Source organism: Corynebacterium sp. HMSC056F09 (assembly GCF_001815785.1).
Taxonomy (GTDB): domain Bacteria; phylum Actinomycetota; class Actinomycetes; order Mycobacteriales; family Mycobacteriaceae; genus Corynebacterium; species Corynebacterium hiratae.
Map to the genome: position 1 here is coordinate 1 of NZ_KV821981.1, position 44,331 is coordinate 44,331.

The 44,331-nt window shown below is 60.5% G+C and carries 44 protein-coding genes and 1 pseudogene; 21 read left to right on the forward strand and 24 right to left on the reverse strand.

Annotation, left to right across the window (positions count from 1 at the left end; translation table 11 throughout):
- Positions 1–169: 169 nt before the first annotated feature.
- Positions 170–577 (reverse strand): hypothetical protein, encoded by a 408-nt coding sequence (locus tag HMPREF3056_RS13410; RefSeq protein ID WP_141759882.1) that lies wholly within the window; start codon positions 575–577, stop codon positions 170–172.
- A 490-nt stretch (positions 578–1,067) separates the two neighbouring features.
- On the opposite strand from HMPREF3056_RS13410, the gene HMPREF3056_RS12410 reads away from it, so the two are divergent.
- The 3 genes from HMPREF3056_RS12410 (at position 1,068) to HMPREF3056_RS12415 (ending at position 5,282) form a co-directional block, all read left to right on the forward strand.
- A complete protein-coding gene (locus tag HMPREF3056_RS12410) occupies positions 1,068–1,868 on the forward strand; it encodes a Bax inhibitor-1/YccA family protein (RefSeq protein WP_046648326.1) in 801 nt (266 codons plus the stop codon).
- Positions 1,869–2,722: 854 nt separating this feature from the next.
- Positions 2,723–3,397 carry a hypothetical protein gene (locus HMPREF3056_RS13415; RefSeq protein WP_185963832.1) on the forward strand — a complete coding sequence of 225 codons (675 nt, stop codon included), beginning with the start codon at positions 2,723–2,725 and terminating at the stop codon, positions 3,395–3,397.
- A gap of 166 nt (positions 3,398–3,563) precedes the next feature.
- Entirely contained in the window at positions 3,564–5,282 is a 1,719-nt protein-coding gene (locus HMPREF3056_RS12415) for a hypothetical protein (protein WP_246822528.1), read from the forward strand.
- A gap of 95 nt (positions 5,283–5,377) precedes the next feature.
- Here HMPREF3056_RS12415 and HMPREF3056_RS12420 read toward each other — a convergent pair whose 3' ends face one another.
- From HMPREF3056_RS12420 to HMPREF3056_RS12430, 3 genes are all read right to left on the reverse strand, one after another.
- Entirely contained in the window at positions 5,378–5,620 is a 243-nt protein-coding gene (locus tag HMPREF3056_RS12420) for a hypothetical protein (RefSeq protein WP_070517584.1), read from the reverse strand.
- A 48-nt stretch (positions 5,621–5,668) separates the two neighbouring features.
- Complete coding sequence (greA, locus tag HMPREF3056_RS12425; protein WP_046648329.1) at positions 5,669–6,190, reverse strand: transcription elongation factor GreA; 522 nt, start codon at positions 6,188–6,190, stop codon at positions 5,669–5,671.
- 117 nt (positions 6,191–6,307) lie between these two features.
- Positions 6,308–6,799: a DUF4307 domain-containing protein gene (locus HMPREF3056_RS12430; protein WP_070701632.1), complete on the reverse strand. Its 492-nt coding sequence runs from the start codon at positions 6,797–6,799 to the stop codon at positions 6,308–6,310.
- A 92-nt stretch (positions 6,800–6,891) separates the two neighbouring features.
- Between HMPREF3056_RS12430 and mca the strand changes: the two genes are divergently transcribed.
- Genes mca through HMPREF3056_RS12445 form a run of 3 tightly spaced genes read left to right on the forward strand, consistent with a single transcriptional unit; the run spans position 6,892 to position 8,871 of the window.
- Complete coding sequence (mca, locus tag HMPREF3056_RS12435) at positions 6,892–7,782, forward strand: mycothiol conjugate amidase Mca (protein WP_046648345.1); 891 nt, start codon at positions 6,892–6,894, stop codon at positions 7,780–7,782.
- 3 nt (positions 7,783–7,785) lie between these two features.
- Positions 7,786–8,079, forward strand: coding sequence for a hypothetical protein (locus HMPREF3056_RS12440; RefSeq protein ID WP_046648331.1), 294 nt, complete (start codon positions 7,786–7,788; stop codon positions 8,077–8,079).
- Positions 8,080–8,100: 21 nt separating this feature from the next.
- Positions 8,101–8,871: an isoprenyl transferase gene (locus tag HMPREF3056_RS12445; protein ID WP_046648332.1), complete on the forward strand. Its 771-nt coding sequence runs from the start codon at positions 8,101–8,103 to the stop codon at positions 8,869–8,871.
- 14 nt (positions 8,872–8,885) lie between these two features.
- Here the strand turns inward: HMPREF3056_RS12445 and coaA are convergent, their stop codons facing one another.
- A complete protein-coding gene (gene coaA / locus HMPREF3056_RS12450) occupies positions 8,886–9,812 on the reverse strand; it encodes a type I pantothenate kinase (RefSeq protein WP_046648333.1) in 927 nt (308 codons plus the stop codon).
- 196 nt (positions 9,813–10,008) lie between these two features.
- Between coaA and glyA the strand changes: the two genes are divergently transcribed.
- On the forward strand, positions 10,009–11,310 hold the full coding sequence (gene glyA, locus HMPREF3056_RS12455) for a serine hydroxymethyltransferase (RefSeq protein ID WP_049155515.1): 1,302 nt from the start codon (positions 10,009–10,011) through the stop codon (positions 11,308–11,310).
- On the opposite strand, the gene HMPREF3056_RS12460 is transcribed toward glyA, so the two are convergent.
- Positions 11,307–11,627: a DUF5997 family protein gene (locus tag HMPREF3056_RS12460; RefSeq protein ID WP_118779527.1), complete on the reverse strand. Its 321-nt coding sequence runs from the start codon at positions 11,625–11,627 to the stop codon at positions 11,307–11,309. The two genes, glyA and HMPREF3056_RS12460, sit on opposite strands and share 4 nt — an antisense overlap.
- Before the next feature lie 98 nt (positions 11,628–11,725).
- Between HMPREF3056_RS12460 and HMPREF3056_RS12465 the strand changes: the two genes are divergently transcribed.
- From HMPREF3056_RS12465 to HMPREF3056_RS12485, 5 genes are all read left to right on the forward strand, one after another.
- Positions 11,726–12,427 carry a LysR family transcriptional regulator substrate-binding protein gene (locus tag HMPREF3056_RS12465; protein ID WP_049155514.1) on the forward strand — a complete coding sequence of 234 codons (702 nt, stop codon included), beginning with the start codon at positions 11,726–11,728 and terminating at the stop codon, positions 12,425–12,427.
- Between the two features lie 127 nt (positions 12,428–12,554).
- The gene (locus HMPREF3056_RS12470; protein WP_070754973.1) at positions 12,555–13,196 is read left to right on the forward strand and encodes an LGFP repeat-containing protein; all 642 of its coding nucleotides are present in this window, start codon (positions 12,555–12,557) and stop codon (positions 13,194–13,196) included.
- A 297-nt stretch (positions 13,197–13,493) separates the two neighbouring features.
- A complete protein-coding gene (locus HMPREF3056_RS12475; protein ID WP_046648336.1) occupies positions 13,494–14,852 on the forward strand; it encodes a PhoH family protein in 1,359 nt (452 codons plus the stop codon).
- Positions 14,853–14,923: 71 nt separating this feature from the next.
- The gene (locus HMPREF3056_RS12480) at positions 14,924–15,499 is read left to right on the forward strand and encodes a GNAT family N-acetyltransferase (RefSeq protein WP_046648337.1); all 576 of its coding nucleotides are present in this window, start codon (positions 14,924–14,926) and stop codon (positions 15,497–15,499) included.
- 81 nt (positions 15,500–15,580) lie between these two features.
- Positions 15,581–16,714, forward strand: a complete 1,134-nt coding sequence (locus HMPREF3056_RS12485; protein WP_070754974.1) for a hypothetical protein — start codon at positions 15,581–15,583, stop codon at positions 16,712–16,714.
- A 77-nt stretch (positions 16,715–16,791) separates the two neighbouring features.
- Here HMPREF3056_RS12485 and HMPREF3056_RS12490 read toward each other — a convergent pair whose 3' ends face one another.
- The 4 genes from HMPREF3056_RS12490 to glpX form a co-directional block, all read right to left on the reverse strand.
- Complete coding sequence (locus HMPREF3056_RS12490) at positions 16,792–18,366, reverse strand: MDR family MFS transporter (protein WP_046648338.1); 1,575 nt, start codon at positions 18,364–18,366, stop codon at positions 16,792–16,794.
- Positions 18,360–18,983 (reverse strand): TetR/AcrR family transcriptional regulator, encoded by a 624-nt coding sequence (locus tag HMPREF3056_RS12495; RefSeq protein ID WP_070701636.1) that lies wholly within the window; start codon positions 18,981–18,983, stop codon positions 18,360–18,362. Before HMPREF3056_RS12495 ends, HMPREF3056_RS12490 begins: the two co-directional genes overlap by 7 nt.
- Positions 18,984–19,369: 386 nt before the next feature.
- A complete protein-coding gene (locus HMPREF3056_RS12500; RefSeq protein ID WP_046648340.1) occupies positions 19,370–20,770 on the reverse strand; it encodes a class II fumarate hydratase in 1,401 nt (466 codons plus the stop codon).
- Positions 20,771–20,868: 98 nt separating this feature from the next.
- On the reverse strand, positions 20,869–21,888 hold the full coding sequence (gene glpX / locus HMPREF3056_RS12505) for a class II fructose-bisphosphatase (protein ID WP_070754975.1): 1,020 nt from the start codon (positions 21,886–21,888) through the stop codon (positions 20,869–20,871).
- 201 nt (positions 21,889–22,089) lie between these two features.
- Between glpX and HMPREF3056_RS12510 the strand changes: the two genes are divergently transcribed.
- On the forward strand, positions 22,090–22,680 hold the full coding sequence (locus HMPREF3056_RS12510) for a DUF4245 domain-containing protein (protein WP_070546569.1): 591 nt from the start codon (positions 22,090–22,092) through the stop codon (positions 22,678–22,680).
- Between the two features lie 4 nt (positions 22,681–22,684).
- Here HMPREF3056_RS12510 and HMPREF3056_RS12515 read toward each other — a convergent pair whose 3' ends face one another.
- The 3 genes from HMPREF3056_RS12515 to xseA are packed head-to-tail and all read right to left on the reverse strand — an operon-like array spanning position 22,685 to position 24,614.
- Positions 22,685–23,038, reverse strand: coding sequence for a hypothetical protein (locus HMPREF3056_RS12515; RefSeq protein ID WP_070754976.1), 354 nt, complete (start codon positions 23,036–23,038; stop codon positions 22,685–22,687).
- On the reverse strand, positions 23,039–23,326 hold the full coding sequence (locus HMPREF3056_RS12520) for an exodeoxyribonuclease VII small subunit (protein ID WP_070546567.1): 288 nt from the start codon (positions 23,324–23,326) through the stop codon (positions 23,039–23,041). It lies immediately after the preceding gene.
- A 46-nt stretch (positions 23,327–23,372) separates the two neighbouring features.
- Positions 23,373–24,614: an exodeoxyribonuclease VII large subunit gene (gene xseA, locus HMPREF3056_RS12525; protein WP_046648344.1), complete on the reverse strand. Its 1,242-nt coding sequence runs from the start codon at positions 24,612–24,614 to the stop codon at positions 23,373–23,375.
- Positions 24,615–24,766: 152 nt separating this feature from the next.
- Here xseA and HMPREF3056_RS12530 point away from each other — a divergent pair, with 152 nt between their 5' ends.
- The gene (locus HMPREF3056_RS12530) at positions 24,767–25,726 is read left to right on the forward strand and encodes a 4-hydroxy-3-methylbut-2-enyl diphosphate reductase (RefSeq protein ID WP_070754977.1); all 960 of its coding nucleotides are present in this window, start codon (positions 24,767–24,769) and stop codon (positions 25,724–25,726) included.
- On the opposite strand, the gene HMPREF3056_RS12535 is transcribed toward HMPREF3056_RS12530, so the two are convergent.
- The 3 genes from HMPREF3056_RS12535 to HMPREF3056_RS12545 are packed head-to-tail and all read right to left on the reverse strand — an operon-like array spanning position 25,723 to position 29,090.
- Positions 25,723–26,454: a DUF6542 domain-containing protein gene (locus tag HMPREF3056_RS12535; RefSeq protein ID WP_246818591.1), complete on the reverse strand. Its 732-nt coding sequence runs from the start codon at positions 26,452–26,454 to the stop codon at positions 25,723–25,725. The two genes, HMPREF3056_RS12530 and HMPREF3056_RS12535, sit on opposite strands and share 4 nt — an antisense overlap.
- A 35-nt stretch (positions 26,455–26,489) precedes the next feature.
- Positions 26,490–27,590: a DNA recombination protein RmuC gene (locus HMPREF3056_RS12540; RefSeq protein ID WP_371441531.1), complete on the reverse strand. Its 1,101-nt coding sequence runs from the start codon at positions 27,588–27,590 to the stop codon at positions 26,490–26,492.
- Positions 27,591–27,596: 6 nt separating this feature from the next.
- On the reverse strand, positions 27,597–29,090 hold the full coding sequence (locus HMPREF3056_RS12545) for an AI-2E family transporter (protein ID WP_070730933.1): 1,494 nt from the start codon (positions 29,088–29,090) through the stop codon (positions 27,597–27,599).
- Between the two features lie 47 nt (positions 29,091–29,137).
- On the opposite strand from HMPREF3056_RS12545, the gene ychF reads away from it, so the two are divergent.
- Positions 29,138–30,223, forward strand: a complete 1,086-nt coding sequence (ychF, locus tag HMPREF3056_RS12550) for a redox-regulated ATPase YchF (RefSeq protein WP_070646340.1) — start codon at positions 29,138–29,140, stop codon at positions 30,221–30,223.
- Positions 30,224–30,254: 31 nt separating this feature from the next.
- Positions 30,255–31,445 (forward strand): amidohydrolase, encoded by a 1,191-nt coding sequence (locus HMPREF3056_RS12555; protein WP_070754978.1) that lies wholly within the window; start codon positions 30,255–30,257, stop codon positions 31,443–31,445.
- On the opposite strand, the gene HMPREF3056_RS12560 is transcribed toward HMPREF3056_RS12555, so the two are convergent.
- The 6 genes from HMPREF3056_RS12560 to HMPREF3056_RS12585 are packed head-to-tail and all read right to left on the reverse strand — an operon-like array spanning position 31,442 to position 36,405.
- Positions 31,442–32,284: a MurR/RpiR family transcriptional regulator gene (locus tag HMPREF3056_RS12560; RefSeq protein WP_049155479.1), complete on the reverse strand. Its 843-nt coding sequence runs from the start codon at positions 32,282–32,284 to the stop codon at positions 31,442–31,444. The two genes, HMPREF3056_RS12555 and HMPREF3056_RS12560, sit on opposite strands and share 4 nt — an antisense overlap.
- An 11-nt stretch (positions 32,285–32,295) precedes the next feature.
- Positions 32,296–33,096 carry a phosphonate ABC transporter, permease protein PhnE gene (gene phnE, locus HMPREF3056_RS12565; RefSeq protein WP_046649250.1) on the reverse strand — a complete coding sequence of 267 codons (801 nt, stop codon included), beginning with the start codon at positions 33,094–33,096 and terminating at the stop codon, positions 32,296–32,298.
- Positions 33,093–33,887, reverse strand: a complete 795-nt coding sequence (gene phnE, locus HMPREF3056_RS12570; RefSeq protein WP_046649249.1) for a phosphonate ABC transporter, permease protein PhnE — start codon at positions 33,885–33,887, stop codon at positions 33,093–33,095. Before phnE (HMPREF3056_RS12570) ends, phnE (HMPREF3056_RS12565) begins: the two co-directional genes overlap by 4 nt.
- Positions 33,884–34,684: a phosphonate ABC transporter ATP-binding protein gene (phnC, locus tag HMPREF3056_RS12575; RefSeq protein ID WP_049155476.1), complete on the reverse strand. Its 801-nt coding sequence runs from the start codon at positions 34,682–34,684 to the stop codon at positions 33,884–33,886. Before phnC ends, phnE (HMPREF3056_RS12570) begins: the two co-directional genes overlap by 4 nt.
- Before the next feature lie 45 nt (positions 34,685–34,729).
- Positions 34,730–35,722: a phosphate/phosphite/phosphonate ABC transporter substrate-binding protein gene (locus tag HMPREF3056_RS12580; protein WP_070510246.1), complete on the reverse strand. Its 993-nt coding sequence runs from the start codon at positions 35,720–35,722 to the stop codon at positions 34,730–34,732.
- Positions 35,723–35,748: 26 nt separating this feature from the next.
- The gene (locus HMPREF3056_RS12585; protein WP_070510242.1) at positions 35,749–36,405 is read right to left on the reverse strand and encodes an HAD family hydrolase; all 657 of its coding nucleotides are present in this window, start codon (positions 36,403–36,405) and stop codon (positions 35,749–35,751) included.
- A gap of 128 nt (positions 36,406–36,533) precedes the next feature.
- Here HMPREF3056_RS12585 and HMPREF3056_RS12590 point away from each other — a divergent pair, with 128 nt between their 5' ends.
- Complete coding sequence (locus tag HMPREF3056_RS12590; RefSeq protein WP_232751602.1) at positions 36,534–37,442, forward strand: cation diffusion facilitator family transporter; 909 nt, start codon at positions 36,534–36,536, stop codon at positions 37,440–37,442.
- Positions 37,443–37,451: 9 nt separating this feature from the next.
- Here the strand turns inward: HMPREF3056_RS12590 and HMPREF3056_RS12595 are convergent, their stop codons facing one another.
- Together HMPREF3056_RS12595 and HMPREF3056_RS12600 are read right to left on the reverse strand one after the other, a co-directional pair.
- Positions 37,452–38,408, reverse strand: coding sequence for a winged helix DNA-binding domain-containing protein (locus tag HMPREF3056_RS12595; protein WP_070754979.1), 957 nt, complete (start codon positions 38,406–38,408; stop codon positions 37,452–37,454).
- Positions 38,409–38,425: 17 nt separating this feature from the next.
- Positions 38,426–39,973: a succinic semialdehyde dehydrogenase gene (locus HMPREF3056_RS12600; RefSeq protein WP_070754980.1), complete on the reverse strand. Its 1,548-nt coding sequence runs from the start codon at positions 39,971–39,973 to the stop codon at positions 38,426–38,428.
- 90 nt (positions 39,974–40,063) lie between these two features.
- Between HMPREF3056_RS12600 and HMPREF3056_RS12605 the strand changes: the two genes are divergently transcribed.
- From HMPREF3056_RS12605 to HMPREF3056_RS12620, 4 genes and pseudogenes are all read left to right on the forward strand, one after another.
- Entirely contained in the window at positions 40,064–41,236 is a 1,173-nt protein-coding gene (locus HMPREF3056_RS12605; protein WP_070701661.1) for an alanine racemase, read from the forward strand.
- Positions 41,233–42,516 (forward strand): D-arabinono-1,4-lactone oxidase, encoded by a 1,284-nt coding sequence (locus HMPREF3056_RS12610; protein WP_049155465.1) that lies wholly within the window; start codon positions 41,233–41,235, stop codon positions 42,514–42,516. The genes HMPREF3056_RS12605 and HMPREF3056_RS12610 overlap by 4 nt, the downstream gene beginning before the upstream one ends.
- Positions 42,517–42,617: 101 nt before the next feature.
- The gene (locus HMPREF3056_RS12615; RefSeq protein WP_070510226.1) at positions 42,618–43,808 is read left to right on the forward strand and encodes an MFS transporter; all 1,191 of its coding nucleotides are present in this window, start codon (positions 42,618–42,620) and stop codon (positions 43,806–43,808) included.
- 187 nt (positions 43,809–43,995) lie between these two features.
- Positions 43,996–44,331 (forward strand): annotated as a pseudogene (locus HMPREF3056_RS12620) (HNH endonuclease); the annotation flags it as partial.

Here is a 44,331-nt window from a genome sequence, read left to right on the forward strand (position 1 = left end):
CCCGCTACGCACTCCAAAACCGGAAGAGCCTAAAAACCCTCTAAAAAATCGCTAGACAACACAGTTTTGCTGGAACTGTGTCTCTGACTCACAAGCCCCTAGCGGTACCGCCCCTGCATTCGGGCCGTGCTTTCAGCGTCGGGATCGGTTGTTGTGATGCGGGGTTTGTCTACTGATAGATGGAGCCGTCTGGGTCGGCAGCTCGGACTGTATCTTCTACTGCGGAGCACAGGTCTGGGTCATCAATGTATCCGTCTTGGCAGCCGTGGTAAGTCTGGATTTCGCCCGAGGTTGGGTTACGGGCGCCATTATCTGCAGTGCCGTATCCACATGTTGCCGCCGGGCCGACGCATTCCTCAGTTTCTTCTAGTCCGGCCTGGCCCTCATTTTCGAGGTACTGCTCGCCGCCTCGGGTGTCGAAACACCATTGGGAGTAGGAGACTGTGCCATCTGACCATCGTGCTGGGCCAGGGGTGCCCTCAAGGCATTCCACGACGGTGGGTTCCGCGGGTACTTGTTCTACTGCTACAGGAGCGTCGGATGCGGGAAGTTCTGGGTCAGGTTGTGCCTCTTCCACGTGGGACTCTGGTTCCGTGGATGTGGAGGCGTCTGCGGGGGAGGTACTGGACGGGCTTGTGCTTGGTGGCGCCTCGTCGGGCCCAGTTTCGTTGTTGCTAGTACTCGTTGGGCTTGGTTCAGGTGCGGGCCCGGTGCTGCAACTGCCGAGGGCAAAAGCAATAGCAGCAACCGCAAGGCTAAATTTCTTCATGCTGCTTGCCGCCTTCCATTGAAGTGATAGTGAATGAAAAGAACCCTAGCCTCTTCGTAGCGTCCTTGGACGAGGAGCGGGGAGAAGACCTCACAGTCCTTAGCCAAGGACACAGTGTGCTACCGCAGTGCAGCGGTGCTTCCCGACGTTTCGTTGGCACGTGTGGACAATTTTGCGAATTTTGGGATTTTTGGGAACTTCCTAGCAATGGGGCACGTTGATCCCAGTGAAATGACAAACACGGCACCCCCTCCGGGGCTGCTTTTAGAGAAAGACTGTGAAAGGAATCGGGATTCGCGTGCGTTCTAGTAACCCCGTGATGAGTTCCCTCTCGTCCAGCCAAAGCCAGACCCAGGGTAATCCCTACGGGCAGAGTGACAATCCATTCAGCCAAGAAAACCGCAGCGCTGATCGTCCGCTGACGGTTGATGATGTCGTGACCAAGACTGGCATCACCTTGGGCGTCATTATCGTTATGGCCGTACTCAACTTCGCTATTGGTGAGTTGATCAACCCGGGCATCTCAATGATTCTTACCTTGGTTGGTGCGCTGGGCGGTTTCGTTACTGTTCTGGTCTCAACGTTTGGTAAGAAGTTCGGATCTGCTGCGGTGACGTTGATCTACGCAGTGTTTGAAGGCCTTTTCGTGGGCGGATTCTCGCTCATGTTTGCCGGCGTATCCTTCGGTAACTCCGATGGTATGGCGCTTATCGGCCAGGCCATCATGGGCACCGTTGGCGTATTTATCGGCATGCTGATGGTCTACAAGACCGGTGCAGTCAAGGTCACCCCGAAGTTCAACAAGATCATGTTCGGCCTCATCGCCGGCGTGGCTGTGATGGCGCTGGGCAACTTGCTGGGTGCCATCTTCTTCGGCTTTAACCCGCTGCGTGATGGCGGCATGCTCGCCATCATCTTCTCCCTCGTCTGCATCGTGCTGGCGTCCCTGTCCTTCATGACGGACTTCGATCAGGCTGACCGTCTCATCCGCCAGGGCGCTCCGGCTCAGTATGCTTGGGGCATCGCTCTCGGCTTGGCTGTGACCCTGGTCTGGCTCTACACCGAGATTCTCCGTCTGCTGAGCTACTTCAGGGACTAGCCTCGGCACCGCCTTTAAGAACCGGCGGCCGGCACCCACAACGACTTCTGGGTGCCGGCCGCCGGTTTTCTATGTCCAGTTCGCTTGCAACTACAACCCCCGTGGGGAAGCAAGGAGCTCAGTGCTGCGCGATAGGTGCCGATGTCCTAGGCATGAGAAGAGTGCCTTCCCCATTGTTAGTACATGTGTGCCAGGGGTCTTGCGATTATTTGTGTGCCTCAATTGGCAATTTCTCACCACATACGGCGGGGCGTGAAGAGGAAAGAAACGAGCCTTGCAAAAAGTGCAAATCGGCGAGAAGATACCGTTGTCTTGGGAGAAATGTTCGATCGCCCAAGTCAAAAAACGGATGAAGAATCCCGTCCACGGTGTTCCGGAGTGACCTTTGACAGCGGTATGGAGTGTGACCTGGAATCACTTTCTGCGATTGCTTGTCACCCTACTCTGCGGAATTTATGCAAGGTCATAGGTGGTTTTGTGAACTGCTGTGAGGATGAATCTGGTCCATACTTCCGAAACACGCGATGGGGTCGTGCCTGCAGGGTGAAAAACGACGAACGAATGTTAACAGTGTTGTAATTAGGGGGCACCTGCATGGTCATAATCGGCAGCGCAGGCACAAGAGTCTCACGGCGCGCACCCACAATTCTTACAGGCGACGACCAGCACCTATTTATGAACCTTTTATTACTCGCATCTAATACATCATTATTTGCAACCCATTGAAAATGGGCTATGTGGGGTTGGCGCGACATATTGCGCATTCTCGTGCATTCTGGTCGCAGAAGCCGTTCGCTGAGCTTGGCTCTGGCGAGAGGCTTCTGATAGTCAGAAAAGTTGGTTGAAGGGAAACCATGAAGCGAATCGGGGGCCTTGCGTTGGTGGCGGTTTGTATAGGGGTGCTTTCAAACTGCGCAGCTCCGCTGGGCCTTAGTGCTCGCGACAATGGTAATAACTCGGGGGGCTTTAGCAACTTTTCTGGCGACATGTCCGGCGGTGGCTCAGTGGACTCGGGGGTCGCTGAAGCCACCGCCACGAAGGTGCGAGAGTCTCAAGCTTCAAGCAGTGAGTCTCGTGCGGGCGGTGGGGTACTACCGCCACTTGGTGAATTTGATCGTACGGAGCCTGGTTTTCAGGTGTTTGATCCATGTAGCGAAATTGCGGGGATTGATTTAGAAGAAGCAGGTTTGGTCACGCGCTTGGAGTCAAGCGTACGAGAATCCGGCTTTTCTCACTGCGGGTTTGAAGCTGAAAACTCAGATGGTCAGACCGCCTTTGTCGGGTTGGGGGTAACGGATATTGGTATTGAACAACTGGAAAGACAATCTGGGGGCCGGAGGATTTATGAAGGGGAGAAACTACCAGTTATTGCCCTCCAGGATCCTACTTTTGGACGGCTATTCTGCACCGTATATCTAGAGACAGTTAGGGGAACCCTAGTACTCGAATTCAGCGGTTTTGGTGCATTTCAGGGGGACGAAGAGCGTTGCGCTCTAGGGGAAGAAATTCTTTACACGCTTGCTACATAAAGGAACAAATATGCAAATTAACTTGTCAAACTTGTTCAATCAACTATCAGAAATAAATGGACTATCGGCACAGCTCAAGGGTATCGCGGATAGTGCGCACTCTCCGCTTAACAGTGGGTTTTCTCCTGTTACGGGAATAAAGGAGGTTGGGGGTATTCATGAACGAGTGCTTACTCATGATCCAGGTTCCGCCCAGCGTTCATTGCAAGGCTTTAACACGCAACTGGCATGGTTAGCAGAAACGCTCCAGACCGAGCTCGCCGGCTTCGAATCACAGGATGAGCTCAACAGCAGAGGGCTGGATGTCGCAGACGCCGGTGGCGGGGGCGCGGCGGAGGCGATGCCGATCGTGTCGCAACCAGATCCGGGATACAGCCCATTTGGGTTTACGGTTCCCATCGTTGACACCGGTGCATCAATCATGGGACTGGCATCCAACTTGTTCAGCACCCGTTTCTGGGATGTCTCGGAAGCGAATGCGCGGTGGGGAGCCTTGAGCGGAGAAGTCGCCGATATCGTTGCGGGGCTGGAGAACTCGGCCGCGTCCTTGGAGGCGGAGAATGATAGCGAAGCCACCACGCGAGCGGCCCAGAAGATTCGTGAAGTTGCGAAGGCGGGCACACACTTCATTGCCAATGCGGACGTGATGCAACAAAAGCTTTTCGGCTTCCAAGCGCAGCTGATGAATGTGCAGCCAGAGGCAATCGCCTTGGCCTTCGAGGTAGCAGCAATTCCAGATCCCGTTGCACGCGAGGCCGCAGAACAGGCAGCGTTGGGATATATGCAGGGCGTGCTTCAACAGCAGGTTATTGCCGCCATGCCCTATCAGCACGCGCTCATGGATGCGGCACCACCCAGCGGTGGTGGGGATGTCAGTACCCAATTCGGCGCGGTCGCAGGTGATGGATCCCGCTACACTACGGAAGGCGTTGCCTGGCCGCAGCAGATTGCTGAGGCGATGGAAAGCGGCGCCGTCGGGCCAGGTTCCTTCGGCGTTGCAGACGGTGAAATCCAGGGGCTTGAAAGCGTTGGAATGGATGCTGGTGACATCGCGAAGTTTCATAGCGCATTGCATGATCGTGGACGCACGATCCTCAGCGAGTTGGGTTTCGGAGATTCGTTGGCACCCGTTAGTGCGGCGGACGTGAACACGTCGGCCGCGAGCGCAGGCGTAGGAACACTGAACCCGTCTCATGCTGGTATTCCGGGGACGTCGGCAACTCAGATTGGCGCGCCGAACATTGGTGCTGGTTTGAGCGGGCTAGGAGGTCTGGGCAGCGGTGTCGGTGGGCAGGGGCTTGGCGCCGTTGGCTTGGCGAATGCGCGCGGCAACGCGCTGCCTGGGGGCGTTGCTGGACTCGGCGGCCGGGGGCTGGGCCGGTTGCCGGAGATGTCGGCGAATCCGACGACCGCCGCGGCGGGGCTGGGCGGCTTCGGTACTGCGCCCGGTGGACCGCAGACGGGTACGCATCCGGTTATCGGTGGCCTACCCGGGGCCGTAGCGGGGACTGGACTGAAGAGGGACGGAAGGGCGTCGCTAAGCGGAGGCAGTATGGCCGGAGGCGGAGTGATCGGCGGCACTGGTGGTGTTGGCGGCGTCGGCGCCGGCAGCGCCGGTGGTGTCGGTAACGCTGGCGGTACAAACAGTGTCGTAGGTGCCGCTGGGGGAGCGGGCACCGCGAAGGCTGGCGGCGGACAAACCCGCGGCGCGGGGATGCGGATGATGCCCATGATGGGCGGCGCAGCCCGCGGCGGTGAAAGCGAAAAGAGGATCAAATCCGTCACAACGCAGGTTGAGCGCGATCCGAACCGCCGAGATCTCCTCGGTGAAGCGCCCGCGGTGCTGCCCGGGGTCATCGGCGAGTGGGCCCGGGAAGAAAACTAGGGGACTGGGGGTGAGGGATTTTCTCATAACCTCATAACGCTGAAAGCGGCGCCCGAATATCGGGACGCCGCTTTCGCTCTAAGCTGACGGTGAGTCTACTGCTGAACCGGAGCGGTGGTGTACTCGGCCGGAGCAACCTCGGTCTCAGCCGTGGCTTCAGTCTCAGCCGTTGCTGCGGTGGACTCGGATGCACCAGCTCCCGGGGCCTCACCGGTGAAGGTGGCGCCAGTGTCGACCTTCTTAGTGGAATCCTGCTCGCTCGGCGGGTGGCAAGCGGCCAGGGTGAGTCCAGCGGAGACAACCAGACCAGCGGCAGCGAAACGAGTGAACTTCTTCATGTGATAAAACTCTTTCTCAGAAAAACGATGACCTAAGAGCAGTATAAATTAGGACTTGCGCGGAGTTGCGGCCTTTGCGGAATCATAAGGCGCCGCGGAGACCACGGTCACCGACAAGGTCTTGCCGTTCGGCGCGGTGTACTCGCGGGTTTCGCCCTCAGCAGCACCCAGGAGGGCAGCACCCAACGGGGACTGCTCGGAGTAGGTCTCCAGATCCTTGTTATCCGATGCCGCAGCGCGGGTACCGATAAGGAAGGTCTCGCGGTCTTCCTTGTCACCGTTGTAGTAGACGTGGACGACGGAACCGATGTGGGCGACGCCTTCCTGGACGGCGGTGCGCTCGGTGGTGGAGTTAGCCAGAACCTCGGAGATCTGCTTGATGCGGGCCTCTTCCTGGTCCTGCATTTCGCGGGCGGCGTCGTAACCCGCGTTCTCCTTTAGGTCACCCTCCTCGCGGCGCTCATTAATCTCCGCGGCGACGACCGGGCGGTGGTCGATGAGGGCCTGCAGCTCGGCCTCGAGCTTGGCCTTGGTTTCCGGGGTGATGTACTGCTTCTGCTGCTCAGCCATAGTGCAACCTTCCGTTGACGGTTCCTGATGAACGGTTTTATTTCTTAAAGACTGGGCCTAAAAGCGCAGGTGGCGGGGCCCATTCAGAACGCTCAACATACTAGCATAGCTGGGCTTTTACTCGGCGTTTGCCTCACCCGCAGAATCCATGGTGCTGGTATCGAGGTAGGAGGGGATATTTCCGGAGCAGCCGTAGACGCCACCGGCGACGGCAGGGTGATTGGTAGGGATGTCCACGGCGACGCGCTGGGCGGCCTCGCCGCCAGCCGGCACGGCAATTTCGCGGCGGCCCACCTCTGCCTTGGAATAGTCAAAAGCCTGCACGATGCAATAGGCAGGCTCTTCCACGCGGTTGCGGGTGATGTCTACCCACACGCGGGCGGTATCGTCGGAAAGAATCTCGTGGGTGACATAGGAGATGTCCGCGTTAATTTTCTGTTGGCTGCGCACGTACTGCACGCCAAAGACGACGGCCGCCACCAGCATGCCCAGGAAAATCAGGACTAGGGCCCGATTGGTCCAGGATTTCCCCGTGCGAGCAGAGGAGGACGAGGAACCGTAGCGAGACCGTGCGCGTGCGGAGCGAGAAGCAGGATGGGCGTCAGACATGAGTCTGATTCTATCCAACGGTCGCTACGAAGTTACTATCCACTAGACTGGGCCTCTGTTTAAAGAAGCGATGTAGGGAGATGTATCACCCAGTGAGCACAAAGCGCCTTTTGGCTATTCACGCGCACCCCGACGATGAATCCTCGAAGGGTGCTGCGACGACCGCGAAGTATGCCGCGGAGGGAGCGGAAGTCCTCGTCGTGACCTGCACCGGCGGTGAGCGGGGCGACATCATCAACCCAGCCATGGACCGCCCCGGCGTCCTCGAGAACATGGGCAGTATTCGTCGTGAAGAAATGGCGAAGGCCGCCGCCGCCTTGGGGGTACAGCACCGGTGGCTCGGGCACGTGGACTCAGGCCTTCCGGGTAATCCGCTGGCCCCCAATATCAAGGACCTGCTGCCTGAGGGCTGCTTTGCTCTCAAAGAAGATGATGATGTGGCCCAAGAACTCGTGGAGATCATTCGGGAGTTCCGCCCCCAAGTCATCATTACTTATGACGAAAACGGTGGCTACCCGCACCCGGATCACCTCATGGTCTACCGTGCTTCTATGTTGGCGTGGGAGAAGGCGGGCGATGCCGCCTACCACCCAGAATTGGGAGAGCCGTGGGAGCCGCAGAAGCTCTACTACACGCACGGTTTCGTGTACCAGAGAATGAAGATCTTTCACGATCTCCTTGTAGAAGAGGGAAAGATTAGCCCCTATGAGCCGATGCTGGCGCGCTGGGACACCGCTTTTGGTGATATCATGGCGCGCGTGACCACGCAGGTAGAGTGCGCGGATTACTTCCAAAACCGGGAGGACGCCCTGCGCGCGCACGCCACCCAAATCGATCCGGCTGGTGCTTTCCTCGCTACGCCCGTCGCCGTGCAGCAGGAGCATTGGCCAACGGAGGAGTTCGAGTTGGCCAAGACCCGTGTTTCGTCCTCACTGCCAGAGGATGACCTATTTGCAGGAATCCCGGAAGTAGGGGAATCTTAAAGTATGAACGCTTTGTACTTTGCGGCGCATGACGTCGCCCTGCTCGCCCAAGGGAGCCAAAGCGGGCCGGTGGGACCGGAGTTCGGTAAGGCCTCGCCCATTGGTTTGCTGATCCTCGTTCTCATGGGAGTGGCCGTCCTTTTTGCAGGCTGGAACTTTCACCGCCGCTATTCGCGCTTCCGCCGCCGCACCATGTTCGCGCAGGATCATGGCATCGATCCTTTTGATGATGAGGCGGTCGATGCGGCAATGAAGGAAGCCGGCATCCTCGATAACAGCAAGAAGTCCATCTTTTAACGCAGAGGACGTTTCCCCACCGTGAAGTTCCTAAGCCAGCTCCTATACCCCCTGTATGAGGCGCGCCTAACGCGTGAGATTAAAAACAAACCGCAACCACGCCACGTGGCAATCATGGCGGATGGCAATCGCCGCTGGGCGCGCGAGGCGGGCTTTACGGATATCAGCCACGGCCACCGGCAAGGCGCGCGGAAGATCAGTGAGATGATTTCGTGGTGCCAGGGCACCGACATTGAAGTCGTCACTATCTACTTGCTGTCGACGGAAAACTTGAAGCGCAGCGAGCAGGAAGTGCAGTTGCTTTTCGACATCATCTCGGATGTCGTCACGCACCTCTCCCAGGGTGACTTGGATTGTCAGATCCGCCTGGTCGGGCACCTAGATCTGCTCCCCGAGCAGGTCACAGCCAAGATGCAGAGTGCGGCTGAGGCTACCGAGGATCACCAAGGTGTCATCGTCAATATTGCGGTGGGCTACGGCGGGCGCCAAGAAATTGTGGATGCCGTACAGAACTTGATCCGTAGTGAAGCACGCAAGGGGCTGAGCGCTGAGGAGATCGCGGAGAACGTGACGGCGGAGGCCATCACGGGCAACCTGTACACCAAAGGGTTGCCGGATCCCGACCTCGTCATTCGTACCTCCGGTGAGCAGCGGCTGTCCGGGTTCCTTCTGTGGCAGGCAGCCTATTCCGAGATTTGGTTTACGGATACCTACTGGCCAGCATTTCGCCGGGTGGATTTCCTGCGTGCCTTGCGCGACTATTCTCAGCGCTCGCGCCGCTTTGGGCGCTAGCCGGGTTACGCCGCCTAGAGCTTGCGCATCCTGACCTGTTCCACCAAATGGTGTGAACCTTTGCGCAGGACCAGGGAAGCGCGCACCCGGGTGGGCAAAATATTCTCAATGAGGTTGGGCAGGTTGATGGACTGCCAGATTTCGCGTGCCTGTGCGTAGGCTTCCTCATCCGTCATGTCCGCGAAGGAAGCGAAGTGCGCGCCCGGCTCGCGGAAGGCAGTGTGCCGGAGCTTGAGGAAGCGGTCAATGTACCACTTCTCAATGTCGTCCACGCGGGCATCGACGTAGACAGAGAAGTCAAAGAGATCCGACACCATGAGGGTTGGCCCGGTCTGCAGGACGTTGAGGCCTTCCAGGATGAGGATGTCCGGTTGCCGGACCTCTTGGAATTCATCGGGGACGATGTCATAGGACACGTGCGAATAAAGCGGTGCGGTAACCAGTGGTTTGCCGGATTTAACGTCGGTAACAAATCGCATGAGCGCGCGGCGGTCATAAGACTCCGGATAGCCCTTGCGCTGCATTAGCCCGTGCTCTTTGAGATAGGCGGTGGGGTAGAGGAAACCATCGGTGGTGACGAGGTCGACCTTCGGGTGGGAATCCCAGCGTTCCAAGAGCACTTGGAGCAAGCGCGCCGTTGTCGATTTGCCCACGGCGACGGAGCCGGCGACGCCGATGACGAAAGGCACGTGCGTCGGTGGGTTACCCAAAAAGGCCTCGGTGGCGGCGGTGAGTTTCTGGCGGGCCTCCACCTGCATGTGAATGAGACGGGATAGTGGCAGATAGACTTCCGCCACCTCGGTGAGATCGATGCGGTCACCAATACCACGGAGTTTTTCCACCTCGGTGGCCGTCAACACCTGTGGCATGGATTTACGCAGGGCACGCCACGTATCGCGGTCAAAATCGAGGTACGGGCTCGCATCGGTCATTCGCGCCATGCCGACTATTGTCGCACTGCATCCGGCGCCTCGTGCAATTGCCCCGAATGAAAAGATTCTTAGAGGCCCCCGCGCGGGGGATAGGGGCGTTAGGATGTAGAACTAGCTTCGGCGATTTCTAAAGCCGGTGGTGTTGTGCTGCGAGCGGGCGCCGCTGGCTATCTTGACCATCTGTAGGAAGGGACACCACGCTTTCATGACGACTACGAACAATTCAGACGTGCGCTACCAGGAGATGCGCGATCTTGACCCCGAGGTCTTCGATGCTATTTCTGGTGAGATCGCTCGTCAGCGCGATACCCTCGAGATGATTGCTTCGGAGAACTTCGTCCCCCGCGCCGTTCTGCAGGCGCAGGGTTCTGTTCTCACCAACAAGTACGCAGAGGGCTACCCGGGGCGCCGCTACTACGGCGGCTGCGAGCACGTTGATGTCGTGGAGGACCTGGCTCGCGATCGTGCCAAGGCGCTTTTCGACGCCGAATTTGCCAACGTCCAGCCGCACTCCGGTGCTCAGGCCAACGCTGCGGTGCTGGCGTCGCTGATCCAGCCGGGTGACAAGATCATGGGCCTGTCCTTGGCGCATGGCGGCCACCTGACCCACGGTATGAAGCTGAACTTCTCCGGCAAGCTTTACGACGTTGCCGCGTATGAGGTCGACCCGGAGACCATGCGCCTCGACATGGACAAGGTCCGCGAGCAGGCTCTGGCTGAGAAGCCGCAGGTGATCATTGCTGGTTGGTCCGCCTACCCGCGGACCATCGACTTTGAGGCCTTCCGCTCCATCGCCGATGAGGTCGGCGCCTACCTGTGGACGGATATGGCGCACTTCGCGGGCCTCGTGGCCGCCGGTCTGCACCCCTCCCCGGTGCCGCACTCCGATGTTGTGTCTTCCACCGTGCACAAGACGCTTGGTGGCCCGCGCTCCGGAATTATCTTGGCCAAGCAGGACTTTGCCAAGAAGATCAATTCCAACGTCTTCCCGGGCCAGCAGGGTGGTCCGCTGATGCACGTCATCGCGGCGAAGGCTATTGCTCTCAAGATTGCGGCCACCGAGGAGTTCAAGGAGCGCCAGGAGCGCACCCTGGAGGGCGCTCGCATTCTGGCTGAGCGTCTGACCGCTGAGGATTGCACCAAGGCGGGCGTCGACGTCCTCACCGGCGGCACCGACGTGCACCTCGTCCTAGCGGACCTGCGCAACTCCGAGCTCGATGGCCAGCAGGCAGAGGACCTCCTCCACGAGGTGGGCATCACCGTGAACCGCAACGCGGTTCCGAACGATCCGCGCCCGCCGATGGTCACCTCCGGCCTGCGCATTGGCACCCCGGCCCTGGCCACCCGCGGTCTTGACACGGCGGCCTTCACCGAGGTGGCGGATGTCATCGGTACCGCGCTGGCAAATGGCAAGAACGCGGACGTCGCCAAGCTGCGCGCCCGCGTGGAGAAGGTCGCCGCGGACTTCCCGCTGTACGACGGCCTTGAGGACTGGAAGCTGGTCTAAGCTTCCGAACGCTCCTCGGCGTGAGCTTTCCGGGCGGCCTCGAGCCACTCGGGCATTGCGCTGAGGAGCTCTTTGATTTCTGCGGTGGTGAGAGGGCGATCCATGTCGTTCTTCTTCAGCGCGGTCACGGAAATGCCCAGCTTCTGTGCCACCACCGGGCGCGGGTGCGGGCCCTCGCGGCGCAGGGTGGCCAGCCACTCCGGCGGGTTCTCCTGCAAGTCGCGCAATTGCGCGTGCGTTACTGCAATGGCTTGAAACTCCTCCGGGGCGGCCGGCAGGTAGATGCCCAGCTTCTTAGCCGCGGTTTGCGCGCGCATGGCGGTACCGGAAGGCTGCTGGGTTTCGTTGGCTGGGGTTTCATTATTCGGGGTATCAGTCACGCTCACCACGCTAGCAGCACCGTAGTATGAGGTGCATGCTCCGCCTTGTCTTTTGCACTGGTACAGAACCCGGTAAATGGTTTCGCCGCTACCGTGACTCGCATTCTCTCGAGTCCCTGGTGACCGCCGACGCCGATGATGCGATGGCGGCTCTTCTTGCCCAGGAAGCTGACCTTGCTCTGACCCGCCTGCCAGATCTACGGGTCGATGACAGCTTCCATGTGGTTCGGCTGTACGAGGAAGCGCCTGGGATCGCAGTTCCGAAGGATTCCGTGTACGCCGAGGTAGGGGAGGACATTACACCGGAGGATGTCGCCGAAGAGATCGTGAATTACCGGATTGCGCAGGATGGCAGCGTCGACGTCCCTGCCCTGCGTACCGCTCTCCAAGTTGTGGCAGCCAACGTGGGCGTGGCCATCGCACCTCGACCGCTGCTGAAGGTGCTCAGCAAGAAGCAAGTCGTGGCACTGGGCTTGGAGGATCCCACTGTTGCGCGCACGGAGATCGCTTTGGTGTGGCGCCGAGCAGACGATGGTGACGAGATTCAGGATTTCGTCGGCGTGGCGAAGGGAAGGACGCGGAATTCTTCCCGCAATGTTGCTGAGAAGCGCAGTGCCCGTGACAAAGCAAAGGCTAAACAAGCACGCAGAAAGTCGCAAGGAAAGTCTCACAAGGGCTCGATTTCCAAACCGTTATCGAAAAGATATAGGGGGTCTCAGCAGCGGAAACGTAGATAAGGAAGGCTCTTTGTTGTCAAATCATAGGTGCATCGGTGGCGGGGCGGCCGCGGCCGAGCCTACGGTGGACTTTGTTCTCAACAAAAGTACTTAGAACAGTGCTCAACAAAAGAGAAAGGTTTAGATAATGAAGAAGATGACTCGTCGTTTCGCTGCTGGTATCGCCGCTGCGACCCTTTCCCTGGGTGTCGTTGCCTGCTCCGATGCTGAGGACTCCGCTAAGGATGCTGGCGACGCTGCACAGTCCGCCGCGTCCGATGCTGCCGATGCTGCCGGTTCCGCTGCTAATGAGGCTAAGGACTCCATGAAGGACTCCGAGTCCGCTGAGGCTTCCGATTCCGAGGGCGCTGACTCCTCTGAGGCGGAGTCTTCCGATTCGGGTTCCGCTGATTCTGAGGGTGCCGAGGGTGATAAGGAGAGCGTCTCCACCGCTAACGGTGATGTAGAGGTCCCTGCCGACTTTGCGCAGGCCATCAAGGACAAGGCCGCCGAGTGGGGCGATCCGGAGTCCATCGAGTCCACCGATGCCGGTAGCGTTGCTACCTTCGCCAAGGACAAGCTGCTGGCATTCAGCGAGGGAGATGGCTCCCAGCCGATCATCGGCAAGATCGCTGAGACTTGGACCGAGGAAGGCGGCTTGGACAGCAAGGTTGGTCTGCCGACCGCCCCGGAGAAGGCTGAGGGCAACGGCTGGGTACAGGAATTCGCCAACGGCACCATTTCCTGGATGCAGGGTGAGTCCGGCGAGTACGAGGCCACCATTAACTAAGAGGGCTCACAATAGAGCCAGCTTTCTAAGAAATGCTCCGCACTGTAAAACCAGTGCGGAGCATTTCTTTGTGGTTTGTGAGGGAGCGAGCCGACTGGTGGGGATGGTGTGGCTCTGGGGATTGTCGTTTTAATACTGTTCATCTTGCACCCATGTAATTTCAACCTTTGCTCTCTAGCGTGGACGGTGTCCGGAGGTTCACAGGGACGTCCGGACAGTTCGAAAAACCACCAGCTTCACCATGCCCACCCAGGTCGTTGAGTTGGGGCGGGCATAACAAGGGAGAACCCTGCCGCTATGACCAATCCTTCCGTCCTGACCGAGCAGCCGCACGAGGCCGCTGTGGTTACCAAGACCTATGTCATCGATACCTCCGTCCTTCTCTCCGACCCTTGGGCGTTGCGTAAATTCGCAGAGCACGATGTGGTGCTGCCCATCGTCGTTATCTCTGAGTTGGAAGGAAAACGTCATCACCCGGAGCTTGGCTGGTTCGCCCGCCAAGCTCTTCGCTTTTTGGAGGACCTCCGCGCTACCTATGAGGCGCTGGATCAGCCTCTTCCCGTCAACGCCGCGGGCGGAACGCTGCGCGTGGAGCTGAATCACCAGGATCAGTCCTTGCTGCCAGCGGCCTTCCGTGGGCCGGAGGGAGACCACCGAATCCTGGCCTGCGCGCTCAACCTGCAGCACGAGGGCAAGGACACCGTCCTGGTGACCAAGGATGTTCCGCTGCGCGTTAAGGCGGGCGCCGTGGGCCTGCAGGCAGATGAGTACCACGCGCAGGACGTTGTGCTCACGGGATACACCGGTATGGCTACGGTGCAGACCACCGCGGAGGTCATCGATGAGCTCTATGGGGAAGGCGAGGTGCTTATCGACGGATCAGTGACCACCGCCGGCACCCGCGTCGAGGACCTTCCGGTGCACTGTGGCGTGACGCTGCAGGCAGGCGGGCAATCAGCGCTGGGCCGCATGACAGCCGAGGGCGCAGTGCGCTTGGTACGCGGTGATGCGAATGTCTTTGGTCTCCAGGGGCGCTCGGCTGAGCAGCGGGTAGCTTTGGATCTGCTGCTGGATCCTTCCGTGGGCATCATGTCCATTGGAGGCCGTGCAGGTACCGGTAAGTCTGCGTTGGCCTTGTGCGCCGGTCTAGAAGCTGTGCTGGAGCGTGGGGAACACCGCCGCATCGTGGTTTTCCGCCCGATGTATGCGGTGGGTGGGCAGTCCCTGGGATACCTGCCTGGCTCCGAGAGTGAGAAGATGAACCCGTGGGCGCAGGCGGTCTACGACACGTTGGAGGGTCTCGTATCGGAAAACGTCATGGATGAAGTCCAAGACCGAGGCCTCTTGGAAGTTCTCCCACTGACCCATATCCGCGGCCGCAGCCTGCACGATTCCTTCGTCATCGTCGATGAGGCCCAGTCGTTGGAGCGCAACGTGTTGCTGACTGTCTTGTCCCGTTTGGGCCGCGGATCGCGCGTGGTACTGACCCATGACGTGGCGCAGCGAGATAACCTGCGCGTGGGCCGGCACGACGGTGTGCAGGCAGTCATTGAAAAGCTCAAAGGGCATGAGCTCTTCGCTCACATCACGTTGCAGCGCTCTGAGCGCTCTGCCATTGCGGAACTTGTCACCGATTTGCTGGAAGGTGAGAACTAACTCGTTCGCGAATGGCGATCTTGTAGGGGTCTGCTTGGCATTGGTCGTGCGTGCTCAGTAATAATTGTCCTATGAGCGACAACGCGAAAGACAAGAAGAAGGATTTCCGCATCCGTCCATTCACTGCGGCGGACTACCCGCAAATGCGCGAAATCTACGAGCAGGGCCTCAACACCGGCCACGCTACCTACGAGACCCGGTCGCTGACCTTCGAGGAGTTTAAGAACGTCAAGATCATGTCGTCAGTCTTCGTTGCGGTGGAGGCGGACGATGACTCGAAGGTTCTCGGCTGGGTCTGCGCTGCGCAAGCGTCTACCCGCACCGTGTTCCACGGCGTGGTGGAGGATTCCATTTACCTGAGCAAAGAGGCCCAGGGCCGCGGTATTGGCGGCGCCTTGTTGGATCAGCTCATCGAGGTATGCCGTGACCTGCACAAGTGGGCCATCCACTCATGGATCTTCCCGGAGAACGAAGGTTCTGCCGGGCTGCACAAGTCCCGCGGCTTCGTCAAGGTGGGCACCTACTCCCACATGGCAAAGATGACCTACGGCGAGCTCGCCGGCCAGTGGCGCGATACCGATGTATACGAGTTGCTTCTGCCTAAGCCGGAGGAAAAGAAGGCAGCAGCCAACGAGAAGAGGAAGTAATTATCTCACTTTTCTAATATCAGGGCAGGAGTGGGGATAGAATAGAACCTGTTCTCATCCACTCTCTATCGAAGGCGAATCATGTCTTTCCGCACCTCTGTGCTTGCCCTTTCTACCGCCGTAGTCGTGTCGACCGGTGCTTTTGTAGCGCCCGTTGCCACGGCTGCTGAGTTTCCACCTGCTGGCTCCGTTCCTGTAGCAGAGCTCAACGTTAACTATCCCGATGGCGCTCTGGCATATGTCTTTGCCGAGCCGGTCATGCAATCCGACATTGACTTGGTTACCCGCCAAGTTCGTCAGCTGCGCGGCAAGGCTTGGGATGCGAATCTTCCCTTCGACGGTGCAACGCTGCAGCAGGCAGCTGCCGCTGCGGGCTATCACACCCGTGAAGAGTATATGAATGCGATTTCTTGGGATCGTGGCCTTGAGCACGCGGTTTTGCAGCGCGCTGCGGAGGAGAATTTGGATTTCAACCACGAGCGGCTCCCTGGGGTAGGGGCCTTTGGGGTCATCGATAATCTGTTGGCCGGAGAAAATCTCACCACGGCAGACATGCCGGGCGCTATTGCATCGTGGTCGACGGATAGCAACCAAGGCTCCAGTGAGTGGGAACAGCTTGTTCGTGCAAACGGACAAAGGAATCCACAGAATGGCCACTTCTACTCGATCATTGATCCCGTTCACGTAACTTTTGCTCAGGCACAGGTAGGAAAGGTCACCGCAGGCTTCTTCTCCAATCGCGATATGCCGGGTGAACCCGCTCGCATCACCGGCCGCCACGCATTCCCCATCGCTGTGCCGGAAAGTGCAGTCAATGATGCCGAACTGATGACGACTGGAGGCACCTCGGTGGGAAGCCAAGGCAGCCTGGGCTTGAGCATCGATGGATTCTGGGGAGCGAAGCTAGGGGTGCCGGTGGCGTCGCCAAGCTCAAGCGATCCTGAGGTTCTTAAAGTCAACGAGGACGGTACCTACGAGGCTAAGTCGGAGGGAACCGTGACCGTCACCTTTAACACCTATGTGGTGCGCAATGGTCAGCCCCAGTTGTCGGACAACCAAGTCACCAAGATCGTGCAGGTGACCAAGAAGTCTCTTGCTGGAAACCTAAGCTCCGGTGGTGCGGATGCTGGAACCATCGTGGGCATCATTGCAGGCGTGCTTGCGCTCATTGGCGTAGCTGCCCAGGTGGCTCGCCAGTTGGGAATTCTGCGTTAAATACTCTGGTATGAAAAATCCTCGCTACGTCATTGTTCGTAGCGAGGATTTCTTGTTGTTGAGCGGGGACCGACGTCCTAGTCGATGGTCTCCTTGAGGTGCTCCTCCCGCACCGGCAGGATGAGCAGGAGAGCGATGATAGCCATCGGGACCATGAGCAGGATGACCGGGGTGAGGCCGTCGTTGTAGGCGTTGAGGATGACGTCGCGGATGGGGTCCGGAAGCTGTGCCACCATCGACGGGGTCAGGCTAGAGGAACCGCCGCCCTCAGCGCTGAACTTTTCTGCAAAGGGCGCGCCAGCCTTGCCCATGGAAGCAATGGCGGCAGGCATGTTGGCTGCCAACTCATCCTTCATGTTGTGGATGAACAGCGAACCCACCAAGGAGGCACCCATGGCGGAACCGATCTGGCGGAAGAAGTTGTTGGCCGCCGTTGCGGTGCCCACCAGTGCCACGGGGAAGGAGTTCTGAACGATGAGAACGAGCACCTGCATGACGAAGCCGAGGCCGATGCCGAAGACGAGGAACTCAGCGCCAAGTTGAGTCAGGGAGGTATCCACAGTCAGCTTCGACATCCAGAACAGCGCGCCTGCCGTAATGGCGAGACCGATGATGGGGTAGCGCTTGTAGTGGCCAGTTCGGGCGATGATGAATCCCACTGTGGTAGATGTGCCGATCATGCCGAGCATCATCGGGATCATCATGAGGCCCGCCTTGGTCGGCGTCAGTGTATGCACCATCTGCAGGTAGGTCGGCATGTAGCCCAGCACGCCGAACATAGCCAGCCCCAGCACCATGCCGGCGGCCGTCGTGAGCACCATGTTGCGGTTCTTAAACAGCAGAACTGGGATCAGAGGCTCCTTGGCCCGCTTCTCGACGAAGACCGTGATGACAGCACCGATCACAACGATGACGGCCAAGGTGAGAATGACGGGATCCGACCACTCATACTGGGTGCCGCCCCAGGTGGTCATGAGGATGAGCGAGGCGGTCGTGATGGCAATGAACGTGGCGCCCAAGGCATCAAACTTGCGCAAGTCAGTATCACCAACGCGCAGGTGCAGAACGAGCACACAAACGGTCATGGCGAGAAGACCGAGGGGGATATTCATCCACAGGCCCCAGCGCCAGCCGGGACCATCAGTGAACCAGCCACCGAGGACTGGGCCGAGGACGGAGGACAAGCCGAAAACGCCGCCCATGATGCCCATGAACTTGCCGCGCTCACGAGCCGTGGTGACCTCAGCAATGATGGACTGGGAGGAAATCATCATGAATCCAGCGCCGAAGCCCTGAATCGCGCGGCCGATGATGAGCAGGTTCATAGAGTTGGCGAAGCCGCCCACGGCGGAACCGATGACGAAGGTGGCAATGCCGCCGATGTAGAGCCACTTGCGGCCCATCATGTCACCGAGCTTGCCGGAGATGGGCATAGCGATGGTCATGGTGACCAGGAAGGCGGAGATAACCCAGCTCATGTGGTCGACGCCGCCGAGCTCGCCGACGATGGTGGGCAGGGCGGAAGCGAAGATCATCTGCCCCAGGGAGCTCATCAACATGGTGAGCACGAGGGCAGAGAAGACGAGGGCAAGGTTGTTTTCCGGCTTGCCGTTGTCAGCGTGGGACGCCGACGGTTTCGCGGTAGCTACCATGAAAGTCCTTTCGAATAGTTGTTGATGAGCATGAGTGCGGAATCAAAGCGCTGCTCAAAGGGGATGTCGCAGCTGAAGTCTGGGGAGGTGGTGGCCAACCAGAAAGCCTCACGGATGGTGACAGCAATGAGGAGTGCCTCCGTGTGCGGGGAGACATCCGGCATGGTCTTTAACGCTGGCTCCTTCTCCAGCCGCTGGGTGAGTAGCTCAAGGACTTCGTTGGACTTGGCACGCTTTCTACTTAAGGACGCCGCCGCTGCGTCCGCATCGCGGGAGATACGGCGGCGTCGCTCAGCAATCTCCCTGTTGGCGTGCTGTCCAATGAGGTGTTCCTTGATGAGGTCTACGGCCAGCTTGAAGAGGTTCTCCGTGGGGGTTTCGAGCAAATAGCTCTTCTGCTCCTGGGAAAATTCTTGGCTGGGGTTGCCCAGAACAGCTGAGTCCTTGGAATCGAAATAATTAAAGAAAGTACGCCGGGAAATACCGGCCTTCTCACAAATCTCCTCCACCGTGACTGCAGCAAAGCCGTGCTCGTCTACCAAGAGGGTGGCAGCATCCTCTATACGTAGGCGAGTTTTTAGGCGTTTTTGCTCGCGTAATGACAATTCTTCTTGCACAGAGTGCAATCCTACACTCGGTGCAAGTTTGCACCAAGTGCAATGCTGGTGATTCTCATGATGGCGGGACGATCTTTATGGCGCAGCGCACAGGAAAGGAGATAAGAACAGCAACCCCATCCTTCGCGTCCACCGGCAGCGTGGGCTGTGGCTGGTTAAGGCTCGCCGTGAGCGCGAAGGGCGCGAAGTGATGGCTAGGAAAGAAACTCTCAAGCCTAAAACTGCCCTAGTTGACGAAGTTATTGCCAGATCTTGAGGCGGAGGCTATAACTTTGGCAGGACGGGCAGTTTGGCTACCCCGACCCTGCTGTTGGCCCAGCGGGGTGGACGGGAAAACGGCGAAGCCGCCCTCCCGAAGGAGGGCGGCGGCGTGGGCGAAAGCGAGCTTAGAAGTTGTCGCGGTCGCGGTTGGTCATGGTGAGAACGTTGAGGCGCTCATCGAGCTCCTCCTCGGTGAGGTTCTCGCCGTCGACGAAGCCGAGGTCGATGACTGCCTCGCGGACGGTGATCTTCTCGTTCAGCGCGTGCTTAGCTGCCTTGGCGGCGTTCTCGTAGCCGATCTTGGAGTTCAGCGGAGTCACGATGGAGGTGGAGGACTCCGCAAACTTCTTCATGCGCTCCTCGTTGGCCTCGATGCCGTCGATGCACTTCTCGGCGAAGACGCGGGAGACATTTGCCAGCAGGCGGGAGGACTCGAGGACGTTGCGGGCCATCATCGGGATGTAGACGTTGAGCTCGAAGTGGCCGTTGGAGCCGCCGAAAGCAACAGCGGCGTCGTTACCGATGACCTGGCTGACCACCATGGTGGCGGCCTCGCTCAGAACTGGGTTGACCTTACCCGGCATGATGGAGGAGCCCGGCTGCAGATCCGGGAGGTGGATCTCCGCAAGTCCGGTCAGCGGGCCGGAGCCCATCATACGAATGTCGTTGGCAATCTTGTTGAGGGAGATAGCCACGGTGCGCATGGCGCCGGAGAACTCGACGAGGGCATCGCGGGCAGCCTGGGCCTCGAAGTGGTTCTTGGCCTCGGAGAGCTGGTCAATGCCGGTGAGCTTCTTGAGCTCCTCGGTGACCTTGCCGCCAAACTCAGCGTCGGTGTTCAGGCCGGTACCGGTAGCGGTGCCGCCGATAGCCAGTTCACCCAAGCGTGGCAGGGTGGCCTCAACGCGCTCGATGCCAAGCTCGATCTGGCGAGCGTAGCCGCCGAACTCCTGGCCCAGGGTGATCGGGGTGGCGTCCATCAGGTGGGTACGGCCGGACTTAACTACATCAGCGAATTCCTTGGCCTTGGCCAGCAGGGAATCGTGCAGGACCTTAAGGCCCGGGATGAGGTCATTGACGGCAGCCTCAGTTGCCGCAACGTGGGTTGCGGTGGGGAAGGTGTCGTTGGAGGACTGGCCCATGTTCACGTGGTCATTCGGGTGGATCTCCACGCCATTGTTGTGGGCGATGGAGGCGATGACCTCGTTGGTGTTCATGTTGGAAGAGGTACCAGAGCCGGTCTGGAAGACGTCGATCGGGAAGGCATCGTTGTGCTTGCCCTCTGCGATCTCGGTGGCGGCGGCGATGATGGCGTCAGCCTTCTCCGCATCCAGCTTGCCGGAGTCCTTGTTTACCTGGGCGCAGGCAGCCTTGAGGAGGCCGAGTGCGCGGATCTGAGCATCTTCGAGGCCGCGGCCGGAGATCGGGAAGTTCTCCACGGCGCGCTGGGTCTGGGCACGCCACAGGGCGTCGACCGGAACCTTTACCTCGCCCATGGTGTCGTGTTCAATGCGGTATTCAGTCATGAATTCACCTTTTCTGTGAAATGAGTTTTGTTGGGTTCTTTATGTGTGCCGTGGCACGGCATTCATGGCCACCGTAGCACTCTTCCTGGGAAAGTGGACTAGCTTTCCTGATCGTGGGGGTTGGTGTAGTCCACCACGGAGTATTCCTGCAGCTTAGCCAGCTTATGGATGGAGTCGACGTAGCGGATGGTGCCGGACTTGGAGCGCATGACCAGCGAGCGGGTGGTGGCGCCGTTCGGGCGGTAGGAGACGCCACGGAGCATATCGCCGTTGGTCACGCCGGTAGCGGCGAAGTAGCAGTTCTCGGAAGAAACCAGATCGTTGGTGGTGAGGACGCGGTCGAGGTCGTGGCCAGCCTTGCGAGCCTTCTCTGCTTCCTCCTCATCCTTGGGCCACAGCTTGCCCTGGATTTCACCGCCCATGCACTTCATGGCGCAGGCGGTGATGATGCCCTCCGGGGTGCCGCCAATACCCATCATGATGTCAATGGAGTTGGTGTCCTGGCAGGTGGCGATGGCACCTGCGACGTCACCGTCCATGATGAGGCGGACCTTGGCGCCGGCTTCACGAATCTGACGGATCAGGTCATCGTGACGCGGACGGTCGAGCACGACGACGGTGAGGTCGGCCGGCTTGATGCCCTTTGCCTTGGCCACGGACTTCACGTTCCACTCGACCGACTCATTGAGGTCGATGGCACCGACTGCCTCGGGGCCAACAGCAATCTTCTTCATGTAGAAAACAGCGGACGGATCGTACATGGTTCCGCGCTCGGCAGCAGCAATGACGGAAATAGCGTTCGGGCGGCCCTCAGCCATGAGGCGGGTGCCGTCAACCGGGTCGACGGCGATGTCCATCTCGGCGCCCTGGCCGGTGCCGACCTTCTCGCCGTTGAACAGCATGGGGGCTTCATCCTTCTCACCCTCGCCGATGACGACGACGCCGTTCATCTCGACGGAGTTGATGAGCTTGCGCATAGCATCCACCGCGGCGCCGTCACCTTCATTCTTCTGCCCACGGCCAACCCAGCGACCCGAGGCGAGCGCTGCTGCCTCGGTGACGCGCACCAGCTCCATGGCTAGGTTGCGGTCGGGGATATAAGACGTGTTATCAGACATGTGTGATTAGTCCCTTTCTTTTCAGGTGGCTCGGCCCGGGGTGGGGGACAACCCGGAATACAAATTCTATTCTTCCACTTTTCCTGCCCACTCAAGCCCGAATGCCTCCCCCAGAAGAGGGGCGGGGGTGCACCACCTGCCGAAAAGGCAGGTGAGAGGGCGCTGTCGCGTGTGTCGGAGGCGTCGTGCCATACTGGGCGGGTGGCATCTGAAGATAAACCAAAGATTTTCGAGGACGCGCGTGATATCACCCTGACGGTGGGCATCATCCTCATCATGATGTTCCTGGCCGTCGGAGCAACGGGACTGTGCTCGATAAACCCGGAAAAGTCCGGGCCTGTGCAGAATGTGGATGCCGCTACCTTCCTGGAGATGGAAGCGCGCGGTAGCGGGGCGGTCATTCGTGAGCCTGTCATGCCGGAGGGCTGGCAGCCGACGGCCGCGCGGCGCAAGCAAGTGGGCAGCGAGTCCGGTGCCGTGGTGAGCTGGCTGACCGCGAATGAAGGATACGTTGAGTCGGCACAGACCCAGCTAGCGCTTGAGGATGTCCCCACCGCTTACGATTCCAACTATCGAGCCAACTCCGAGCGGCGTGAGGTAGCGGGTCAGGACGTGGAAATCCTGAGCAGCGACGACAAAGATGTTCGCCCCCTGTGGATCACGGACTTGGGCGATGCCCGCCTTATCCTTACCGGCTCTGCCTCCGACGCGGATTATGAGGCGGCTCTGACCGCATTCGTCGAGGCCGAGCCGCTCCAGATCGCTGAGGACGGCAGCGTCATCAGCGAGTAACTAGTCAGCGAAACGTCACGCTCTGCAGCGCGCCGTTCCATTCCACCTCGACCGCGTCGCCAGCAGCGCTGCGCAGGGTCTCGGGGTCGAGCCCGCTCAAGCGGGTCTTAGCAAGGTAGATATCCACCTTTTCGTGCTTGGACTTGCCGGGGAATAAAGAGACCTCGCTGAGTTTCCCTTCGGTGAAGCGCAAGACAATGGAGCCGGAAAAGTAGCTGATTTCTTCGCCGTTGTCGGTGTGCGGGGTGCCGAAGAATTCCTCGGCGAGCTGGCGCGGATCACCAAAGACCATGGCCCCTGCTCCGCCGGACTTGGAGACGAAGTCGACGCGATCTCCCGGGTAGCCGTAAATCTTCATTTAAACCTCTCCTGATTCCGTTTGTGCTTCTGCGTTGTCCGGGCTGTCCGCATTCTTGCGGAGGGCTTCCTCTACGCGCTTGGAAGCGCCGTCGAGGTGTGCCTCGCAGGCCTTGGCTAATGCCTCGCCGCGCTCCCAATATTTCAGAGACTCGTCCAAGCCCATCTGCCCGAGCTCGAGGATCTTCACGGTTTCGATAAGTTCATCGCGGGCCTGCTCATAGCTCAGCTCCTCGACGGGCGGGAAAGCGTCTTGGCCGGGCTGGCCGGCGCCAATCGTGTCAGTCATGAGGGATAATGCTTCTTTCTTACTGGTTCTGTATAAAGCGTTCTGTTTAATCCGCAGCCTGGGAGGCCATGGCGGCGGCGGTAATCGAGCCATCACCCACACGGATGCGCAGTTGCGAACCCGGGGGCGATTGCGTGTAGCTCGTGACGACCTCCGGCCCGCTGCCATCGCGCGGAAAGACCTGCACAATGGCATAACCGCGCTCGAGAGTGGCCGAGGGACCCAAGGCGGAGACCCGCGCACGCAACGAGGCTACCTGGTTGCTTTCGCGGTCCAGCTGATGAGTAATGACTCGCCGGATCGACGCAACGTGGCGTTCGAGTTCCTCGCGGCGCGCGGTGATCGGCACCATGGGGTCTGCGAGGACTGGGCGGGAGCGAATGCTCTCGAGCCCGCGGCGCTCCCGTTCCACCCAGCCGCGCAGCGCAGCCGCCATGCGGGAACGAGCTTCGGAAATCACGGCGTATTCCTCGGCCGCAGAGGGCACGACGCGCTTGGCCGCGTCGGTGGGGGTGGCGGCGCGGAGATCGGCGACGTCGTCAAGCACCGGGTGGTCCGGCTCGTGGCCGATGGCGGAGACAACCGGGGTGCGGGCGGCGGCCACAGCGCGCAGGAGGGCCTCCTCGGAGAAGGGGAGTAGGTCCTCCACCGACCCGCCGCCGCGGGCGATGATGATGACATCGACCTCTGGGTTGGCATCGAGGGTCTGCAGCGCGTCAATGACCTGGGTGACTGCCGTGGCTCCCTGCACCGCTGTGTTGATGACCTCGAACTGGACTGCCGGCCAGCGGTCTTGTGCCACCGAGAGGACATCGCGCTCAGCGTGGGAGCCACGGCCGGTGATGAGTCCGATTTTCTTTGGCAGGTAGGGAAGCGGCAGTTTGCGGGAAGGATCGCACAGGCCCTCCTGGCGTAGGCGCTGGCGCAGCATCTCTACTCGGGCGAGGAGATCGCCGATGCCGACGTGACGAATCTCAGTAACCCACAGGGAGAAGCTACCGCGCCCGGCGTAGAAGGCGGGCTTGCCGTAGACCACGACGCGGTCGCCGTCCTTGAGCGGCGAGGGAGCATTCCGGATGAGCGACGTGTTGCAGGTCAGCTGGACAGATTTTTCCTGTTCCACGTCACGCAGGGTGATGTAGGACAGTTTCCACGTCGGCTTCATGTTCAGCTGGGTGATCTGGCCCTCCACCCAGAGGAAGCCGAGGCGCTCGATCCAGCCTTTGACTTGGTCATTGACCTTGCCGACGGGCCACGGTGCCTCCGCGGAATTGGCCGGTTGGTTCACGCGCAGTCCTTTCTCTTGAGTGGTCTGTGCTTCGGGGCGTGTTCCGTCTAGTGTATGGGGCGCGCCGGACATCGGGTGTCACCGGTCACCTGCGGCGGGCGGGAATCGGCGGGAACTACAGTATGTGAGCAACTTTAGATACTCTGGTTGGCATGACTGAAACTGCAAAGAAGGTGCTCCTCGCGGCTCCCCGCGGCTACTGCGCCGGCGTGGACCGCGCTGTTGAGACAGTGGAAAAGGCGCTGGAAAAGTATGGCGCTCCCATCTACGTGCGCAAGCAAATCGTGCACAACCGCTTCGTCGTTGAATCCCTGGCCAAGCGTGGCGTCATCTTTGTGGAAGAGGCCTCCGAGGCCCCCGAAGGTGCTCACCTGGTATTTTCTGCGCACGGCATCGCGCCGAGCGTGCGCAAAGAGGCCGAAGAGCGCAAGCAGCTAACGCTAGACGCCACGTGCCCGCTGGTGACCAAGGTGCACAAGGAAGCCCAGCGTTTTGAGCGCGATGGCTACCAGATTCTGCTGATCGGCCACGAAGGTCACGAAGAGGTCGAAGGTACTGCCGGCGAGGCCCCAGACGTCACCCACCTGGTGGATGGTTTGGAGGGCGTCGACAAGCTGCCGGACTTCCTACACGAGGAAAAGCTCATCTGGCTGTCCCAGACCACGTTGTCGGTGGATGAGACCATTCAGATCGTCAACAAGCTGCGCGAGCGCTTCCCGCACTTGGAAAACCCGCCGTCAGACGATATTTGCTACGCCACGCAGAACCGTCAGGAGTCGGTCAAGGCCATCGCCCCGAAGTGTGATCTCATGATCGTTGTCGGCTCCCAGAACTCCTCCAACTCCAAGCGCCTGGTCGAGGTTGCCCTGGAGGCAGGTTCGAAGACTTCTTATCTGGTGGATTTCGCCTCAGAGATCGATGAGGCCTGGCTTGAAGGCGTGAACACCGTTGGCGTCACGTGTGGTGCCTCCGTGCCTGAGCTGCTGGTGCGTGAAGTGCTCGAATACCTGGATGAGCGTGGCTACAGCGACGTTGAGCAGGTGACCACCTCCACGGAGACCATCACGTTCTCGCTGCCGCGCGATCTGCGCCCGGCACGTACTGCGCGCTAGTCCTCGTCGTAGAGGTTTTCCTCGAGCGGCTGGGGGGACCGCTGGGGGCGCCGCGCATTCTCCGCTGCTTCAGCGGCGGCGCGGCGGAAATCCTCCTGCACGTCGGTCTCGGGGGACGCTTGGCGGAGCTGGGCGCGCTCTTCGGCCTGCAGGCGGCGGCGTTCCTCACGGTTGCGCTCCCGTACCCGCCCAGAGCTCGTGTTCTCCCGGGCAATGAGCTCTGCCACGGAGAGCCGCTCAGAGCGGTTGCGGCGGTCGGAGGCAGCGTCGGCACGGCGCTTCTTTTGTGCTTCCGCTTCTCGGCTCTTCGCGTGGTTGTTGCTGCTCCATATACGCATGACCGCGAGCAGCGCACACGCCAAGACCGTGACGATGAGCACTGGGAAGTGCTGTATCAGTGGGAAGGCCGTGGTGAGAAGCGCGGTCTTGGAAAACGGAGAGGCGCCTTCCGGCAAGGCAGCCGTCGAGTTAATGAACCCGCCGCCTACGGTTCCTAGCGCGTAGAGCAGCGGCAGGGTGATCACCAACAAGTAGAGCCCGCGGATCTCCACCAACCAGGTGAGAGCGAGCGAGCCAAGTCCAAAGATCAGGGCGAACGGCAGGGCAACCTTGCCGAGCACACCTGAGACTGCCAAGGCCACAAGCGTCACGACGAGCGCGACGAGGAGCGCTCGGGTAAGCGGCATCCCACGGCGGGGAGGGCGGCGACGATTTTTGGCAACAGACACGACCAGAGAGCTTACCGGGATTGGTGACCAAAACGTTATTCATCGTGGGCGCGCCGCGGCCAAGAACCGACACTGCGCGGCTCCACCGGTAGGCGGTCAACGCGGGCGGGCACATCTAGTTCCTTGAGCCGCCGCGCGGTGACCCCGACGCGGGAGTCCAAGCTGGCCAAACTCGCGTTATAAGCCTCAACCGCGCGCTCGAGGCCGCGGCCGACCTTGTCATAGTGCTCGTTGAGGGTATTAAGGCGCGTGTAGAGCTCACGTCCCAAGCGCTGTACCTCGCGGGCTTTGTCGGAGATTTCTTCGTGCTGCCAGCTCACCGCCACGGTGCGCAGGAGGGCGAAGAGGGTGCTCGGCGTGGCGATGACGATGTTGCGCTCGAATGCGAACTCGAGCAGCTCGGCATCGATGGAGAGCGCGGCGTCGACGAAGGTATCCGCGGGAACGAAGAGGATCACAAACTGCGGCGTGGGGGAGAAAGCCTCGATATAGTCCTTAGAAGCCAGTGCTTGGACATGTGAGCGCATCAGGTGCGCGTGGCGCCGGAGATACCCTGCCCTTTCTTCCGGATCCTCAGTCTCCATGGCGTCGAGGTAGGCGCTGAGTGGAACCTTGGCGTCGACCACAATGCTGCGCCCACCCGCCAGGTGAACGACGAGGTCAGGGCGGACTACCGAACCGTTGATGCGAGCGCTGACTTGGGAGTCGAAGTCCACATGTTTGCGCATGCCGCCGAGCTCGACCACGCGTTCCAGCTGTACCTCACCCCAGCGCCCGCGGACGTTCGGCGAGCGCAGCGCGCCGACCAACTTGTCGGTGCGATCGGAGAGCCGAGTCGAGGTGCGCGTTACCGCTTGAACTTGGCTGCTGAGTGCTGCGAGTGAGGTCGCTCGATCTTCCTCTATTTCCTGGAGCTGTAGCCCTAGACGGTCCATGGCTTTCTCCAGCGGGGCGAGCTCTGCTTGGCGGCGCTGGGACTCTTGCAGGGCGCGGTGCTCCTCTGAGGGCTGGGCGGATTGCGCTGAATAAGCGCGGGCTAGCCAGCCCAATGCGGCTCCAATGATGAGGCCGAGGAATAGGAGCACTATGGGTAGGGAAGACGTCATGCCTGCCATCATGGCATGCGTCCCGGACATGAAGAATTAGTCTTTATCCTTTGATTGCAACATCTGTTCGAGAGTGCTAATTGCGCGCTTGATTCCCGCTCGTGCTCCTCCATCGCGTTCACTGAAATCCGCATCAACGTCGACATTCGCGTCGATCTTTTGGTCCAGAGGGCTCGTGCCGTTGTGGGTGACGTCTTCGGCTGCGCCTTCGGGTGCGGCGTGGTCGGGGATGGACAGCCACTGCTCGCGCTTGTGATCACCCTGTTGCTGCGTGTAGCGCCCGATGAGGAAACCAGCGACGGTCGAAAACTCCAAGTCCTCGGCAGTTCTTTCGCCCGATTGGAGCATCATCATGTCCTGGAAATAGCGGTAGACCACCGCGATGGTCGCTGCGGCCGGGACGGCGAGGAAACCGCCGATGAGGCCGAAGAGCGCGGAACCCACGGTCACGGAAATCAACACGATAACCGGGTGCAGGTTCATGGCCTTCGACTGCAGCCACGGGGACAGCACGTTGCCCTCGAGCTGTTGGACCAGCAGTACTAGGCCCAGCACGAGCAGTGCCTTGGTGAACCCCAAAGACACCAGCGCGATGGTCACGGATAGTGCGCCGGCCACGATCGCGCCGACAAAGGGGATGAATCCGGCGATGAACGTGATGATGGCAAGCGCCATCGCCAAAGGTACACCGATGAGTGCCAGGCCGAGGCCGATAAAGACAGCATCAACGGCGGAGACCACTGCTTGTGCCCGCACGAAACCGCCCAACGTGGACCACACGCGGGTCAGCAGCTCAGTGAGGTGCCAGCCGGTCCGGCGTCCCGTGGCCTGGCGCAGCCAGGGCAGGAAGTTGTGGCCGTCCTTAAGGAAGAAGAACGTCAGCACCACGATGATGAAGAGCGTGACCACGATGGAGGTCGCCGTGCCAATGCCCGTGAATACCGAGCCCGCGATGGACCCTGCTTGGCGCTGTAGCCACAGGGCGATTTCATCGATATAGCCGCCGATCTCATCCGCGTCGAGGTTGAGCGGAGGGCCCTGTGCCCATAGCTGCAAACGTTGAATACCTTCGACAGTCTGCAGATATAGCGTCTGGGACTGCCGCGCGAAGTCCGGTGCGATGAACATAAAGAGAGTGCCCACCGCAGTAAAAGACACCAGAATGGTCACTGCCGCAGCGAGGGCTGACGGCAGTCCCTTGCGCCGCATGGCACCGGCAATGGGAGCAAGCACAGTGCAAATAATCAGCGCAATGAGAACGGGCAGGATGCCGCGCCAGAAGTTGCCCAGCATGCGGAAGGAGGCATAAAGGAATATCCCAATGATGGTCAGGCGCAGTGCCCACAGCGATGTGGACTTGATGACCTCGCCGACCACCACAGAACGATCCACCTGGTTGCCGGGAGGGTGCGGAGAGACAGCCTTCAGCGAAGCAGCATCGACGGAGTCATCGAAACGCCCGCCGAGCGCTGCCTCCGCGGCGGCGAACTCAGAGGAAGAGGCGTTGGGGGATGGCTGATCAGAACTCACCCCACCATCTTGCCTCAAAAGATCCGGGGTGCGTTAGGATTGGCCCCGTGAGTCTTACACTTGGAATCGTCGGCCTGCCCAACGTGGGCAAGTCCACTTTGTTTAATGCCCTGACCCGTTCCGACATCTTGGCGGCGAACTACCCGTTCGCCACGATTGAGCCCAATGTCGGCCTCGTTGAGCTTCCCGATTCCCGCCTTAACCGCCTTGCGGAAATCTTCAGCTCCGAGCGCATCCTCCCGGCCACCGTGTCCTTCGTGGATATCGCCGGCATTGTGGAAGGCGCTTCCAAGGGTGAAGGTATGGGTAACGCCTTCCTTGCCAACATTCGTGAGGCTGATGCCATCTGCCAGGTGGTGCGTGCCTTTGCTGATGAAAACGTCATCCACGTCGACGGTGAAGTCAACCCGGCACACGACATTTCTGTCATCAATACGGAGCTCATCCTCGCGGACCTGCAGACCATCGAGAAGGCCTTGCCGCGCTTGGAAAAGGAAGCCCGCAAGAACAAGGATTTGGCCGAGACCGTGGAAGAGACCAAGAAGGCCCAGGCCATCTTGGAAGATGACCGCACCCTCTTCGCTGCTTCCAAGAGCGACGAGATCGACCTATCCCTCCTGCGCGAGCTGCACCTCATGACCGCGAAGCCCTTCCTTTATGTCTTCAACTCGGATGAGGCCGTGCTTACCGATGACGCCAAGAAGGAGGAGCTGCGCCAGCTCGTCGCCCCTGCGGAATGCGTCTTCCTCGATGCCCAGACCGAAACCGACCTCCTTGAGCTCGATGAGGCGGAGGCACTGGAACTGCTCGAGTCGGTGGGCCAGGAGGAGCCTGGCTTGGCGACGTTGGCCAAGGCCGGCTTCGCCACCCTCGGCCTGCAGACCTACCTGACCGCAGGCCCGAAGGAAGCTCGCGCGTGGACCATCAAGCAGGGCTCCGCAGCACCGCAGGCCGCGGGTGTAATTCACACCGACTTTGAGAAGAAGTTCATCAAGGCCGAGATCGTCTCCTTCGATGACCTGGACGCCGCTGGCTCCATGGCGGAAGCCCGCAATGCTGGCAAGGTGCGCCAGGAGGGCAAGGAGTACATCATGCAGGACGGCGACGTCTGCGATTTCAAGATCGGCGGCTAACTCGTGCGCTCATAGCGCGTAGGCTGTGGGCATGAGTATCGCCCACATCCTCGAACGCGCAGCAGAGGCCACGCAGTGGCAGGAGTCCCTTTACAAGGATCTGCACCAGCATCCTGAGCTCAGCATGGAGGAGGAGCGCACCCGCGGTGTTATCGCGGATAAGCTCCAGGAATTTCCAGGAGTTGAGGTGCTGGAATTCGGCGGGGGAGTCGTCGGCATCCTTCGCAACGGCGAAGGCTCGACCGTCTTGGAGCGCGCCGATTTCGACGGCCTGCCCATTACAGAGGACACCGGCCTGGACTACTCCGCTACGGGTGAGGCAATGCACGCCTGTGGGCACGATGCCCACGTGACCGGGTTGCTCGGCGCCACTGAGGCACTGGCCAAGGCAACCGATTCGTGGTCCGGTACCTTCATCGCCCTTTTCCAGCCGGGCGAGGAAACCGCCGAGGGCGCGCAGTCCATGGTGGACGCGGGACTCACCGAAAAAGTCCCCACGCCTGATGTGGCCTTTGGCCAGCACATCTTCATTGATAAGGATGCCCCCGCTGGCAGCGTACTCATCGCGCCCGGCCCGGTCTTGTCCACGGCGACCTCACTCACCGTCACCGTCTATGGTCACGGTTCTCATGGCTCGATGCCGCACCTCAGCGTTGATCCGGTGGTGCTCGCCAGCTCCATCGTGCTGCGGCTGCAAACAGTTGTCTCCCGTGAAGTCGATCCGCACCACTTCGCCGTATTGACCGTTGGCGCACTGCAGGCGGGTTCGAAGGCCAATATCATTCCGGATTCGGCGACCTTACGCATCAACATCCGTGCCTATGACGAAGACGTCCGGGCTCAGATCGTCGAGGCGATTCACCGCATTGTTAAGGCGGAGTGCTGGGCAGCGATGTCCCCGCGCGAGCCGGAGTTTGTGCAGAGTGATAATTACCCCCTCACCGTCAACGATGACGACGTGACCGACAAGGTGCGCGCGCAGCTTATCGACGTCCTTGGTAGCGACAACGTCCTCGACATGGAGCCGTGGACCGCCTCGGAGGATTTCTCTCGTATCCCCGATGCCTTCGGCGCTCCCTATTGTTTCTGGGGCTTCGGCGGGCGTACCGACGGTGCGTCAATCCCCAACCACAACCCGCGCTTTGCTCCGGAGCTGCAGCCGACTCTTACCACGGCGACGCAGGCTCTCATCGCCGCGGCCTACGCCTACCTGGAAAATTAATCTTCCATCGCCGATTGCAGCACAGAGAGCACCGTGCGCCGTGCCGCGGAATCATCGAGGTGGGAATCCACCAGCGTCACGAGTGCTTCAAGCACCAGCAGAAAAGCAACGCGCGAGGCATCCTGCAGCTCTGCACGAAATGTCCCATCCGGGGAGGGGATGACCAGTGTGTAGGAGGCGAGCTCCGCCAAGGGCGAGGAGGTAAACGAGGTCAGCGCGATGAGCTTCGCGCCCGCCTCGAAGGCTGCTGTCGCGGCTTTGAGCGTGAGCGTGGTCGACCCTGAACCGGAAACGACGAGGCACACGCACTCTGCGTCTAGTTGCGTCGCCGCGATGTGCTGGCCCATGGCCTCCGCCACGAACTCGGCTGGGCGCCCGATGCTTGTGAGGCGCAGCGCCATGGTCTGCGCCAAGGGAGCAGAGAGGCCATTGCCCACGAGGAGAACACGCTTGGCCTGCGCTACTGCCTCCACTGTCGCGGCTAGCTCATCCTCGTTGAGCAGGACAGTAAGCCCATGCAGGTAGTTGCTGAAGGAGGCAATCTCGGCACTCATGCGGCCGACGTGGGTGGAATCGGCACCCGCCGGCGGGGTGGGGCGCTGCGCAATCTCCTGCGTGAGCGCCACACGCAACTGCTGGTACCCGTCGTAGCCCAGCGCTTTCGCGGTGCGGATGACGGAGGTACGGGACGTGCCTACCTTGGCCGCCAGCTGGTCCGCAGTGGCGTGCAGGACGAAGTCCATGTCTTCGAGGATTGCCTGGGCCACGCGTTGTTCGATGGGCTGCAGGCTCGGCATGCGCGTGGTGATGTGCGCGGAGAGTGGGGCGGAATCAGTCATAGGGCTAACTATCAGGTGAATTTGGCAGCCACGATGCGGCGGCGGATAGCGCCGGAGATGGCGTCGATGGACATGGTGATGACGATGACCACGATGAGCAGGACGCCGACGACGTCCCACTGGCGGTACTGCGTATAGCCGGTGAGCATGTCACCGATGCCTCCCACGCCGATGAGGCCGAGGACCGCGGAGGTGCGCACGTTGATCTCAAAACGGTAGAGCGCGAGCGAAGCCAGCTCCGGTTGGACAATGGGCCAGGTTCCCCAGCGCACCATTTCTGCCAGGCTGCCGCCGGCTGCCTTGACTGCTTCGGCTGGGCCAGTCGGCGCGGTTTCAATGGCCTCATAGGTCCACTTCGCATGCGTACCGATGCCGCCGATGGCCAGAGCCAGCGCGCCCGTAAACGGGGTCAACCCGGTGACGGTGAGGATAATGATGGCGATGATGATCTCCGGTACCGCGCGGATGATGGCAAAGAGCGCACGCAGTGGCAGACACACCCAGCCCGGGGAGACCGTATTGGCAGCCAGGACACCGAGGATGGTGGAGAGGAACACGCCGAGCAGCGCGCCGATCCAGGCCATGGCCACGGAGCGCCAGGTCTGCAGGAGGGCCTCACCCAGCTTGGACCAGTCCGGGTTGGAGAACATGAGCACGAGGTAGTGCCAGATGTTCGAGGGCAAATCTTTAAGAGCCGTCAGATCAACGCGAATGTAGCCAAAGGACAGCGCCAAGATCATAAGGATTCCGGCCCACGCAGCGAAGACTCCCCAGCTGCGGGAGCGGGAGGGAAGTACATGTGCAGTGCTCATCGCAGCCTCTTTCGCAGGTTGACGGACACGATCTCCAGAGCGATGACCACGACGAGCAGCTCGAGCACGATGGCGGAGAGCGCGTCATAGCGGTAGAAACCACGGACTTCGTCGATAAGCAGGCCAATGCCACCAGCGCCCACGAGGCCGAGGACCGCGGAGATGCGGACGTTGAGCTCGAGGGAGTAGATCACCTGGCTGGCAAAGACCGGCCAGGTCTGCGGCAGGGCAGTAACCCGGTTGATCTGGGTTTGCGTGCCGCCGGCGGCGCGGCCGGCCTCCATGTAAGAATCATCCGCGGAGTCGATGGCTTCGGAGACGAGCTTGACCACGATGCCGACGTCGAAGAGCACCAGCGTGATGATGCCGGGCAGGGCACCGACGCCGAGCATGGCCACGAGGATGGTGGCGTAGACCAAGTCGGGCACCGCGCGGACAACGTTGACGATGCCGCGCACTAGCGAGCGCCACGGTGTCGATGGGTTGGTGGGCCGCGCCGCCCACAGGGATAGGGGCAGAGCGATGACCGCAGAGATGGCGGCACCGACGACGGCCATGGCGAGGGTTTCAAGCATCGGCTCCCACGTGCGCGGGAGGATGGACCAGTCGGGGCTGAACATCAGGGCCAAGCGGTCGGCGCCGTTGCGCCAGTTGCGAGCGATCTGCCCAAAGTCGATCTCGATTCCGCCCCAGGCGGGGACGCAGGTGGCGATGGTGAGCGCGAGAAAAGCAGCCAGCCCGCCAAGGATGCCGGGCCAGTTGCGCTGCCGTGGGGGAAGTACCGCCGTCATGCCCGGCTCTCCTGACTTCCCAGCTGGTCTTCCTCGCGGATGCGCCGGCCGTAGATGGCTTCGAAATCCTCCACGGTGGAGCCTGCGGCGGGCCCATCGAAAACTATCTTGCCGTGGCGAATGCCGATGATGCGTGTGGCGTAGTCTTGCGCCAGATCCACCAGGTGCAAGTTCACCAGGGTGGTCAGGTCCCGCTCGGTATTGATGCGGCGCAGATCCTTCATCACGGAGTGGGCAGTGGGCGGGTCGAGGGAGGCGACGGGTTCATCGGCCAGCATGATCGCCGGCTTCTGGGACAGGGCGCGAGCGATGGCCACGCGCTGCTTCTGGCCGCCCGATAAGGCGCCGGCCTTATTCCACGCCTTGTCGAGGATCCCTACGGAGTCGAGGGCCTCGGCGATGATTGCTTTGTCCTCGGCGGTAGAGATTCCCAACAGGGTGCGCCAGCTGGGATTGTGAGAAAAGCGCCCGACGAGGACATTGGAGAAGACGCTCGCGCGGTCCGCCAGGTTGAACTCCTGGAAGATCATGCCGATGCGGCCGCGCAGCTTCCGCAGCTGCGCTCCCTTCGCCGCAGAAATCTCGTGGTCGCCGACGAAAATCTTGCCGGATGTCGGTTGCACGAGGCCGTTGATGCTGCGGATGAACGTGGATTTGCCAGAGCCGGACAGGCCGACGATGGCGACGAATTCGCCGGGAGCGATGTCCACGGAGACGTCGTCAAGCGCCAGCGTTCCGTTGGGGTAGCGCACCGAGACATTCTCGAACCGAATGCCCCACGCTTTCTCCTCCGTCATGGGGAACCTTTCTGAGTGGGAACTGGGCAGTGGAGGAGCGCGGACCTACTGTGCGAAGCGCTCGTTGACCTTGCGCGCCATGTCAATGGATTCCTTCTTAGCCGGAACCCAGTCGGTGATGTCGAAGATGGCGGACATGGTGTCCGGGTCAACCTCGGAGAAGCCATCCATGAGGTCGGTGATTTCCTTGCGGCGCTCTTCTGGGACATCGTCCGAAATGACGACGCCGCCGTTGGGGTACATCTCGGTGTACCCGAAGACGACGAGCTTCTCAGCCAAGTCAGGAGCCTCGGACGAGTCGATGGTGGAGCGTGCGTCCCAGAAGCTAAAGCCCACCTCAGCGTCGCCGTTGTAGACGGCCATGATGGAAGCATCGTTGGAGGTTACCGGGACCTTCTTGAGGCTATCGACGTCGATACCCTGGGACTCCATCGCCATGACGGGCAGCTGGTAGCCGGCCGGGGAGGTAGCACCGAGCATAGCGACAGTGGTCTTACCATCGATCTTCTTCAGCGCCTCGAGGCCTTTCGGGCCCTGGCCCTTGTTCTCGTCTGCGGTGGCGGTGCCGTTGCAGTAGAGGTACTCGGCGCCGCTGGCAGCGTAGGTGGACTTGACTGGCTCGTCTTCGCAGTACTTGTCGGGGTTGTTGGTGACGAACTGGCCGGCGTAGGAATCCGCGCCGAAGCGCTCGTCCTGCAGCACAGCGTGGGCGTCGTACATGTCTTCAGCGGAGGCCAGCTGTGCGGCGGAGGCGATGGCGATGTCAGCCTGGCCGGAGCCGATGGCCTCGACGGCGGCCTGGTAATCCTTGGTCACGACACCCTCAACCTCCACGCCGAGCTCCTCAGAGAGGTAATCGGTCAGCGGCTTGGCGGTGGTGACGAGATCGTTGACCTTCTCGTTTGGGATGAGCGCGAGGGTGAGCTTGTCATCGGATCCCTTGGCAGAATCGGAACCGTTATCGGAGTCGGAAGAGCAGGCGGTGAGGGAGAGGGACAAGGTAAGTGCGGTGGCGGCAAGAGCGGTGAAACGGCGCATAATGAATGTCTTTCTGTGCGTGTGGGTTAAAGAGCGGAGGTCAGTTCGGGAAAGATGTCGGTGACGCGGGTGACGCGCCACGTCGGGTCAGCCTCAGGGGAGGTTGCGAAGGGGGAGTCAACGAGCACGGTGCGTCCGCCTACGGCGGCCACGGGTGCGAGGTCGAACTCCCAAATATCGCCGAAGGCGATGAGGTGAGTCGGATCCGTGTCGGCGAGATCGGTGTTCAGGATGCGGGTCAGTCCTTCGGGTTTGCCCACCCTGGTGTAGACGGTGTCGAAGGACCTGTCGAGGCCCAGTGTGTGAAGGGCAGCGCTAAGACCAATCTCTGGAGAGTTCGTCGCCAGAATGGCGCTGCCGGGGTAGGAGGCAAGGAATTCGGCAAGCCCCTCAGGGGCGGTGATGCCGGTGTCGGCGAGGTTCTCCCGGGAAGCCATATATGCCTCCTGGCAGGTCTCTTCCGGCACGTCGAGTTCGGCGGCGAGAGTGCGGACGAGGTGGTAGCCGTCGCGTGCTGAGCCGACGTTATCGGAGTTCAGCAGCGCTTCGGCGTCTTGAGCAATGGATGGGTGCCCGGCTTTCTCTGCAATGAGGCGCGCATAGGCCAGAACGGGGCCGTGGCCAAGGCTGACGGTCCCATCAAAATCGAAGAGAAGGACTGGGCGAGTTATGTCTGTGGACATAAAGTACAAACTAACGACGGTTTATGTACTTCGCGACCGCACGCGGTAAACATTCAGTGAACAGTGCGTGCACATCCGGCTTTGGTACTCTAAGGGGCTGTAGAAATCTCTTCTCGAAGGCCGACATTATGTCTCTTCCCACCGAGCAGTTGCTGCTCGAACGCTTTATGAAGCTCTCCATTGCTACTGCAGTGGCCACGATCGCGCTCAAGATTGTCGCTGCTGCGGTGACGGGATCGGTGGGCTTTCTTTCTGACGCCCTCGAATCTGGTGTGAACCTCGTCGCCGCCGTTGTAGGTTTTGTGGCTATTAAGATTGCGGCAAAGCCGGCGGACGCAAACCACCAGTTCGGCCACGGCAAGGCCGAATATGTTTCTGCGTTGGTGGAGGGTGCAATGATCTTCGTCGCTGCGGCGATGATTATCTACACGGCCATTCGCCGGCTTCTGGATCCGCAGCCACTGGAGCAGCCAGGGCTCGGACTCTTACTATCGCTCGTGGCATCCCTGCTGAACCTGGGCGTCGGTTTTCTGCTTGTGCGCGCGGGTAAACAACACCGTTCGGCCACCTTGCAGGCGGATGGAAAGCACTTGCTTACCGACGTCTGGACCTCCGTCGGCGTCATCGTCGGTATTGGGGCAGTGACGTTGACAGGCTGGCTGTGGCTGGACCCCATCATCGCGTTTGCCGTGGGCCTCAATATTTTGTGGACTGGCTACAAGTTGCTCAAAGAATCGTTGAGCTCCCTGTTGTCGGAGTCCTTGCCGAAGAAAGAACACGGGCAGCTGGATGCGCTTCTCAATGAGCTGGAGGACCACCACCAGGTCTCCTTTACCTCGCGCCGCACAGTGGCAGCGGGTCGCCAGCGCCTTGTCTATCTCACCATGGACGTACCCGGCGAGTGGACGGTGCTGCACTCGCACACCATCGCCGACCGCATCGAAGACGCCATTGACGAGCTTTTCCCTGGCGCCGAGGTATTCATCCACGTTGAACCTGCCGGCACGGTTCATCGCCGCATTTTGCGAATGCCGTAACGCTTGCAGCTAACGCAAGCTGGCCACGCCGCGTCCGCCCTCCATGACCCACGGCCAGCTGAGGCCGTTCCTGGTCAGGACATCATTGCGGATCTCATCGGGAACGATCCATTCCTTGTGTGCATACCCCAGAAGGTACTCATCAAAGGCGGGGAGCTCGAGGCGAATTTTTAGGGCCTTCTCGATCTCGCTAGACGTGACATCCTCCTGCCAAGTGGCCATCCAGAAGTCCTGACCTTCGTGGAACACAGGTTGAGCAACCGTCGATGTCAGGGCCTTGGTGGCCTGAGATTTACTGAGCTTGGACCATGCTTGGAGGTCGGCTGCGGATACTGGCCCGTGCCCTTCGACATAGCGCTGGGCCAGCTCAGCAAGCGGTTCCTCCGGCTCGCGCTGGACGGTAGGTAGCGCGTCTACGTGGAGGAAAGTCTCTTGGTTGCCAGCTTTCGGGCCCTGCACGAGGTCACCGGCACCACCAAAGGCGCGGAGTAGGTGGGAGCCCCTGCCTTCAGTGGGATCAACACCAGCTTCAGCGAAAATCTCGTAGACTTCCGTGCGGCTCAGGGGTTCGGTCGCAGCGCTGTGAAGCGCTTCCGAGGCAGCTGCCACCATGTCTTCGCTCAGCCCCAAACTCGGCCGCCGAGATTTCTGGCTGGAAGCCATTCGTGGATAGAGGAGGCGGGACATCCAGCGGACGTCGGCAGCCGGCATGAAGTGCAGCGTGCCGCGCTGCGGCCAACAGCGCACCACGCGAAAGTGAGCAATGTCTTCGAGTACCTTTTGCTCATCGCAGCCAGCGCGAAGGGAAAGCGCTCTGATGCCGGCATCGTAGGTCTGGCCTTGGAGAGCGAGGAGATGCTCGGCAACATCGAGGGCTGACGCCAGAGTCGGCCGCGCGGCCGATGGTGCAAGGCCTTGAGCGATGAGCCGACGGGCGAGAAGCTCGTCGCGGGTAAGTTCCTTCATAGTTGTTTAGATGGCGTTTAGAGGCGGAAAGTCTTCATCAGCTGCATGCCCGTGGACACCAGCTGGCGGAAGCGCTCCGGCGAGATGTACTCCGAGGGCGCAAGCGGGTGCAGGCGCTGCTCGGCCACGGTGCGCTCGTTGGCCCACAGGCGCATGCCGGTAATACCGTGGCGGTGGTTCAGTCCAGATTCCTTGACGCCGCCACCGGGCGCGGCGATGGAGCCATAGGCTGCGGCGAAGCCCTCATTAATGTTGACCATGCCGGCCTCCAGCTGGGAGGCCACCTTCCACGCGCGGCGGGAGTTTCCAGACCACACCGATGCGGATAGGCCGTAGGCGGTGTCGTTGGCGAGCTGGATGGCCTCGGCATCGGAGCTTATAGGGTATACCGCCAGTACCGGTCCAAAAGTCTCGGTGGCATAGAGATCCATCTCTGGGGTCACACCAGTCAGCACGGTGGGCTCATAAAAGTATGGACCAAGGTCCGGCCGGGCCTTTCCTCCGTAGACCACGGTGGCGCCCTTGGACACGGCATCCTCCACGTGGGCTTTAACGGTATCGAGCTGGCGTTGCGAGGTCAGCGAGCCGATGGTGGCGGCATCGGAGAAGGCCGACCCGAGCACTTGCTGGTCCAGAGCGTTCTTGAGTTCTGCAAGGAACTCCTCAAAGACGCTCTCGTGAACATAGGCGCGCTCGGCGGACATGCACAGCTGCCCGGAGGAGGAGAATGCGGTGCGCACGGCACCTTGGGCGGTGGGCTTAAGGGGGGCGTCGTCAAGCACCAGCATCGGGTTCTTGCCGCCCAGCTCCAGCATCGTGGGGATGAGGCGCCCCGCTGCCTGGGTAGCAATGGACTTGCCGGCCTTGGTGGAACCGGTAAAGGAGAGGCCATCCACCAGCGGCACGAGGGCATCGCCCACCTCCGCCCCGCGGCCGGGAACCAGCTGCCAGGCGGCCTCCGGAAGGCCCGCCTCAATGGCTAGGCGTCGCAGCAGAATTGCCGTCAACGTGGTCTGGGAGTCCGGCTTGTGTACCACGGCATTGCCGGCCGAGAGTGCTGCCAGGACGTCGCCCACGCCCAGAGACAGGGGATAGTTCCACGGAGAGATAAGCCCCACCACGCCCAGCGGGTAGTGCTGCGTGCGCGTTTTAGTCAGTACGGGAAGCGCGCCGGGGTGGCGGTCAGCGCCAAAGGCCTTGCGGATATTGACCGCGTAGAAGCGCGCGCAGTTATACAGATCCATCAGCTCGTCATAGGCATGGGAGCGGGACTTGCCGTTTTCTGCCTGAATGAGATCGAGAATGAGCTCCTCATTCTCGTAAACGAGGTCGTGCAGGCGCAGCAAGATGGCAGCGCGGTCACCTTGACCAACGCCGGCGCGCGCATAATTGACGGCCTTCTCGACGTCCCCGGCGGTGGCGACGGGGAAGCTAAAGAGCTCCTCACCGCTAAAAGGCGCGTGAGCCTGGTGCTGCTCACCCGTGCCGCAAACATCGCGGGCGGGATCCGTGTCTAAGAAATTGAGCACTCGCTGGGGCAGACGGGTCTGAGTGAAGGTCTTCATGCGGTCTATTGTCCCAAAAATATGCGATGGCGCTATAGATTTTTCGAGATTTGTCTCACAAACTAAATTAATCGTGGTTAGGATGACGCTATGCCAATCCTCGCGACCACTCCACAGGCCCAGGTACGCGCGGCCGTCGAGCCGCTCGTCAGATCTGGAGAAAGCCCAGCGCCCGTAGGCGTCATTGACCTCGACGCATTCGACTACAACGCTGCACAGATGCCGGCCCGCTCCGGGGGACTGCCCATCCGCGTGGCCTCGAAATCAATACGCAGCGTGGCAGCACTTCGCCGCGCTCTCGAGCATGAGGGCTACCGTGGCATCCTCGCCTATTCCGTTCCGGAGGCGCTGCATCTAGTGGAGGAGGGTTTCCGCGACATCGTGGTGGCCTACCCGAGCGTCAACCGCAAGGCTCTGCGTGAGCTCGCAGCGGATGACACCGCGCGCGAGGCTATCACCATCATGGTGGATAGTGCTGAGCTCTTAGACCTGCTTGAGGGCTCCCTGCGTGTGGCCATCGACATTGATTGCACCCTTCACTTGCCGGGCGCGGTTGTGGGCCCGCGGCGCTCACCCGTGCGTACGCCGGAACAGGTCTCGGTGCTTGCGCGCGAGATTCTTCGGCGCGGGCACCGGCTTGTCGGTCTCATGGCCTATGAGGGGCAAGTGGCATCCGTTGCGGATGGCCTGCCGGGTCCGGTGGGAGCGGTCAAGCGCTGGCTGCGCACCAAGTCCATGGCGGACTTGGCCCCGCGACGCCGAGCCTGCGTGGAGGCCGCGCGGGAGGTGGCGGACATTGAATTCGTCAACGGTGGTGGAACGGGTAGCCTCCAGGAATCCGCGGCCGAGGGAACCTTGACCGAACTGGCCGCTGGCTCCGGTTTCTACACGCCGGCGATCTTCGATGACTTCACAGGCATCAACCACAAGGCGGCCGCGTTCTTCGTCTGCCAAGTATCCCGTGTGCCCGCGCCGGGCTGGGCGACGGTCAACTCCGGCGGCTGGATCGCCTCCGGGCCGCCCGCGAAGGATCGCGTTCCGGTTCCGGTGTGGCCGGCAGGGCTGAGCTACTCCAGCACGGAGGGTGCCGGTGAGGTGCAGACACCGCTGCATGGGGCCGCTCTGAACGTCGAGGATCTGGTGTGGTTCCGCCACGCCAAGGCCGGCGAAATGACAGAAAACGTCGACCACCTCCTCGCCGTCGGACACGACGGTGTTGATGTATGGGACACCTATAGAGGACAAGGATGGACACTCCGATGACAACAACTTTTAGCAATTGGGCAGGATCGGTCACCACGAAACCGCAGGAGTTTGTGCAGCCCTCCCGAATCGATGAGATTCCTGGCATCATCAGCCGCGCCCGCAGCGTGCGCGCGGTCGGTGCGGGTCACTCCTTCACTCCCATCGCAGCGGGGGAGGAGACCATGCTCAATCTCGATCACGTGAGTGGACTGGTGAGCGTCGATAAGCAGCGCAAACGCGTCCGATTCCTGGCGGGCACTCGGTTACGTGATGTCCCAGCCCTTCTGCGCCCCTTTGGTCTTGCCCTGGCTAATCAGGGCGATGTGGACCCGCAATCGCTGGCGGGCGCGATTTCCACCTCGACCCACGGCACCGGCATCAATTACACGGGCTTTGCGGGCACGGTCACTGGGCTGACGCTTATCGACGCCGACGGCAACACCCGCTCCTATTCCATCGACGAAGACCCAGAACTCCTTCGCCTCGTGGTCGTCAGCGTGGGCGCGCTCGGCGTGGTTGTCGAAGTCGAAATGCAGTGCGTGGATGCCTTTGACCTGCTGGCTGAGGAGTCCGGCATTGCCTTCGATGAGCTGATGGATAACTGGGAGGAGCTCTCTAGGGGCGTCGACCACTTCGAGTCCTACTGGTTCCCGCACACCGACCGCGCGATGGTCAAGGCCAACACGCGCCTCGAACCGAACGGGGAGCGCCGCTCACGTCTCAAGGCGCTTATCGACGACGAGCTCATCGGCAACGGCGCCTTCGCCGCCGCCCTGGCGCTGGGACGTCTTATTCCGGGGACGATTCCGACGCTCAACAAGTTCGCCACATCGGTCATCTCCAATAACCGCTACCGTTCCGCCGCCCACGACGTTTTCGTTAGTCCGCGCCGGGTTCGCTTTCATGAGATGGAGTACGCAGTGCCGCTTGCCGACGGCCCCACCACCGTCCGCGAAATCCGCCGTTTCATCGACGAGCAGGATTGGCGCATCGGATTTCCGATGGAGCTGCGCACGACGGCCGCGGATGACGTTGCACTCTCGACGGCATCGGGCCGCGAATCGATGTACATTGCTTTCCACATTCCGCGTGCGCTCAACCCGCAGGATTACATGCCGAAGCTCGAGCCCATCTTGCGCGCAGCGGGCGGGCGCCCGCACTGGGGCAAGATGAACTCCCTGTCTCGGAGCGACTTTGCTCAACTTTATACAAGATTTGACGAGTTCTGCGAGCTGCGTGAAAAGATGGACCCTGATTGGAAGTTCGGCTCGCCCTACCTGCGAAAACTGTTCGGATAGGGACGTCGTCAAGCGTGGCACGACCCTGAGGACGGATTCGAAAGTATCTCTGATCTTTGGTAGCTTGTGGAAGTCTTAATTCCATAACACTGCTGAAGAAGGTGTCTCAAACGTCCTCTGAATCCCAGTCCCTCATTACGCCGACATTCGTGTTTGCGTGGTTGGTGAATTTCGCCCAATTTACGGTCTTCTATCTGCTTGTGACCATCATGGCGCTCTATGCCGTCGAGCAGTTCCAAGCTTCGGACACGGCGGGCGGGTTTGCCTCAAGTGCCTTCGTGGTGGGGGCGACGATTGCTCGCCTCTTTTCGGGCTACATCGTGGATGCTGTTGGGCGGAAGCGCTCGCTGGTTGTCTCCCTCATCGTGGTCACTGTGGCGATGGCGCTGTATTTCCCAGCTCAGTCTCTGCCACTGTTGTTCGCTGTCCGTATCTTGCATGGCTTTGGTTATGCGGTTGCCTCGACGGCTGTGATGGCCGTGGCGCAATCGGTGATTCCTGACCATCGCCGCGCTGAGGGAACCGGCTACTTCGCCTTGGGGACGACGCTGGCTACCGCTTTTGGTCCGGCGGCAGGTCTTGCGATTGTCCACAATGCTGGCTATAACACCGTGTTTCTGGTGGCGCTGACGCTGACGGTAGTGGCCATGGGCTTGGGGCTCGTCGTCAAGGCACCGGCGGAGGAGCGTCGCAGTGTGACCTTCTCCTTAGGGAATATTGTGCACCCGGCGGTGGCGCCGTTCGGCGTCTTCATCCTTTTGGTCGGTGTTGCTTATACGGGCATCATTACCTTCCTGAATGGCTATTCCGCTCACGCCGGTCTGGAGAAGGGCGCTAGCTATTTCTTCTTGGCTTATGCGGTTGTGAGTCTCATCCTGCGCTTTGTGCTGGGCAGGCTGCAGGATCGGCGCGGTGACAACATCATCATCTACTCCTCGCTCGTCTTCTTTATCGCTGGCTTGGCTGTCCTGGCTTCGGCTAGTGCCGATTGGCAGATTATTGTCGCGGGTGCTTTGGTGGGCATCGGATATGGATCTATCCTTCCGGCTGGTCAGGCAATCGCTGTGCGCCTGGTGCCGATGTATGAAATGGGTGCGGGGATCTCGACCTTCTTCTTGCTGCTGGACCTAGGCATCGGCTTCGGTCCGATTCTGCTGGGGCAGGTTATCTCCGCGACGGGATACTCCGCCATGTACTGGATGCTGGCGGCTTTGATGCTGGTTGCTTCTGTGGTCTACTTCATTGTTCATGGGCGCAAGGACGTTGCACGTGGTGACGTGCGCTACGAATAGATTCCACGTTGGTGGGATTTTTCGTTGGTTGGCGTCGAATGTTCTGGCTAACCCATGGTGGCTACCCCCGTTTATAGTAACGACTTGACGGGAATTTACCACAGGCTATAGCCATGTGTGGCGGTGGCCGCTAGGATTATGGTTAGAACACTTCTTCTAACACAGGTTTATCTCGGGGGAGATACCCATGACCACCACCGCTACACGCCCGCCTACCTTTTTCTTTTCCACCACCAACCCTAATAACCCACACGCCATAGCCCGCTCCAAAGCCCGCCGGGCCACCTATAAAACCTGGGTCGGGGCCATGCCCAGCCTGCACGCCGATATCAACACCACCGCACTATCCCTAGTCGCCGCCTGGTCACTGCCGGAAGGCCACATCAAATCCGGCCTGCGTGCTATCCACCGGCTAGAAAGTCTGCCGAAAGTCAAAGCCATACAAGACACCCACTGCCTGCTCGACATTGAATCCCTCATTGCTATCGATCAACCCATGTCAGCACTGACAGCCTTGACTGAT

Bases quoted from the DNA above. Each gene is read 5' to 3' on its own strand.
- HMPREF3056_RS12515 (WP_070754976.1), bottom strand. From the start codon at position 23,038: ATGAAGATTTACGGCTACCCGGGAGATCGCGTCGACTTCGTCTCCAAG.
- HMPREF3056_RS12560 (WP_049155479.1), bottom strand. From the start codon at position 32,284: ATGACTGATTCCGCCCCACTCTCCGCGCACATCACCACGCGCATGCCG.
- HMPREF3056_RS13415 (WP_185963832.1), top strand. From the start codon at position 2,723: ATGAAGCGAATCGGGGGCCTTGCGTTGGTGGCGGTTTGTATAGGGGTG.
- HMPREF3056_RS12590 (WP_232751602.1), top strand. From the start codon at position 36,534: ATGTCTCTTCCCACCGAGCAGTTGCTGCTCGAACGCTTTATGAAGCTC.
- glyA (WP_049155515.1), top strand. From the start codon at position 10,009: ATGACGACTACGAACAATTCAGACGTGCGCTACCAGGAGATGCGCGAT.
- HMPREF3056_RS12430 (WP_070701632.1), bottom strand. From the start codon at position 6,799: ATGTCTGACGCCCATCCTGCTTCTCGCTCCGCACGCGCACGGTCTCGC.
- HMPREF3056_RS12605 (WP_070701661.1), top strand. From the start codon at position 40,064: ATGCCAATCCTCGCGACCACTCCACAGGCCCAGGTACGCGCGGCCGTC.
- HMPREF3056_RS12480 (WP_046648337.1), top strand. From the start codon at position 14,924: ATGAGCGACAACGCGAAAGACAAGAAGAAGGATTTCCGCATCCGTCCA.
- phnE (WP_046649249.1), bottom strand. From the start codon at position 33,887: ATGACGGCGGTACTTCCCCCACGGCAGCGCAACTGGCCCGGCATCCTT.
- HMPREF3056_RS12490 (WP_046648338.1), bottom strand. From the start codon at position 18,366: ATGGTAGCTACCGCGAAACCGTCGGCGTCCCACGCTGACAACGGCAAG.
- HMPREF3056_RS12500 (WP_046648340.1), bottom strand. From the start codon at position 20,770: ATGACTGAATACCGCATTGAACACGACACCATGGGCGAGGTAAAGGTT.
- HMPREF3056_RS12540 (WP_371441531.1), bottom strand. From the start codon at position 27,590: ATGTCCGGGACGCATGCCATGATGGCAGGCATGACGTCTTCCCTACCC.
- HMPREF3056_RS12470 (WP_070754973.1), top strand. From the start codon at position 12,555: ATGAAGAAGATGACTCGTCGTTTCGCTGCTGGTATCGCCGCTGCGACC.
- HMPREF3056_RS12420 (WP_070517584.1), bottom strand. From the start codon at position 5,620: ATGAAGAAGTTCACTCGTTTCGCTGCCGCTGGTCTGGTTGTCTCCGCT.
- coaA (WP_046648333.1), bottom strand. From the start codon at position 9,812: ATGGCGCGAATGACCGATGCGAGCCCGTACCTCGATTTTGACCGCGAT.
- HMPREF3056_RS12440 (WP_046648331.1), top strand. From the start codon at position 7,786: ATGAACGCTTTGTACTTTGCGGCGCATGACGTCGCCCTGCTCGCCCAA.
- HMPREF3056_RS12595 (WP_070754979.1), bottom strand. From the start codon at position 38,408: ATGAAGGAACTTACCCGCGACGAGCTTCTCGCCCGTCGGCTCATCGCT.
- HMPREF3056_RS12520 (WP_070546567.1), bottom strand. From the start codon at position 23,326: ATGACTGACACGATTGGCGCCGGCCAGCCCGGCCAAGACGCTTTCCCG.
- HMPREF3056_RS12555 (WP_070754978.1), top strand. From the start codon at position 30,255: ATGAGTATCGCCCACATCCTCGAACGCGCAGCAGAGGCCACGCAGTGG.
- HMPREF3056_RS12610 (WP_049155465.1), top strand. From the start codon at position 41,233: ATGACAACAACTTTTAGCAATTGGGCAGGATCGGTCACCACGAAACCG.
- phnE (WP_046649250.1), bottom strand. From the start codon at position 33,096: ATGAGCACTGCACATGTACTTCCCTCCCGCTCCCGCAGCTGGGGAGTC.
- HMPREF3056_RS12485 (WP_070754974.1), top strand. From the start codon at position 15,581: ATGTCTTTCCGCACCTCTGTGCTTGCCCTTTCTACCGCCGTAGTCGTG.
- HMPREF3056_RS12600 (WP_070754980.1), bottom strand. From the start codon at position 39,973: ATGAAGACCTTCACTCAGACCCGTCTGCCCCAGCGAGTGCTCAATTTC.
- glpX (WP_070754975.1), bottom strand. From the start codon at position 21,888: ATGTCTGATAACACGTCTTATATCCCCGACCGCAACCTAGCCATGGAG.
- HMPREF3056_RS12460 (WP_118779527.1), bottom strand. From the start codon at position 11,627: ATGCGCGCGCAAACCGCGGCTAAGAAGCTGGGCATCTACCTGCCGGCC.
- HMPREF3056_RS12465 (WP_049155514.1), top strand. From the start codon at position 11,726: ATGCTCCGCCTTGTCTTTTGCACTGGTACAGAACCCGGTAAATGGTTT.
- greA (WP_046648329.1), bottom strand. From the start codon at position 6,190: ATGGCTGAGCAGCAGAAGCAGTACATCACCCCGGAAACCAAGGCCAAG.
- HMPREF3056_RS12530 (WP_070754977.1), top strand. From the start codon at position 24,767: ATGACTGAAACTGCAAAGAAGGTGCTCCTCGCGGCTCCCCGCGGCTAC.
- HMPREF3056_RS12585 (WP_070510242.1), bottom strand. From the start codon at position 36,405: ATGTCCACAGACATAACTCGCCCAGTCCTTCTCTTCGATTTTGATGGG.
- HMPREF3056_RS12475 (WP_046648336.1), top strand. From the start codon at position 13,494: ATGACCAATCCTTCCGTCCTGACCGAGCAGCCGCACGAGGCCGCTGTG.
- HMPREF3056_RS12580 (WP_070510246.1), bottom strand. From the start codon at position 35,722: ATGCGCCGTTTCACCGCTCTTGCCGCCACCGCACTTACCTTGTCCCTC.
- phnC (WP_049155476.1), bottom strand. From the start codon at position 34,684: ATGACGGAGGAGAAAGCGTGGGGCATTCGGTTCGAGAATGTCTCGGTG.